A 56,813-nucleotide genomic window follows, 5' to 3' on the forward strand; every position below is an offset into this window, starting at 1 on the left:
CCCCATGACCCCGACCCAGCGCTTCATCCAGGCACGCGACTTCCTGCTGCAGCACCGCCTCGACTACGACACCGCCTACGCAGGCTACCAGCCGCCCCAGCTGGATGCCTTCAACTGGGCGCTCGACTACTTCGACCAGATGGCAAAGGACAACCACGCGCCGGCGCTGTGGGTGGTCGAAGAGGACGGTTCGGAGCAGAAGATCTCGTTCGCCGACATGGCTTCGCGTTCCTGCCAGGTGGCCGAATACCTGCGCCTGTGCGGGGTCAACCGCGGCGACCGCGTGCTCCTGATGCTGCCGAACCGGGTCGAGCTGTGGGAAATCATGCTGGCCGGGATCAAGCTCGGCGCCGTGCTGGTGCCGACCACCATGCTGGTCTCCGGCGCCGACCTGCAGGACCGGCTCGAGCGCGGCCGCGTGAAGCACGTGATCGCGCAGGCTTCCGAGGCGGCCAAGTTCGAGGGCATGGCAGGCAGCTTCACCCGGATCGCCGTGGGCGGCAAGCCGGACGGTTGGCGCGATTATGCGGCTAGCCACGACGTGCTGTCGGTGTTCACGCCGGAAGGCGAGACCCGCGCCACTGACCCGCTGCTCCTCTACTTCACCTCCGGCACCACGGCCAAGCCCAAGCTGGTGCTGCACAGCCACCAGAGCTATCCCGTCGGCCACCTGTCGACCATGTACTGGATCGGCCTGCAGCCGGGCGACGTCCACTGGAACATCTCTTCGCCGGGCTGGGCCAAGCATGCCTGGAGCTGCTTCTTCGCGCCCTGGAATGCGGGCGCCACCATCTTCGTCTATAACTACGAGCGCTTCTCAAGCAAGGCGGCGCTCGATACCATTACCCGCTGCGGCGTGACCTCGCTGTGCGCGCCGCCGACCGTGTGGCGCATGATGATCAAGGAAGACTTGAAGAGCTGGCGTCCGCCGCTGCGCGAACTGGTGGGCGCCGGCGAACCGCTGAACCCCGAAGTGATCGAGCAGGTGGAACGGGCCTGGGGCATCCGCATCCGCGACGGCTTCGGCCAGTCGGAAAGCACCTGCCAGATCGGGAATTCGCCCGGCCAGCCGATCAAGCCAGGTTCGATGGGCCGGCCGCTGCCCGGCTACCGGGTGGCGCTGCTGGACATCGACGACCAGCCTGCAAGCGAGGGCGAGATCGCGCTGTCCCTCAGTCCGGCCCCGCTGGGACTGATGATGTGCTATGAAGGCGACGAGGAAAAGACGGCAAGCGTCATGCGCGCCGGCCACTACCACACGGGCGACACCGCCACCGTCGACGAAGACGGCTACTACTTCTACGTCGGCCGCAATGACGACGTGTTCAAGTCCTCCGACTACCGCATCAGCCCCTTCGAGCTCGAAAGCGTGCTGATCGAGCACGCGGACGTGCTGGAAGCGGCGATCGTGCCCAGTCCCGATCCGCTGCGGCTGTCGGTGCCCAAGGCCTTCATCACGCTGCGCCAGGGCGTCCTGCCTTCGCGCGAGGTGGCGGCCTCGCTGTTCGCCTTTGCGCGCGAGCGCCTGGCGCCCTACAAGCGCATCCGCCGCATCGAGTTCCGCGAACTGCCCAAGACCATCTCGGGCAAGATCCGGCGCGTCGAGCTGCGCAAGGAAGAAGCGGGGCGCACGGATCAGGCCGGCGAGGGCCTTGAATACCGCGAGGAAGACTTCGCGGGCTAGGCCCGGGTTGACGAAAAAAACAGGTGGGCTATACTGGCCATGACTCCACCTCATGACTACACCAGGCATGCGCTGCATTTCTCCCTTCGGTACCGGCATTTCCTCGAGCGTGCGCGCAGCGCGCGCCGGGGCCGATGCCGCCGCCGCGCGCTGCCCCCATGTTCCACTCTCGCTCGGGCTGAGCGTCTTCCACGCTCGTCTCGCGCAACGTTCGACGCGCGATCTCGCCTGCCTTCACTAGGCTCGGCGAGAACCATCCGGTTCTCCCGAGCCCCATCCACAAGCATTGCTTGACGTGCCGCGGCAACCTCCGCGGCCCATGATCCATTCTTGTTGACCAGCCTGGCGTCGGGCTGGGAAAGGCATGCCATGTGCACTACCACCACAATCAGCCAGCATGACCTGGCTGTCCTGACACGCCTCCTGCAGGCTAGTACGACAGCCGCATCCCGGCCGCCAGGGCGCCAACAATGAACGGCGCCTGGCCACCTGAAGAAGCAAAGGAGAAAGCATGAAACGCAATCGAATCGAGTTGATGGAAACCGACGCCGCCCTGCAGGTGCGGCGGCGCATGGCGGCGCGCGGAAAGCGCCGCCTCGTGAAGCGCATCCTGGAACGCAATGCGCAGTGGCGGCGCGTGGTCGCCGGGGCCATGGCAGCCGGGACGGCGGCGCTGCTGGCCAGCCTGGCAGTACTGGGCGAGGCCGCGGCCATGATGGCGTAGAACGGGGAGGGACGATGCGTGTTCGAGAACTGCAATCCGATGCCGCGCCCGCGCGCGGCCGCGGCTGACATCCTGGCCCTCGGCTGGCGCGCGCACCGCTGCTGGCCGGCCTGGCGGAACATGCGGCGGGCGCTGGCCGCCCTGCGCGAGGGAGGCCGCGCGGTGCTGCTGGTACGCGCCGCGGCGGCGCGCCCCTATGGGAACGCGCTGTTCCCGACCGACCTCTCGCCTGCCTCGCTGGAGAGCCTGCGGTGCGCGCTGGCCACGCTGCCGCGCATGCGCTTCACCCTGCTGCATGTGTGCCGCATCGCCGGGGAAGGGCACATGCGCGCGGCCGATGTGGGCGACGCCGCGCTCGACGAGTGCCGCCGTCGGGTCGCGCGCAGGGCGCGTGCGGCCGGCCAGCGCTTCGTGGCGCAGGCCCCGTCTTGCGACGCCCGGCTGGTGCTGCGGGTAGCGCGCCAGCCCTGGGCCGTAACGGTCGCCGCGCATGCCGCTGCGGCGGCTCCGGATGTACTGGTACTCGCCGGCGTAGGCGGCGGATTGCTGGAAGACTGGCGACGCCGCGCGGACCTGTGCACGCTGCTGCGCCGGACCACGTGCGACCTGTTGCTGCTGCCGCGTGCGCATGCGGCCTGATGTTGCGCGCCATCCTTGCACGCGGTGCTAAGTGTGCGGCATCGTGGAGGCGATTGGTATCATAATGGCAATCGCTTCCACAACCTGCCCACGATCCCACCGCGATGACCACGACCGCCGCCAAGTCCAGCCCTGCCTACGAAGTCAGGAAGTCCCCCGTCCACGGCAACGGCGTCTTCGCGCTCAAGCCCATCGGCGCCGGCGAACGCATCATCGAATACCGGGGCGAGCGCATCACCTGGGAGGAGGCGACCGAGCGCGCGGCCAGGGCGGGCGGCCCGATCAACCACACCTTCTACTTCACGCTGGCCGACGGCCGCGTGATCGACGGCGGCAGCCGCGGCAACGCGGCGCGCTGGATCAACCATGCCTGCAGTCCCAACTGCGAAGCCTTCGAAGAGGACGGGCGCGTCTACATCCACGCGATGCGCGACATCGAAGCGGGCGAAGAGCTGAACTACAACTACGCGCTGATCTACGACGAGCGCCATACGCCGGCCCTGAAAAAACTGTTCGCCTGCCGCTGCGGCACGCCGGGCTGCACCGGCACCATGCTGGCCCCGAAAAAGCGCGTCAAGAACCGCGCGCCGAAAAGTGCCGCCACCGCCTGAAGGAGCCAGATGAAACCCGTCGTCCGCAGCCTGCTCGAAACCGACCTGTACAAGTTCACCATGTGGCAGGCGCTGCTGCACAGCCATCCCGACGCGGTCGGCGAGTACGAATTCCTGTGCCGGAACCAGCCGGCCTATCCGTTGGCCGAACTGAAGGAGGAAGTCGAGCGCGAGCTCGACCACCTGTGCTCGCTGATGTTCCAGGACCACGAAGTGGCCTACCTGCGCAGCCTGCGCTTCATCAGGAGTGATTTTGCCGACCTGCTGACCCTGTTCCGCTTCCAGCGCAAGTTCATCAAGGTGGAAACCGATGGCCCGCACCTGCGCATCAAGGCCACCGGTCCGCTGGTGCATGTGATGGGCTTCGAGATCTTTGTACTCTACATCGTCAACGAACTGTACTTCCGCCGCTTCGACCAGGACGCGGCGCTGGCGGAAGCACGGGTGCGCCTGCGCCAGAAGATCGAGGAATTACGCGCTTTCGAGCAGGAGCCGGCGCGCGCCACGCCCTTCGAATTCTTCGACTTCGGGGTGCGCCGGCGCTTCTCGGGCGAATGGCACGACGAAGTGGTGGCCACCCTGGCGCGCGAGCTGCCCCAGTTCTTCAAGGGCACCTCGAACGTCTACCTGGCGCACAGGTACAACCTGGTGCCGATCGGGACCATGGCCCACGAATACCTGCAGGCCTACCAGGCCTTCGGGGTGCGCCTGCGCGACTTCCAGAAGGCGGCGCTGGAAGACTGGGTGCAGGAATACCGGGGTGACCTGGGCACGGCGCTCACCGACGTGGTCGGCATGGATGCTTTCCTGCGTGACTTCGACCTGTATTTCGCCAAGCTGTTCGACGGGCTGCGCCACGATTCGGGCGACCCGGTGGAGTGGGGCGAGAAGGCGCTGGCGCACTACGCGCGCCTGCGCATCGACGCGCGCACCAAGCGCATGGTGTTCTCGGACGCGCTCACGGTGCCCAAGGCGCTCTCGCTGTACCGCCACTTCGCCGACCGCACCATGCTCGGCTTCGGCATCGGCACCAAGCTCACCAACGACACGCCCCACCAGGCCCTGAACATCGTCATGAAGCTCACCCACTGTAACGGCCAGCCGGTGGCCAAGCTGTCGGACACGCCGGGCAAGTCGATGTGCACCGACGAGACCTTCCTGGCCTACCTGCGCCAGGTGTTCGAGCACCCGGGCGAGGGCTGATCCCCGCCCGTCCTCGCATTGGGCCGTTCAGGCCAGCGCCAGGCGGCGTGGCGTGCGGCCGGCCGGCTCTTCCAGCTGGAAGGTATTGACCACCGCCGCCAGTTCCGCGGCCTGGGTCTGCAGCGACTGGGCCGCGGCGGCGGCTTCCTCCACCAGGGCGGCATTCTGGATCGTCATTTCGTCGAGGCGGACGATGGCTTCGTCGACGCGCTCGATGTCGGCGCGCTGGGTGCCGGTCGCGCTGCTGATTCTCCCCATGATGTCGGTGACGCGGTGCACGCCCTCGACCACCTGGCGGATGGTGTCGCCGGCCTGGCCGACCAGGGTGGCGCCGAGGCCGACCTTTTCCACCGAGTCCTCGATCAGGGCCTTGATCTCCTTCGCCGCCGCGGCCGAGCGGTGCGCCAGGTTGCGCACTTCGCTCGCCACCACCGCGAAACCGCGCCCCTGCTCACCGGCGCGCGCCGCTTCCACTGCCGCGTTCAGCGCCAGGATATTGGTCTGGAAGGCGATGCCGTCGATGACCGCGATGATGTCGACGATCTTCTTGGACGACGCATCGATCAGCTGCATCGTGGTGACGACTTCGTCCACCGCGGCGCCGCCCTTGACCGAGATGCTCGAGGCATTGCCGGCCAGGGCGCTCGCCTGGGCCGCATAGTCGGCGTTCTGGCGCACCGATTCGATCAGCTGCTTCATCGAACTGGCCACCTGGGCCAGTGCGGCAGCCTGGGTCTCGGTGCGGCTTGACAGGTCGAGGTTGCCCGACGCGATCTCGGACGAGGCCGAGGCGATCGCATCGGTCCCGCCGCGCACCTTGCTGACAATGGCGCTCAGGCCGTCGCGCATGGCGCTCATGGCAAACAGCAGGCTGGCCGGACGGGCGCGGGCGGTATCCACCCGATGCTGCAGTTCACCCTCGGCAATCGCGCGCGCCACGCTGGTGGCGTAGGCCGGCTCGCCGCCGAGCTGGGACACCAGGCTGCGCACCAGCACCAGCGCCACCACGACACACAGCACCACCGCCAGCACGCTCAGGCCCGTGATCCAGTAGCGCGCGCTGGATGCCTCGCTCGCCGACGTGGCCATGGCATCCGAAGTATGGACCTGCAACTCCTTGAGCAGCACCTCGATGTCGGCCACGATCTGGCGTCGCAGCGGAGTGCATTCGTTCACCAGGAAGGTTCCGAAGCCTTCCATGTCGCCGCTACTGCGGTAGGCGCGGGGACGCTCCAGTTCGCGCGCCATCGCCCCCATCCCGTCGCGGACCTTCTTGTACTGGGGATTGTCGGCGAGGACGGGGTCGAGGCGGGCGAGGGCGGCCAGGTACTGGGCCTTCTGGCTGTCGACCAGGTCGAGCTCGCGCCGCGCCGCGGCCTCGTCCTTGAAGATATAGGCGTTGCGCGCCGCGATGCCGGTCTGGGCCAGCGCTTCGCGCGCCGCGTACAGGGGTTCGAGTTCGGCTTCGCGTACCGTGTCGGCCGTACGCAGGGCTTGTTCGATGTTGTTGATGCGGGAAACCGAGAACACCGCCAGGATGAGTGTGACCGCCAAGATCAGGGCAAAGGCCGCGACCATTTTTGTGGCGATGCCCATCTGCTTGAAGAAGTTCATATTATTTCTTTTCATTGTAAGAACTACGGTTGACGAACTGAAGACTTGGTAAGCCTGAGCTACCGTCTGTCGATTTTATTTTGTTTAATCAACATTCTTATGAGCAAGTTCATATCGTGCGCGTCTTTGTCCCGCACTTGACCAGCTAATTGAATTTGTTCAAATCGATTAATTGAACTTGTTCAATTTCTTATTATCAATATTATTTGACGGATTTGTGTATATCAGAAGCCAAGATTTGACACAAGGCCCGAGGATGAGAAATTTCGGCAAATCGGCTATACTCTCGGAATCTATAGGACCGCTAATGCAGAGCAAGTTCACCGAAGAGGATCCGATCCTCACCACCAGTGCCGCGGCAAGAATGCTGGGTGTCGCGACTAGTACTGTTCAGCTGTGGATGGAAAGCGGCGCCATCCCCTCGTGGAAAACTCCGGGTGGCCACCGTCGCACCCGGCAAAGCACCATCCAGGCCATGCTGGACCGTGCGGGCCCCTTGTCGGGCGCGCTGTCCGGCGAGACCCTGGTGCAGGCGCCGACCGATCCCGAATTCCTGCTGGAAGGCGGCGAGACCTATCCGACCCACCCGGACGAGGCCCGCCGCCTGGCCGTGCTCGCTGCATCGGGCCTGGTCGACAGTCCACAGGAAGAACGCTTCAACCGCATCGTGCGCCTGGCGGCGACCGTCACCGGTTCGCCGATCGCGCTGGTCTCGCTCCTGACCGCACGCCGCCAGTGGTTCAAGGCGCGTGTCGGACTGGGACCGCAGGAAACCCCGCGCGAGTGGGCCTTCTGTTCGCACGCGATCCTGCAGGACGCGCCCTTCATGGTCGAAGACGCGGCTACCGACGAACGCTTCCGCGAAAACCCATTGGTGCTGGCCGAGCCGCACATCCGCTTCTATGCGGGCGTGCCGCTGCGCGACCGCTCCGGTATGCCGATGGGCACGCTCTGCGTGATCGACCGCGAACCGCGCCGCCTGCGCACGGCCGAGCTGCAGGCGCTGTGCGACCTCGCCGATATCGCCTCGTCCGAGTTCCAGGCCAAGACGGCCTAAGCTCACGCAACAATCCGCGACAAAGTTCCCGGCCGCTTCCGGTATGCTGGACAGTATTGTCCATTCACTACCGGGAGCTTCCATGCGATTTGCCGCCGCCATCCTGCTGTCCACCGCCGTGCTGGTCCACCCTGCCCGCGCGCAGGACACTGCCGCCGCCACGCAGGCGGCTACCAAGGTCGCGGAGACCTGGCTGACGCTGGCCGACACCGGCAATTACGCGGAGAGCTGGAAGCAGGGCGCGGCCCTGTTCCGCAGCGCCGTGACGCAGGAGCGCTGGGCCGAAGCCTTGCGGGCGGCGCGCGGCCCGCTCGGCGCCGTCAAGTCGCGCACGCTGGCGCGCACGCAGTACACGCGCACGCTGCCCAATGCTCCCGAAGGCGAGTATGTGGTGATCCAGTACCAGACCGAATTCGCCGGCCGTTCCGCCACCGAGACCGTGGTCCCGATGCGCGAGGCCGACGGCAGCTGGCGCGTATCCGGCTACGTCGTCCAGTAAGCCTCAGAAGCTCCCGCCGGCCAGCTTCCACAGCTGGGTTGGCAAGGCTGGGGGCGCATCCGGCTTGAAGAAGGCCGAATCCTGGATGTGCGAGGTGGTGACGTAGACCGTGCCGTCCGGACCCTGGGTAAAGGTGTCGGGCCAGCGCAGGCGCTCGTCCTGCACCAGCACTTCCGGCTGTCCGGACGGGCCGGCGTCGAGGTCGCGCACTTTGACCGCATTGTCCTCGACTGCGCTGAGCAGCATTTGATTGGTGCCGCGCGGGATCAGGAGGCCGTCCGAGACGCCGTTCCTGCCGAATTCCCCGACCTGGCCGCCGACGTCTTCCCCTTGCATGCCCTTGCCGGTCAGGACTGCGGTCTCGATCCGGTACAGGGTGTCGCCCTTGATCGCCTGCCAGTACAGCCAGCGCCCGTCGTCGGACAGCGCGATGCCGTCGGCCGAGAACTCGACGCCGCGTCCGTCCGGGCGGCGCAGCTCCTTGCCGTCGGCCTTGACGTTCAGGCCCTTCTTCATCTGGGTCGACGGATGGCCGTCGAGCAGGCGCACGGTCTTGCCGGCCGCCAGGTCGACCACCAGGATGGCGCCGACCACGCCCGAATCGGTGATGAAGGCGTACTTGCCATCGTTCGAGAAGCGCACGTCGTTCAGGTAGGAGCCCTGCGGCGCGGCTTCTTCGTCGAAGGCGATGCTGCGCACCACCTTATTGACGGCCAGGTCGATCTGCACCAGCTTGGCGCCGCCGGACACCAGGTGGGCCTGGGCCGGCGCCGCCGGGTCCAGCACCCACAGGGAGCCGCGGTCGTCGGCCACGATGCTTTGCACGCAGACCCAGTGCTCGCCCGGCTCCAGTTCATCCTTGCGCGCGTTGCGCCAGGCGTTCCAGGTGGCGTCGGGGTAGGGGCGCAGGCTGCCATCCTTGCCCAGTTCGGCCACCGATACCGCCGTGTCCTCGGTCCAGCGCGGGAAGTTGACGAAGATGCGATTGTCTTCCGAGACCGAGACGCCGGTCACCTGGTGCTCGAAAGCGGCGACCTGCTCGATGCTCCACTGCGTTGCCTGTTCCTTGCTCATGCGGCTCCTCTCATTGTCTGGTTGGCGGCCTGGCGGCGCGGGGCGCGCGCGGCCTTTTTCGTGACTTTGGCGGACTTCGCGGCGGGCGCGCGCTTGCGCTCTTCTTCGCGCTGGCGTTCCGCCTCTTGTTCGTGGCGCAGGCGCTGCTGCAGCATGGCCAGCACCGCGGCTTCTTCCGGCTGCAGCGCATGCAGGTCTTCCGTCAGCTCCTGCTCGGTGCGCTCGCGCAGGGTTTCCAGCACGGCGCCGTCCAGGTAGGCGTCGAGCACCACCGGGTGCACGTAGCACTTGCGGCAGACCGTGGGGGTGTTGCCGAGCTTTTCGGCGACCGATTCGATCGCGCGCACGATGTTCTTCTTGGCCTGGGCTTCGGAATCGAACTTCTCGAATTCCTGCAGGGCCAGCGCTGCCAGCACCGTGCCCGACCAGGTGCGGAAATCCTTGGCCGTGTAGTCTTCGCCCGTGATCGAGCGCAGGTAGTCGTTGACGTCGCTCGAGTCGATGCTGTGGGTCTGGCCTTCTTCGTCGATGTACTGGAACAGTTCCTGGCCGGGCAGCTCGCGCGAGCGGCGAATGATGCGCGCCACGCGGCGGTCGTGCACCTGCACCTTGTGATAGACCCCGCTCTTGCCGCGGAAGCGGAACTCGACGTCGCTGCCGTCCACCTTGACGTGGCGGTTGCGCAGGGTGGTCAGGCCGAAGGACTTGTTGGTGCGCGCATACTCTTCATTGCCGACCCGCATCATGGTCGCTTCCAGCAAGTAGACGATCGTGGCCAGCATTTTTTCGCGCGGCATGCCGGGCAGGGACAGGGCGCGGTCGACTTCCTTGCGGATGAGCGGCAGGGCCTGGCCGAAATTGAGCATGCGCTCGTACTTCACCTCGTCGCGCACGGCGCGCCACTTCGGGTGGTAACGATACTGCTTGCGGCCGCGCGCATCGCGCCCGGTGGCCTGCAGGTGGCCGTTGGCCTGGGGGCAGATCCAGACATCCGTCCAGGCCGGCGGAATCACCAGCGACTTGATGCGCCCCAGGGTGGCGTCGTCGGTGACCGGATCGCCGCCCGCGTCGAGGTAGCGGAAACCCTCGCCCTGCTTAGTTTCCAATTTCTCGCGCCGGATGCCGGGGCGGTCGTCGTGGACGTAGCGCAGCCCGGCCGCCTTGGCGGCGGCTGGCGGGTCGCTGAGCGGGTTGTCGGCGCTGGCCTGGTCTTCGCTATGCATATCGGTCCCCTGAATTCTCTTCGCCCGATCCTACGCCGAACCGCACACAGGCGCCGTTCGGGACTTAACCCAAGTAGGCCTAATGGGCGTCGGCCGAACGGTAGCGCGCCTCGACCAGGTCGATCTCCTGCACCAGCCGGCGCGCCGTCTCGTCGGACAGCTGGCCATGGCGCGCCATCTGCTGCAGCACCTTGCGCTCGGCCGCCAGCGCCGCCAGCCGGTAGTGGCGTTCCGCTTCCTCGGCTGCCCGCACCCGCGCCGGATGGGTGCCGTCGCCCCCACCGCCCAGGCGGTGCTGGTACAGCCCGCGCACCTGTTCGGCGGCGCTGGCGTGGATGTCGGCGTCCTTTTCGTCGTAGGGGTCGGGGTGGCCGGCGGTGTCGATGGCGCCGAGCGCCGCCAGCGCGGCCGCCTGGCGCGCCCGCTCTTCCTCGATCTCGGCGGCGGTCTCCGGCGGCAGCTCGAGCCCGCGCAGCACGCCGGGGAGGCCGATGCTGGCCACCACCAGCGACACGACGATCACGGCGCTGGCCAGGAATACGGCCAGGTCGCGCCCGGGGAAGGGCGCGCCGCCCGGCAGCGCCAGCGGCAGGGTCAGGATGCCGGCCAGGGTGATGGCGCCGCGCACCCCGGCCAGCGAGGTGGCGAAGATCAGGCGCTTCCTCGGCATGATGCCTTCGCGGCCGGCGCGGCGCGCGGCCATGCGCGACAGTTGCAGCGAGATCCAGACCCAGCTGAGTCGCAACAGGATCAGCCCGAGGCTGATCGCCAGCGCATTGCCGGCCAGCCACCAGATATCGCGCGGCACCGGCAGGTCGGGGCCCTGCAGGGCGGCGCGCACGATGTCCGGCAGCTGCTCGCCCAGCAGCACGAACATCACGCCGTTGAGCGCGAACTGCACCGTGTCCCACACCACGTTGCGGCGCACCCGCGTAGTGGCCAGCGCGCGCCCGCCCAGTTCGACGTAGCTCATGGTGATGCCGGCGGCGACCGCGGCCAGGATGCCCGAAGCTTCCAGCCGCTCGGCCGCCATGTAGGCGCCGAAGGGCAGCAGCAGGTTGAGCAGGATCGAGGCGCCCGGTTCCTCGCCGAAGCGCTTGGCCAGCAGGCGCTGGATGCTGGCCATGCCCACCGTGAGCAGGACCCCGGTCGCGATGCCCGCCAGCGCCACCCACAGGAAGGTCAGGGCGGCGCTGCCCAGCGAGAAGGAGCCGGTCAGGGCGGCCGCCACCGCGAAGCGGAAGCACACCAGGCCGCTGGCGTCGTTGAGCAGGGATTCGCCTTCCAGGATGTGCATCAGGCGAGGCGGGATCGGCACGCGCGCCGCGATCGAGCCCACCGCCACCGGGTCGGTCGGGGCCAGGATCGCCGCCAGCGCAAACGAGACCGCCAGTGGCAGTTCGGGAATCAGCCAGTGGATCAAAAAGCCCGCGCCCACCACCGTGAACAGCACCAGGCCGAGCGCCAGTTCCAGGATCACGCCCTTGTCGCGGAACAGCCCGACCTTGGGGATGCGCCAGCCGTCCAGGAACAGCAAGGGCGGCAGGAACAGGATGAAGAAGGTATGCGGCTCCAGCCGTACCGGATGCCAGCCGAGGCTGGCGATGGCCACGCCGAGCCCGATCTGCACCAGGGGCAAGGGCAGGGCAACCGGCAGCACCCGCACCACGTAGCCGCTGGCCACCACCGCCAGCAGCATTGCCAGTACCACCGCGACTTCACCCATGCGTGCTCCCCGGTTTTGGAAAGCCCGATGATATGCCAGGCGCTGGCGCGGCGGCGTCGGCTAGCGCGCTGCGCCGGCGCCCGCTTCGGCCAGCAGCTCGCTCAGCTGCACCGTATTGACGGGCTTGACCATGTAGTGATCGAAGCCGGCTTCGCGCGCGGCGTCGCGGTCTTGCTGGCGGCCGTAGCCGGTGGCGGCGATCAGGGTCGCGTCGCGCGTCTGCGGCAGCTGGCGCAGGCGGCGTGCCAGCTCGGTGCCGTCGAGGTCCGGCAGGCCGATGTCGAGCAGGCAGACCTGGGGCGCGAATACCTTGGCCATCTCGATCGCGTCGAGCGCGTTGTAGGCGATCTCCACCCGATGCCCGCCCGCCGCCAGGAACAGGTTGAGGGTATGGGCCGCGTCCAGGTTGTCGTCCACCACCAGCACCCGCAGCGGCGCCTGGGCTTGGGCAGCGTGGCGCACCGCCTCGGCCACCGGCGACTCGGCTTCGTGCTCGAAGCGCGGCAGGCGCACGCTGAAGCTGCTGCCCTTGCCCAGGCCAGGGCTGGCGGCGCTGACGCTGCCGCCGTGCAGTTCGACCAGGCTGCGCACCAGCGCCAGCCCCAGGCCCAGGCCGCCCTGGGAACGGTCGGGCGTGCGCTCGGCCTGGGTGAACAGGTCGAACACGCGGCCGACCAGGGCGGGCTCCATGCCGATGCCGTCGTCCGCTACTTCGAGCGTCCAGCCCGCGCCATCGGCGTCCTCCAGCAGGCGCAGCGTGATGTGGCCGCCCTCGGGGGTGTACTTGGTGGCGTTGCCCAGCAGGTTGGCCACCACCTGCACCAGGCGCTTGTGGTCGCCCTTGACCCGGGCCGGGGCGGGCGGCAGGTCGAGCACCACCTTGTGGCGGCGGGCGTTGAAGAGGGGGCGGACCTGCTCGGCCGCGTCGTCGACCACCTTGCGCAGGTCCAGCACCCCGGTCGAGAGCGAGACCAGGCCGCGCGTGACGCGCGAGACGTCGAGCAGGTCGTCGACCAGGCTGGTCATGTGCTCGACCTGGCGCGCGATGATGGCGCAGGTCTGGGTGATCTGGGCATTGTCCGAGTGGAGCAGCTTGAGCAGGTGCGCGCCGGTACTGATCGGCGCCAGCGGGTTGCGCAGCTCGTGCGCCAGCATCGCCAGGAACTCGTCCTTGCGCTGGTCGGCCGCGCGCAGCTCGCGCTCGGCCTGGCTGCGCGCCGCTTCCTTGGCCTGCAGCGTGGCCGCCATCTCGTCCAGGGCCGCGGCCAGGCGTCCGATTTCCTCGTTGCCGTAGCTGATGCCGGAGCGGGCCTGCAGCTCGCCGGCGGCGATGCGGCGCGCCGTCTCCATCAGCTTGCGCACCCGCTGCACGATCAGGATGTCGCCCGCCAGCCAGGCCGCCAGCAGGGCCAGCAGGGTGGTCAGGCCCAGCCCCAGCAGCGACATCAACTGGGCGTCGCGCGCCGCCGCGGTGATGGTCTCGACCGGCACCCCGATGGTCACCGTGTATTCCGACAGCGAGGGGCCGCCCACGCGGGCGAAGGCGTGCAGGCGCTCGACCCCGTCCTCGCCGCGCAGCACCAGCGGGTGCTGCGCCGGATGGCGCATGGCGGCCAGCAGGTCGGGCGCGATCTTCTTGCCGAACCAGCGCTCCGGGTCGGGCCGGCGCGAGATGAGCAGGCCGCCCGAGTCGGCCGTCTCGAGGATGGAACCGGGCGGCAGGTTGATGTCGTTCACAAAAGTGTCGAGCCCGGCCAGGTCCATGGCCGAGAACACCACCGCCACCACGCGGCCGGCGCGGTCGGTCACAGGGTAGGTGAGGTTGATCGTGTGCCGGCGGATCACGCGTCCGAACACGTAGTCGCCGGCGATGAAGCGGCGCTCGGCGATGGCGCGCCGGAAGTGGCGGCGGTCGCCCAGGTTCACCGGGTGCAGCATCGGCACCGCGCTGCAGGTGACTTCGCCGTCGAGGCGGATCAGGCCGAAGTTGACATAGCCCTCGTTGCGGTCGAGGACGTCGGCCAGCAGCGCATTGCAGCGCGCGGCCGGGCCCATCAGGTCGGGGACGCTGACCAGGTCGACCAGGATCTGGCGCGCGCGCTCGAGCGACTGCGCTTCGTTGGCGGCGGCCAGGCCGGTGAGGCGCTGCAGGTTTTCCTCGGACGCGCGGATGGCCGCTTCGCGCTCGCGGATGCCGCCCAATACCGTCATGATGGCGATCGGCGTGATCGCCAGCGCAACCAGCAGCATCAGGCGGCTGCGCAGGCTGTTCAGTCCCAGGCGCTGCAATAGTGGATTCTTCAACATCTCGGTGAACTCGGCGTTGGCGTGCACCGATATGGTGCAACGTTTCCGTATTGTACTAAATGGAGAGGCGGCATTGCTCGAACATGGTTTAGGCGGGGGATTGGTTGACACTTAAAGTATCTGTCCATGTAAGATGTCGGCAACACAGAATGGGAGCCTGAATGAAGATCGTGTGCGTGGGCGGCGGCCCGGCAGGCCTGTATTTCGGGCTCTTGACGAAGCTGCGCCATCCGGACTACGCCGTCACCGTGGTCGAGCGCAACCGGGCCAGCGACACCTTCGGCTGGGGCGTGGTGTTTTCCGACCAGACCCTCGGCAACCTGGCTGCGGCGGACGAAGCGAGCGCGCGCGCCATCCTGCAGTCCTTCAATCATTGGGACGATATCGATGTCCACTTCAAGGGACGCACGATCACCTCCAGCGGCCACGGTTTCTGCGGCATCGGCCGCAAGCGCCTGCTGAACATCCTGCAGGAACGCGGCGCGCTACTCGGCGTGGAGCACGTGTTCGAGCACGAGGTGCGCGACGACGCCGAGCTGGCGCGCGCATTCGGCGCCGACCTGGTGGTGGCCTGCGACGGCGTCAACAGCGCGGTGCGCCACCGGTATGCCGACGTGTTCCAGCCTGAAGTCGAGCGCCGCCACTGTCGCTTCGTGTGGCTCGGCACGCGCAAGAAATTCGACGCTTTCACCTTTGCCTTCGAAGAGACCGAGCACGGCTGGTTCCAGGCCCACGCCTACCAGTATGACGGCGATACTTCGACATTTATCGTAGAGACGCCCGAGGACACATGGCAGGCCGCCGGCCTGGAAGCCATGAGCCAGGAACAGGCGCTGGCCTTCTGCGAGCGCCTGTTCGCACCCTACCTCGACGGCCAGCCGCTGATGGCGAATGCCGCCCACCTGCGTGGTTCAGCCATGTGGATCCGCTTTCCCCGCATCGCCTGCCGCCAGTGGATCCACTGGAACGACATCGATGGACGCCGGGTGCCGGTGGTGCTGATGGGCGACGCCGCCCACACTGCCCACTTCTCGATCGGCTCGGGCACCAAGCTGGCGCTGGAAGATGCGATCGAGCTGGCGCGCTGTCTCGAGGATCCCTCCGTCAGCATGGAGGAGGCGCTCGGCAAGTATGAGGAAGCGCGGAGGGTCGAAGTGCTCAAGCTGCAAAGCGCGGCGCGCAATTCGATGGAGTGGTTCGAGAACGTCAGGCGCTACACGGCGATGGAGGCCGAGCAGTTCGCCTATTCGCTGCTGACGCGCAGCCAGCGCCTGTCGCACGAGAACCTGCGCCTGCGCGATCCGGAGTATGTGGCCGGCTTCGAGCGCTGGTTCGCCGAGCGGGCCGCGCAGCAGGCGGGCGTGCCGGCACCTGCTAGTCCCACGCCGCCGATGTTCACCCCTTACAAGGTGCGCAGCGTACTGCTGAAGAACCGCGTGATCGTCTCGCCCATGGCCCAGTATTCGGCAGTCGACGGCACGGTCGGCGACTTCCACCTGACCCACCTGGGCGCCCGCGCGCTCGGCGGCGCCGCGCTGGTGATGGCGGAGATGACCTGCGTGTCCGCAGACGCCCGCATCACGCCCGGCTGCCCGGGCCTGTACACGGCGAAACACACGGCGGCCTGGCGCCGCATCAATGACTTCGTGCACGCGAACTCGGATGCGAAGATCGGCGTGCAGCTCGGCCACGCCGGCGCCAAGGGCTCGACCCGGCCGATGTGGGACGGCATCGACCAGCCGCTCGACGAGGGCAACTGGCCGCTGGTGTCCGCGTCCGAACAGCAGTACCTGCAAGGCGTGTCGCAGCTGGCGCGCGCGGCGAGCCCGGACGACCTGGAGCGCATCAAGGCGGACTTCGTGCGTGCCACCGAAGCCGCCGCGCAGGCCGGCTTCGACTGGCTGGAACTGCACTGCGCCCACGGCTACCTGCTGTCGAGCTTCATCTCACCGCTCACCAACCGCAGGCAAGACGCCTACGGCGGCAGCCTGGAAAACCGCTGCCGCTATCCGCTCGAGGTGTTCGCGGCGATCCGCGCCGTGTGGCCCTCGGCGCTGCCGATCAGCGTGCGCCTGTCGGCCCATGACTGGGTCGAGGGCGGCATCACGCCCGACGATGCGGTCGCCATCGCGCGCCTGTTCAAGGAAGCGGGCGCGGACATGATCGACTGTTCCTCGGGCCAGGTCAGCAAGGAAGAAAAGCCGGTCTTCGGCCGCATGTTCCAGACCCCGTTCGCCGACCGCATCCGCAACGAAGCGGGCATCCCGACCATCGCGGTCGGCTCGATCTATGAGGCTGACCACGTCAACGGCATCGTCTCGGCCGGCCGCGCCGACCTGTGCGCTGTCGCCAGGCCGCACCTGGCCAACCCGGCCTGGACCTTGATGGAAGCGGCGCGCATCGGCTACACGGGTGCAAGCTGGCCGCGCCAGTACCGCGCCGGCAAGCTGCAGCTCGAGCGCAATCTCGAACGCGAACGCCAGATGCAGGCGGCCGGCAGCGGCCTCACGCCGCAGCAGATCGCGGCGCGCCTGCTTGAAGGCTGAACCTACCAGACAGGAGTCAACCCATGCATTACCTCCCGGGCGAAGCGCACCGGCTGCCGGACAGCCGCGCCAGCCTTGCCGCCTACCAGGCCACCCACTTCCAGTACGCGGTCCAGGACCGGGTCGCGACGATTACGCTCAACCGGCCGGAGCGCAAGAACCCGCTCACCTTCGAATCCTATGCCGAGCTGCGCGACCTGTTTCGCGCGCTGGCGTATGCCGACGACGTCAAGGCGGTCGTCGTCACCGGGGCGGGCGACAACTTCTGCTCGGGCGGTGACGTGCACGAGATCATTGGGCCGCTCACCAAACTCGACATGCCGGGCCTGCTGGCCTTTACCCGCATGACGGGGGACCTGGTCAAGGCCATGCGCGCCTGTCCGCAGCCGATCGTCGCCGCCGTGGATGGCGTGTGTGCGGGCGCCGGCGCGATCCTGGCGCTGGCGTCGGACATCCGTTACGGCACCGCGCGCAGCAAGACGGCGTTTCTGTTCACGCGCGTCGGCCTGGCCGGCTGCGACATGGGCGCCTGCGCGCTGCTACCGCGCGTGATCGGCCAGGGCAGGGCGGCAGAACTCCTCTATACGGGCCGCGCCATGAAGGGCGAAGAAGCCGAGCGCTGGGGCTTCTTCAACCGGCTGTGCGAGCCAAGTGCGGTACTGGCCGAAGCCCAGGCCTTTGCCGCCACGCTGGCAGGCGGTCCGACCTTCGCCCATGGCATGACCAAGAAGATGCTGCAGCAGGAATGGAACATGGGCGTGGACGAAGCCATCGAGGCGGAAGCCCAGGCCCAGGCGATCTGCATGGCCACCAACGACTTCCACCGGGCCTACCACGCCTTCGTGGCCAAGGACACGCCACGCTTCGAGGGAGACTGACAATGGCCGACCGCGATTACCTCGACTGGCCCTTCCTGGAGCCGCGCCACCGGGCACTGGCGCTGGAACTGGACGCCTGGGCGGCGGACCATCTGAACCCGGCACACGGCAAGGACGTGGACGCCGCCTGCCGCGCCCTGGTGAAAGAACTGGGCGGCGGCGGCTGGCTGCGCCACGCGGTTGGCGGCGCTGGCCGGGCGATCGACACACGGGCCATCTGCCTGATCCGCGAAACCTTGGCGCGCCACGCCGGCCTGGCGGATTTCGCTTTTGCGATGCAGGGCCTGGGCAGCGGCGCCATTTCGCTGTTCGGTTCCCCGGCGCAGCAGGAAGCCTGGCTCCCGCGCGTAGCTAGCGGTGACGCCATTGCAGCCTTTGCGCTGTCCGAGCCCCAGGCCGGTTCCGACGTCGCCGCGATGCAGTGCGCCGCCCGGCGCGAGGGCGACGAGTATGTGCTGGACGGTGAAAAGACCTGGATCTCGAACGGCGGCATCGCCGATTTCTATGTCGTCTTCGCGCGCACCGGCGACGGCGGTGGCGAGGGAGGACGCGGTTCGAAGGGTATCTCCGCCTTCATCGTCGAAGCCGGCACGCCCGGTTTCGAGATCGCCGAACGCATCGACGTAATCGCGCCGCATCCGCTGGCGCGCCTGCGATTCTCAAACTGTCGGGTGCCGGCATCGAAGCGCATCGGCGAAGAGGGGCAGGGCTTCAAGGTGGCGATGGCCACGCTCGATGTGTTTCGCACTTCGGTGGCGGCCGCCAGCCTGGGCTTCGCCCGCCGCGCGCTTGACGAAGCCTTGGGGCGCGCGCGTGAACGCGCGATGTTCGGCAAGATCCTGGCCGACTTCCAGCTGACCCAGGCGAAGCTGGCCCAGATGGCCACCGGCATCGACGCCGCGGCCCTGCTGACTTACCGCGCGGCCTGGATGCGCGATCAAGGGAAAAAGGTGACGAAGGAAGCCGCGATGGCCAAGCTGACCGCAACCGAGACTGCCCAGCAGGTCATCGACGCGGCGGTCCAGCTGTTCGGCGGCCAGGGCGTGGTCAGCGGCGAGACCGTCGAGACCCTGTACCGCGAAATCCGCGCGCTGCGCATCTATGAAGGCGCGAGCGAGGTGCAGCTTCTCATCATCGCGCGCGAACTGCTTGCCTCGGGAGGGCACTGATGGACATCCTGCAACCGCCGGGTTGGGTGCGCCCGAAGGGCTATTCGAACGGCGTCGCCGCGCGCGGCCGCCAGGTGTATGTGAGCGGCATGATCGGCTGGGATGCGGAAGGGCGCTTCCACACCGACGACTTCGTCGGCCAGTGCCGCCAGGCGCTGGAAAACGCGCTGGCCGTGCTGCGCGAAGCCGGAGCGGGGCCGGAGCACATCGTACGCATGACCTGGTATGTGCTCGACCGCGGTGAATACCTTGAGGCCGGCGCCGAACTGGGCGCCGCTTACAGGGACGTCATCGGACGTCATTACCCGGCCATGAGCGCGGTGCAGGTGGCGGCGCTGATGGAAGACCGGGCACGGGTCGAGATCGAAGTAACGGCAGTCATTCCGGACTGATCGAGCCAATCTGTGTGAAACGACTTCTGCTTACCGTGCTGCTCGCCATGAGCAGCGCAGCGCAGGTATTCGCGACAGAATCGGACGCGAACTCTTCGTTCAAAAGCGCTGCGGCTTCAGAACTTGCACGCATCTGGAATGAGGGCGACACCGATCTTTATCTGCCGCTGCACACGCACCACCTGCGGCGGGCTTACAGCCCACAATTGCTGGCGTCCTTCAATGAGGCCACCTTCGGCCTGGGCTATGGCCGTAGCTTCAAGGATGCACAAGGCGGGTGGCACGGACTCTATGCGATGGCCTTCAGGGATTCGTATTCCAAAGTCGAGCCAGTTGTAGGCTATGGCCGGCTTTATTCGCTTGCCCGCGTGGGAGAAGCATCATTCAGTGTTGGCTATACTGCATTCATCACGGCCCGCCACGATGTGGGACGCTACGTACCTATTCCCGGAGCGCTTCCATTGATGTCCGTTGAAGTCGGCCGCTTATCGCTAATGACAACGTTCGCGCCCGGTAGGCGCAATACAGGAAACCTCTTCTTCATTTTTGGGAAGGTCACGTTCCCCAAGTGATCATTCTCTCGGCAATTCCCTATGATCGTCAGCTGGGTCCCGGGAGCACGCTTTTTCGTTGTAGCAATTGGGGAATTGCAATACCATCCAGAACGTTACGGCGCGCCGCGCCGACCTTCGATCGATTGTAAGGACCCACGCATGAAGATGTCTCCCTTGCCCCTCCTGCTGGCCGCGTGTTTTGCGTCCACCGCGTTGACCCCGGCCCACGCCGCTGTGAAGCCCGCAGCTGCCGCCCCGAAGGCGCAGCTGAAAGTGGACTACCAGAAGTTCACGCTGCCCAACGGCCTGGAGGTGATCTTTCACATCGACCGTTCCGATCCGGTAGTGGCCGTGAACCTGACCGCGCACGTCGGTTCGGCCCGCGAAAAGGCCGGCCGCACCGGCTTTGCCCACCTGTTCGAACACCTGCTGTTCCTGGAATCGGAAAACCTGGGCAAGGGCGGCCTCGACAAGATGACGGCGCGCATCGGCGGCTCGGGCGCGAACGGCTCGACCTCGACGGACCGCACCAACTACCTGCAGACCGTCCCGAAGGATGCGCTGGAAAAGATGATCTGGGCTGAAGCGGACAAGCTTGGCTGGTTCATCAATACCGTGACCGACCCGGTACTGGCCAAGGAAAAGCAGGTCGTCAAGAACGAGAAGCGCCAGGGCGTCGACAACGCACCTTACGGCCACACCCGCTACGTCATCAACAAGGCGCTGTACCCGAACGACCATCCCTACAACTGGCAGGTGATCGGCTCGCTGGACGACCTGCAGAACGCGACCCTGGACGACGTCAAGGAATTCTTCCGCCTGTGGTACGTGCCGAACAACGTGACCCTGGTGCTGGCGGGCGACTTCGATCCGGTGCAGGCGCGCAAGTGGGTCGAGAAGTATTTTTCGGAGATCAAGCGCGGCGAGCCGGTCAAGGCCATCGCCAAACGTCCGGGCGTGGTGAAGCAGACCGTCAAGCTGGCGCATGAAGACAACTTCGCCAAGCTGCCCGAGCTGACCATGGCCTGGCCGACCGTCGAGGACCTGCATCCGGATTCGTATGCGCTCGAAGTGCTGGCCGAATACCTGTCCCAGACCAAGCGCGCACCCTTCTACAAGGTGCTGGTGGAAGACAGCAAGGTGGCGCCGAACGTCCAGATCTATAACCAGAGCGCCGAGATCGCCGGCCAGTTCATGCTGCGCGTGCGCGCCTTCGAGAACAAACCTCTAGATGAAGTCGCGGGCGAAGTCGACAAGGCGTTCGCGAAATTCGAGAAGGAAGGTATCTCGGAGCGCGACCTGAACCGCATCAAGGCGGGCCTGGAGACGCGCTTCTACAACTCGCTGTCGAGCGTGCTGGGCAAGTCGGCGTTGCTGGCCGAATACAACTACCTGAACGGCAACCCGGGCACTATCTCGGACAGCATCAAGAAAACCCTGGCGGTCACGCCGGCCGACGTGCGCCGCGTGTACGACACCTATATCAAGGGCAAGCCGTATGTCGCGACCAGCTTCGTCCCGAAGGGCAAGCTGGCCCTGGCCCTGAGCGGTTCAAGCAAGGCCGACGTGGTCGAAGAGAAGGTGGTGCAGGGCGCCGAAGCGGCGGTTGATCCGACCGTGAATGCCCAATACGCGAAGACGCCGTCCAGGTTTGACCGCAGCAAGGAACCGCCCTACGGTCCGACCCCGGCCGTGAAGGTGCCGCAGGTGTGGGACACCACGCTGGCCAATGGCATGCGCGTGCTCGGCATCGAGAACAAGGAAGTGCCGCTGGTCCAGTTCGACATCGCGATCGATGGCGGCCTGCTGCTCGACAAGGCCGACAAGGTGGGCGTGGCCAACCTGCTGGCGCGCATGATGACGCAGGGAACCGCGACCAGGACCCCGCAGGAACTGGAAGAAGCGATCCAGCAGCTGGGCGCTTCGATCAATGTGTCGGCACGGAGCGAAGACATCCGCATCAGCGTGAACACGCTGGCGCGCAATTTCCAGGCGACCGTCGACCTGGTCGAGGAAATGCTGCTGCAGCCGCGCTGGGACGAGAAGGAGTTCGCCCTCATCAAGCAAAGCGTACTGAGCCAGATCCGCCAGCAGGACGCGGAACCGAATGCCATCGCCAGCCGCCATTTCGCCAAACTGGTCTACGGCAAGGACGACCCGCGTTCGCGCAACATCCTCGGCACCGCCGACAGCGTCAATGCGATCAGCATGGACGACCTGAAGGCCTATTACGCGGCCAATGTGTCGCCTTCGGTCGCGCGCATGCACGTGGTCGGCGCCCTGCCGAAGGCGGGCGTGTCCGCGTCGCTGGCCGGCCTGGGCCGCTCCTGGCGGGCCAAGCCGGTCGCGCTGCCGGCTGCAACGAGCACGGCAGGCGCGCCGGTCCCGGCGAAAGTCTATTTCGTCGACGTGCCGGACGCGAAGCAGTCGGTGCTGCAGGTCGGCTACCGCGCGCTGGCCGTGACCGATGCGGATTACTACCCGGCTACCGTCACCAACTACATCCTGGGCGGCGGCGGCTTCGCCTCGCGCCTGACCCAGCAGCTGCGCGAGGGCAAGGGCTACACCTACGGCATCAACTCGAGCTTCGGCGGCAGCAAGAGCGCGGGACCCTTCGTGATCGCCAGCGGCGTACGCAGCAACGTCACCCTGGAATCGACCCAGCTGGTCAAGCAGATCCTGCAGGACTACCCGAAGACCTATTCGGAAGCCGACCTGGAGACCACCAAGAACTTCCTGATCAAGAGTAATGCCCGTGCGTTCGAAACCGCTGGCGCCAAGCTGGCCATGCTCGACAACATCAGCAAGTACGGCTGGCGCGCCGACTATATCAAGGAGCGCGAGCGCATCGTGCAGGGCATGACGCTGCCGCAGGTCCAGGCCCTGTCGACCAAGTACCTCGACCCGTCGAAGATGGTGTGGCTGGTGGTGGGCGACGCCAAGACCCAACTGCCGCGCATGAAGGAGCTGGGCTTCGACGAGCCGGTGCTGATCGAGAAATAGGGAGTAGGGGGATGGCCGAACATCGCATTACCGACCTCGCGGCGCTGGAGGCGCTGTTCGGCCCCGTCGCGCCGCCGTCGATCGCCAAGGAAACCGACCGCCTGCATCCGGTCTATGCGCGCTGGATCGAACAGTCGCGCTTCGCGCTGCTGGCGACCAGCGGCGCGGGTGGGCTGGACGTGTCGCCGCGCGGCGACGCCGGACCGCTGGTGCGCATCCTGGATGCGCACACCCTGCTGCTGCCCGAGCGGCGCGGCAACAACCGCATCGACAGCCTGCGCAACTTGATCGCCGACCCGCGCGTCGGCCTGCTCTTCATGATTCCGGGCGTGGGCGAGACCCTGCGGGTGCGTGGCCATGCCGACATCAGCGTCGAGCCAAGCTTGCTGGCTTCGTTCGCCGTGGACGGCAAGCAGCCACTGTGCGTGCTGCGCATCGCGGTCGAGAAGGTGTTCTTCCAGTGCGCCCGTTCCATCCTGCGCTCACGCCTGTGGCATCCGGAGGAGCATGAGCGCTCAGGTGTGCCGACGCCGGGAACGATGCTGGCCGCGCTCACGCAGGACGGCTTCGACGGCGAGGCCTACGATAGGGCCTTGCCGCAGCGCCAGCGCGACACCTTGTACTAGCCCAGGTCGAGGCATGTCGTGCTGGAGCTGATGATCGATGTCGCCGGATGGATCTGCCGGGTCCTGGTGGTTGAATTGCTGGCCAGGGCGATCGAAAAGCTGTTTTATTGGCCAGGCTGGGCCTTGCTTCGCGTCCTGTCCTTCGGCTACTACCCACCGGCACAAAGCACCAGACACAATCGCTTTGCAGTGGCCTTGTTCGCCGCGATCAGTGTCATGTCCGTGATACTGATCCCGTTCAACTAGCGCGGCGAACGAGCCATTTGCGTACTGCTAGGGCTGCCGCACCACCCGCCACACGGTATTCGCCAGGTCGTCCGCGACGATGAGCGCCCCGCGCGGATCGACCGTCACGCCCACCGGCCGCCCGCGGGTTTTTCCTTCGCCATCGCGGAAGCCCGTTACGAAGTCGATCGGCTGTCCGGCCGGGCGTCCATTTTTGAATGGCACGAAGATCACTTTGTAGCCCACCGGGTTCTGGCGGTTCCAGCTGCCGTGTTCGCCCACGAACACCCCGTCGGCATATGCGTCGCCCATGGCCGGGATCGAGAAACTCAGGCCCAGCGCGGCGACGTGCGAGCCCAGGCTGTAATCCGGCTTGACGGCGGACGCGACTTTCTTCGGATCCGGCGGCTGCACCCGCGTATCGACGTTCTGTCCCCAGTAGCTGTAGGGCCAGCCGTAGAAGGCGCCTTCGCGCACCGAGGTCAGGTAGTCCGGCACCAGGTCCGGTCCGATCTCGTCGCGTTCATTGACCACGGCCCACAACTGGCCGCTGCCGGGCTGGATCGCCAGCGCCGTCGGGTTGCGCAGGCCGGTCGCGTAGGGCTTGTGGGCGCCTGTCTGCGCGTCGATCTGCCACACCATGGCGCGGTCGACTTCGGCCTCCATGCCGCGCTCGGTGATGTTGCTGTTCGAGCCGATACCGACGTACAGGAAGCGGCCATCCGGACTGACGGTCAGCGCCTTGGTCCAGTGGTGGTTGATTTCGGAGGGCAGCTTGGCGACCGAGGTGGGCGCGCCGCTGGCCTTGGTCTGGCCTTCCTGGTAGTCGAAACTGACCAGCTCGCCCTGATTGGCGACGTAAAGCTTGTTGTTGGCGAAGGCCAGGCCGTAAGGCGCATCCAGGTTCTCCGCGAAGACGGTCTTCAGCTCGTACTTGCCGTCGCCGTCCGCGTCACGCAGCAGGGTGAGGCGGTTGCCGCCCTTGACCTTGGTGTTGCCCTTTGCCTTGATGTAGCCGGCGATGACATCCTTGGGCTTCAGCTTGGCCGCCTTGCCGCCACGACCCTCTGCGACCAGGATGTCGCCATTCGGCAGAACCAGCGTCTGGCGCGGGATGGCCAGGCCGGTGGCGATCGCGGTGACCGTGAAACCCTTGGGCACGGTCGGCGCCGCATTGCCCCATGGCGTGGGTTCGGCAATCTTCATGCTGGGCAGCATGCCGCGCTCCGGGGCCGGCAGCTTCGGATCGGCCCCGAACGCCTGGCCGCTGTTTTCTTCGTTGGAGCATGCGGATACCAGCAGCGCCGTGCTCAACAGTGTCAATATGCCGAGTCGCTTCATTGCGGGCCTCCCGAACGCTGTTTCAGACCGATCCAGGCCGTGATGATGATGAGCACGGTGACGATGATGGACATGACCAGACCGGCCGGCATGACCGCCCAGGCATCCTTCGCATGTTGGAAGGAATTGATCAGGCCAAGCACCCAGGTCACCAGGAGCAGCAGGAAGTAGGTCAGGGGCGGTCCCGACTTGTGGCGGGCGCGCAGCAAATTAATCAGCGCAAACAGCAAGGCCAGTCCGCTAAAGAGTTCGGCGCCGGCGAGCAACCATGAGGCGAAGTTGCTCCACTGAATCTGGTGGCTCTGGTAATAGGCGTAATCGCTGAGCAGTGCGCCCAGGAACAGGGGCACTGATCCGCCAAGGAGGATTGCGTGAAATGGGCCTGGCCGGATTCCATGGACCGGGCCAGCGCTGGCTGGAGCATGCATAGGGTTGTCCGTCGTCGTGGTGATGTTGACCAAATCATATCGACGAACGAAATGGACCGGCGCATTGTTGACCTGGAGCGCCTCCACGAACGACTCAGTGCTCCCTGAAAGCCTTTCCTGACGCGGTTGCATGGGAAGCGTCCTCCTCCGGCGCCAGGAAGCGGGTCGAGTACCCGCCATCGGCGTTATGCTGCACGATGCGCAGCGGCCGCCCCTGTGCGTCGAGCCACACCTGGCCGATGCCGGCGCCGTTCCAGACGCGCTCGCCATGCTTGCGCCGGTCGGGCAGGTAGGGCGTGAGGGCGAGATCGCGGCGCTGGGTGAACCAGTTCAGCGGCGAGCGCGGCGAATACAGCCAGCGGTTGAGGCGATCGAGCCATTCGAGCAGGCGGGGCGGGAACTCGTTCTTGATGCCGCTGCTGGTGATCTGCCAGACATGGGGCGATCGATCCGTGTCGGGTGCTTCGCGCAGCTCACGCAGTTGTATGTCGTAGGCGAACGAGTAGTGCACGTCGCCCGACAGGACCACGTAATTGCCCGGCGTGCGCGAGTGACGGAAGATATTGAGCATGCTGCCGGCCGCGCCGCGATGCGCCATCCAGTTCTCGGCGTCGACGGTCAGGGCCAGGCCGGCGAAGGTGGCGACCCGCTGCACCACCTCGATCAGCTTGACCCCGAACATGGGTGTCGGCGAGACGATGACGGCCGCCGTTTCGTCCAGCAGTTCGTGCTGCAGCTCGGTCAGCGATTCCCAGTCCATCAGGCCCGATGGATGGCCGGGCCGGCGCCGGTTGCGCCAGCGCCGGGTGCGCGTGTCGAGCACGATCACCGTGGGCTTCGTCCGCAGCACGACATCCCATTGGCGGAACGACAGCAGGCGCGTGATCAAGGCGTCCTGCACGGGCGCGTCCAGCCGGTCATCCAGATCGGCCGTGGCAGTCATCGCCGCCAACTCGTCCAGCGCGGCTGCGAACACCTCGGGGCGGTTGCCCCATCCCTGGCACAGCATGTAGGCGACCAGCGCATTGCCGACGATGCGGCGCGAAAAGGGGTGCTGGTAGGCGGTGGTTTCCCACTTGGCCGACAGGTTCCAGTCGTCGGTGATGTCGTGGTCGTCGAAGATCATCAGGGTCTGCACGTGCGCCAGCAGCCGCGCGCAGCCGGGCAGGTCGCGGCGAAAGCCGGCCAGGGCCTCCGACTCGCGGCGCCAGCGTTCGGCAAACCTGGGCTCGAGTAGAGGCGCCGGCGCGTCCGCCACCAGCTGCCATGGCACGGGCGACCAGGCCAGCAGGTACATGGCCAGCACCTCGGCCAGGGTCACCAGGTGGTTGTGCGCATTCGCCGTGGTGAAGATCGGCTTTTCGCTGCCTCCGAAGAAACGGTCGCGCAGCGCGTCGTTGGACCTGATCGCAGGCAGCAGCTCTTCGCGCCGGTAATAGCTTGCCCGATGGCGGTACAGGGCGTCGCTGTCGGTCACCACTGCGCCGTCGAGGCATTCGCCATACAGGCCGAGGCGCCGGATCAGCGCGTGCACCGCCGCGAGCATCGGGCCGGCCACATCGTCGGCATACACCTGGTCGCCGCACAGCATGAGCATGGCGGGCCGTTCGTCGGCCCGTTCGAGGTGCTCGGCCAGCAAGGCGTCGGCGCGCGCCAGGCCGTCGGGCGCGGGATGATGCGGCTTGCGGCAGGAACCGAACAGGATATTGTCGCTGCGGCTGCGCAGCACCAGGTTCGGCCGCGACTCGCCCCGGTGGAGCAGGTGCGGCGCCCAGTGGGCGATGCCGGCCTCGCTGCCATCGGGGAGCTCGACCAGCAGGTCGTACTCGATGAGCGTGTCCTGCGGCAGCGGCTCAGGCAGTGCGACGTCGATCAGGTGCACGCAGGCGTGGCGACCGACCCGCAGCACACGGCAGGAGCGCGCATCCAGCACCAGGCGCCGGGGCGGGCCGGATGCCGGCGCCAGCACCAGGCTCAGCTGGAGTGGCGCACTGCCGACCAGCCATAGCACCAGTCGGCCCGGCTCGAGACGGCGCAGGACAGGGCCAGCCAGCACGGGAGGCAAAGCAGCGGGAGCGGGAATCTGGGTCAATCGGGCACGATGCGGATTTGATGAACAAACCAGTGTAGCAGACAGGGGCAAGCGGCCCGAGCACGCGCATGGCGCCTGCGCCGGTCACGGCGCATTTCTGGTACGGTGGCTCCAACAGGAATCGAAGGAGGCAGCATGAACAAGCAGATCGTACGCGTGATCGACAATGTCCAGGACGCCGAACGGGCACGCCAGGCGCTGCTGGACGCGGGCTTCGAGCGGGACGGCATCGAGATCAGCCATACCGGCGACGAAGCCGGTCCTTCCGAGGCCAATTTCACGGTCGGCGATTCGCCCGGAGTAAAAGGCGGCACCGACTACAAGGATGTGTACACGCCGGGGCTGGAAATCGGCAAGTGCGTGGTCACCGTGACCGCCGACGAGTCGCGGCTGGACAAGGCGGCGTCGATTCTCGACTACCACGGCGCCAAGGACAACGATCCCGCGCACCGCCATTGAAGCTGGGCGGGCGAGAGACCCCGCCCGCCTCGGTCCTCAGCTCCAGCTGAGATCGGTCTTGCTGAGCGGCAGCTGGCGCACGCGCTTGCCCGTGGCGGCAAAGATCGCATTGCACACGGCCGGCGCCAGCGGCGGCAGGGCAGGTTCGCCCAGGCCCGTCACCGGGTTGTCGGTCTTGATGAAGTGCGTTTCGATCCTGGTTGGGGTGTCCGGCATGCGCAGCAGCTGGTAATCGTGGAAGTTGCTCTGCACGATGCGGCCCTTCTCGATGTTCAGTTCCGGGAACATCATGGTCGACAGGCCGTCGATGACCGAACCTTCCACCTGGTTCTCGGCGCCCGACAGGTTGACGATCTGCGCGCCGACGTCGGCCGCCACCACCACCCGGTCCACCTTCAGCTTGCCGTCGCGCGACACAGTGACCTCGGCCACCTGCGCCACATAGCCGCGATGGCTGAAGTGGAAGGCGATGCCCTGGCCCTGGCCGCGCGGGAACTGCTTCTTGCCCCAGCCGGCGCGCTGGGCCACTTCGACCAGCACATTGCGCATGCGCTTGACGTCGTAGGGCAGGCCGCGCTCGCTGCTGGCCGGCATGAAGTCCTTGTTGCCCAGCAGTTCGAGGCGGAATTCCAGCGGATCGCGTCCGCCCGCATGCGCCAGCTCGTCGATGAAGCTGTGCAGCACCCAGGAAAACACGCAGCTGCCCGGTGCGCGCCACGGCCCCATTGGGATGCGGCATTCCAGCACGGTCTGCTCGAACAGGCAGTTCTCTAACCAGCGTCCCGGGAACTCGTCGGCAAACAGGTTGCCGCCGCTGCCCGGCTGCAGTACGCTTTTTCCCTCGCGCTCGACGCGGTTGGCGAAGGTCACGAAGTGGTTGTGCCAGGCGACCGGCTTGCCAGATGCGTCGACGCCGCCGCGCAGGAAGTGGAAGCCACCCGGGCGGAAATGGTCGTGCTGCAGGTCGTCTTCGCGGGTCCAGGTCAGTTTGACCGGCGCTGCCACTTTCTTCGCAATGGCCGTCGCTTCGACGATGAAGTCCGAGCTGAGGCGCCGGCCGAAGCCGCCGCCGCTGCGGATGATGTGCAACGTAATCTTTTCCTTCGGGATGCCGAAGGTGGTCGTTACCAGCGCCTGGCCGGAACCCGGGTTCTGGGTCGGCGCCCACAGCTCCAGGCTGCCATCTTCCTTGGCCCAGGCGGTGCAGTTCTGCGGCTCCATGCTGGCATGCGAGATGAAGGGGTAGCTGTAGGCGCCTTCGACCACCTTGCTGGCCTTGGCCAGGGCTGCCGGTACGTCGCCGTCCTTGCGGACCGTCGCCGCGCCTGCTTTTTTGGAGGCGGCCTGGGCCTGGGCCGTGAAGTCGGCCCAGCTGTGATTCGCGCCTTCGCCTTCGTCCCACACCACCTGTAGTTCGCGGCGCGCGCGCATCGCCGCCCAGGTCGAGGTGGCGACGATGGCCACGCCCGGACGCAGGCCGTTCAGGTTAGCGGTGCCTTCGACGATGAAGGCATCCTTCACGCCCGGCATCGCCTTGATCGCCTCCAGGTTGGCGCTCACCGGCTTGCCGCCGAACACCGGACACTTGGCGTACACGGCGTACAGCATGCCCGGCAGGCGCACGTCGATGCCGAACAGCGGCTTGCCACTGACGATGGCGGCGTTGTCGACGCCGCCGATGCGGGTGCCCAGCAGCTTGTAGGTGGATGGGTCCTTCAGCATGATCTGGCCAGCTTCCGGCACCGGCAGTTTCGCAGCGGCGTCCACCAGCGCGCCGTAGCCAAGACGGCGCTTGCTCGGACCGTGCACCACCGCGCCGTTGCGGGCGGCGCATTCGGAGACCGGGACGCGCCAGGTGTTGGCCGCAGCCTGCACCAGCATCATGCGCGCGGCGGCGCCGAGGCGGTGGAAGTTCTCGTAGTTGGTCGGGGTCGAGGTCGAGCCGCCGGCGCCCTGTGGGCCGTACTGGGCGGTATCGAGGTCGCCCTGGACAATGCGCACGTCCTTCCAATCGACCTCGAGCTGCTCGGCGATGACCATCGGCAGCGAGGTCTTGATGCCCTGGCCGATTTCGGGCTGCTTGGAAATCAGGGTGACGCGGCCGTCGCGGCCGATGCGAATAAAGGCGTTCGGCGTGAAGTCCGGGCCGGATGCGGCGCGCGCGGTCGCCGCCAGGGCGCCTTCGGCCGACATGCCGAGCATGAAGGCGCCGCCGACGGCGCTGGTGCGCAGGAAGCTGCGGCGGGAAGCGGAGAGCGGGGCCGTCATTTCTTTCCCTTTCCATTGGCGGCGGACTGTGCAGCGATATCGGCCGCGCGGTGGATGCCGGCGCGGATCCGGGTATAGGTGGCGCAGCGGCACAGGTTGCCCGCCATCGCTTCGTCGATCTGGGCGTCGGTCGGCTTCGGGTGCTGCTTGAGGAGGTGGCAGGCGCTCATGATCTGGCCAGCCTGGCAATAGCCGCACTGGGGCACGTCCAGCTCCTGCCAGGCCTGCTGCAGCGGATGCTGGGCTTTTGCGTCGAGGCCCTCGATGGTCGTGATCTTCTGCTGGCCCAGGCTCGAGACCGGGGTCAGGCAGGCGCGCGCCGGCACGCCGTCGATGTGCACGGTACAGGCGCCGCACTGACCGAGGCCGCAGCCATATTTGGTGCCGACGAGGCCCAGAGTGTCGCGCAGAGCCCACAGCAAGGGCGTGTCGGGTTCGACGTCGACGGCCTGCGCCTTGCCGTTGATGTGCAGCGTATATTTACTCATGGGGCCTCGTCATGACGGAGAAGGGAATGCGACATGCTAATCGAATCAACCGCTCTCAACAATATTGACGTTTCTTTGAAGTATGAGACAGGGTGGCAAGCAGAAATATGTAATACTTTGTAATTCTGCTGATCAGTTTCATCATATTTCATGAGCAATCGAGCTGTGCGCCTGGCGTCGGCGAATCTCAAGCTCCGGCTGGCCTCCGTGGCAGCCGTGCTGGTGTTCGCCGCTACGCTGCTGGTCACGCTGTCGACCCTGTCGGTGTCGGAGCGCGGCATGAAGTCCGTGATCGGCGACCAGCAATACACCCTGTTGTCGGGCGCCGCTTCGTTCATGGACGATCGGCTGGCGGCGCGCCTGGGCCAGGTCGAGGCGCTCGCCGCCGGCATCCCGCCGCGCCTGCGTACCGACTGGGCCGCGCTCAAGCCCTTCCTGGCCGACCAGGTGCGCTTGTGGGGCGCCGACGAGTACCTCAACCTGGTCGTGTTCGACGCTACCGGCGAGATGCAGCTGTCGCTGCGCGAGCTGCCTGGGCCGACGGTCCTGAACGCGCGTGGCTCCGACTACTTCGAGCGTGCGCTCGACAAGCGCAAGGGCACGATCTCGCGGCCGATCCGCAGCCGCCTGACCGGCAACCATATCGTGGTGTTCAGCGCGCCCGTGCTGGATGCGGCAGGCAAGGTGGCCGCGGTGCTGACCGGCAGCGTGGACCTGCGCCGCTCCGGCTTCCTGCGCCAGATCAGCACCCTCAAGCCGGGCAAGACCGGCTACCTGTTCCTGATGACGGCGGACGGCGTGATCATCGATCACCCGGACGAATCGCGCCTGTTCCAGCATGTCGGCAGCACCCCGGGCGTGAATCAGGGCACCGACCGCGCCCTGGCCGGATTCGAAGGCTGGCTGGAGACGCGCAGCAAGGACGGCAGCGACTCCATCTACGCCTACAAGCGCCTGCGCACGACTGGCTGGATCCTGGCGGCGCGCTACCCGAGCGCGGAAGCCTTTGCGCCGATGGATGCGATGCGCCGCAACGCCTTCTTCAGCGCCGGCGGACTGGCGCTGGCGGCCGGCCTGCTGGCCTGGGTGCTGGTGTTCCGCCTGCTGGCGCCACTGCAGGACCTGAGCGACAGCGTCGCCGCGATCCGCCACGACGGCGCCGGGATCGAGGTGCTGCGCGACGGACGGCACGACGAGATCGGCGAGCTGGGACGCGCCTTTCACGCCCTGATGGCCGAGCGCGAGCAGGCAGACCGCGACCGCGCCGCCAGCGAGAAGCGCCTGCGCATGATCACCGATAACCTGCCGGTCCTGATCTCGTACATCGACCGCGAGCACTGCTACCGCTTCGGCAACGCCACCTATGAAAAATGGTTCGGTGTCGACCCAAAGAAGCTGATCGGCATGCCGCTGGCCCGGCTGGTGGGGCCTGACGCGGCGGCCGACATCTCGCCGCACCTGGAGCAGGCCTTTGGCGGCCAGTCGGTCACGCACGAGCTGCGGATTCCCGTACGCGGCGAACCGCGCATCCTGCAGGCGACCTACATCCCCGACCACCAGCCGGACGGCAGCGTGGCGGGCGTGTACTCGCTGGTGCACGACATGACCCATGTGAAGGAAGTCGAGGAACAGCTCTTGCAGCTGGCCCGCGTCGACACCCTGACCGGGATCGCCAACCGGCGCATGTTCGGCGAGACCCTGCAGCACGCGCTCGACCGCGCGCGCCGGAGCCACAAGCCGCTGGCCCTGGCCTACCTCGACATCGACCACTTCAAGCGCATCAACGATACCCACGGCCACGGCGTGGGCGACGAAGTGCTGAAGGAATTCGCGCGCCGCCTGACGGTGGGCGTGCGCGCCACCGACACCCCGGCGCGCCTGTCGGGCGACGAGTTCGTGGTCATCCTCGAGGAGATCGGCACGCGTGCCGAAGCGGAGCGCATCGCAGCCAAGATCGTCGAGGCGATGCGCGTGCCCTTCCGTACCAGTACGGGGCTGGTGCAGTCCTCGACCAGCATCGGCCTGGCGTTGTCGCAGCCGCGGCAAACGCAGGAGCAGTTGCTGGCGGCGGCCGACAGCGCGCTGTATGCCGCCAAGGGGAAGGGGAGGAACGGGTATGCGGTCTTCGAGGTCTGATCTGGTCCGGTGGACCAGCTCACAATCTCCTGGCCTCGTCACAAACCGTTCCTCCAAACTTACGCAAAGTTATGCAGAGCAGGCTTTGCTGTTGGATTCCTGCTTCACCGGGGCCGGTTTCGCCTTGTGCTCACGCCCAAGGCCAGCGCCTTCCCCTTCACAGGCAGCGACGGTGGAACTCACCGCCATGTTCTTCAGGTTGATGGCCGCATTGATGTCGCGGTCGTGTTGCGTCTTGCAACCCGGGCAGGTCCATTGCCTTATTCCCAAACCGAGCGCTTCGTGCTTGTAGCCGCAGCAAGAGCACAAGCGACTGCTCGCGAACCATCGGTCGGCGACGACCACCTGCCCGCCCCGCCATGCCGACTTGTACTCGAGTTGGCGACGCAGTTCGTAAAAACCCATGTCGGCAATGGCGCGCGCCAGGCGGGAATTGGCCATCATCCCTTTCACGTTAAGATCTTCGATGCCGATCGTGTGAAAGCGCCGCGCGATGCTGGTGCTGAGTTGATGCAGGCTGTCACGGCGGATGTTGGCGATCCGCTCATGCAGTCTGGCCAGCTTCAGCCTGGCCCTGGCCTGATTACGCGAGCCCTTGACCTTGCGCGACAGCGCCCGAGACAGGCGGCGCACGTGCCCCAGCAGGAAGCGCAGCGCCTTCGGCCCCGCCCGCTTCTCCCCGGTCGACAGGGTGGCCAGCGCCGCGATGCCCAAGTCCACCCCCACCGCGCCTTGGTTCTCGGCAGGCGGCAAGGATGGGTGCTCTGTATCGACGGTGATGCTGGCGTACCAGTGGCCGGCGGTGCGGGAGATGGTGGCCGCGATGATCCGGCCCGCGAAACGCAGGGCTTCGCGCATGCGCACCCACCCCAGCCGGGGAATCCGGAGCTTCTTGCCCTCGAGGCGGAACTGGTCGTTGGTCAAGCTGAAACGGTCGTGCTGGCCCTTCTTTCGGAAGGCCGGGTAGCGCGCCCGCCGTTCGAAGAAATTCTTGAAAGCCTCACCCTGCTGCATGATCGCCATCTGCGGCGCGTTCTTGGTCACCTCGAGCATCCAGGGGAATTGTTCACGCTTGATGGCATTGAGCTGGCGGCGCAGGGCCGCTTCGCTCGGCTTCGGCAACGCCTGGTCGAGCTTGCCAGCTTCGTACTGCCGCTTCCACTCGGCCAGCGCCCAGTTGTAGGCAAACCGGGCCACACCAGCGGCGCGCGCCAGGTAGGCCGCCTGCACGTTGCTCGGGGCAAGCCGAATGCGGTGCGCTACGAGCATGGGTTCCTAGTGGTAGCCGCGGTCGTCATACTAAATGAGACCGTGTAGAGTTAAACAAGTTCTGGGCGAACTGCTAAAACCCCTGCGGATAGGTCTCCGGCGGTTCGTCCGAATGCCAGCCGCTGGTGGCGTCGAGCGGCGTCACCGCGCTGCTGCGGTCGATGTGGATCACGGCGTCGAACTGGCGCGGCAGCTGGGCCATGAAGTAGTGGCTGTGGCGCTCGGTGCGCGGCAGGTAGAGCACCCCGATGGCGCGCTCGAGCCGTTCTTCCATCAGGATGTCGCGCGTCGGGCCCGGGTCGCGCAGCGGCAGGAAGAAGCGATCCAGGCCGACGCTGTGCAGCAGATGCTCGTAGCTGCCGGGCATGCCGGGGCGCACGTGCTTGTGCTCGGCGGGCCCATCCCATTCGGACGCGGCCGTCACCCGGCCGTCGTAGGTGGTAAAGCCGATCAGGCAGGCGTCCTCGCCATAAGCCTTGCGCGCCAGTTCGCCCACGTTCCATTCGCCCTGGCGCCCGATCTCGGTGGCGCGTGCATCGCCGATGTGCGAGTTGTGCTCCCACACCACGATCTTGGCCGGCTTGCCCTCGCGTGAAAGGTGACGCGCGAGCGCGTCGAGGGTTTCGGCCATATGGCTGTCGCGCAGGTTCCAGGACGAAATGCGGCCGCGGAACATGGTGCGGTAGTACTCTTCCGCGTTCTTCACCAGGCGCGCGTTCTGCTGTGCGTAGAAGAAGGCGTCTTCGGGGTTGGCGCCATCGGCCTGCATGTAGTCGAAGGCCCGCTGCTGCAGTTCCTGCAGCGCCGCATGGACGCCTTTCTGGCATGAGGCGGACAGGCCGACGCTGGCGGCATAGCCGTAGTGCTGGCTGTCCTGGTCGTAGTGGTCGAAGCAGGCGTAGCGGCGCCGGGTTTCTTCGGCGGCCACCGGGTCGACTTCTTCCAGGTAGCGCAGGACTTCCTGGATCGAGGTAAACAGGCTGTACAGGTCGAGTCCGTAGAAGCCGGCCTTGTTATCTACGGCCGCATCGTTGCGCTTGCGCAGCCATTCCACAAAACTCAGCACCGAGGTGTTACGCCACATCCAGGCAGGAAAGCGCTCGAAGCCGGACAGGGCGGCGCGCCCGTCCGCGTCCTGCCCTTCGCCGCGCACGTAGCGGTTGACGCGCCAGGCGTCCGGCCAGTCGGCTTCGACGGCGACGGCCGTGAAACCCTTTTCCTCGATCAGGCGCTGCGTGATGCGTGCGCGTTCGTCGTAGAACTCGGCGGTGCCATGGGTAGCTTCGCCAAGCAGCACGAAGCGCGCATCGCCGACGAGCTCGAGCAGCGGGTCGTAATCGGCCGCGCTGCCGGTCAGCGGCCGCGCCGCTGCACGCAGCGCGCCGGTCTCATAGTCGGTGATGGTGGCCATGGCTCGGTTCCCAGATTCAATGCAGGTAGCGGCTGCCGGCCTGCTCGCCCTGGGGAATCATCGGTGCCTGGCCATGCTCGTCCGGGTGCGCCCGCATCGGCGCCATGTTGTCGCTGACACGATAGGTCTTCGGCCGGCTGTTCTGCCAGAGCAGGGCGAGGCCGGCCAGGCCGACCAGCAGGCCGCCGGGCGAGCGCCGCATCAGGCTCAGCAGCCCAAGCATGCCGCCGCCGACCAGGGCCGGATGCGGGCCGTCGGCGCGCTCCTGGTAGCCCGTGTGGACCTCGCTCTTGCGGCCACTCAGGCTGCGCAGCCATTGTCCCAGGGCGCCGCGCGGGTTGCCGTCGTCGCGGTCCGAGGCGTAGCTGTCGTAGCGTTCGTAGCTGTTGCGCTCCTGGGCGCGATCCTTGAGGCGTTCGGCGCTGTTCTCGAAGCGCCTGGCCGCGTCCTGGGCGCCGTGGCGGGCGCGTTCAATCACCGGCGCGGCCTGCGCCTGCAGGCGGCCGGCGCCGCGCGCCAATGCGCCGGCGGCGCTGTCCTTCAGGTCGGCCAGGCGGTCGCCGGCGCTGTGCAGGGCGTGGTCGACCGATGCCCCGGTCCGGCTACCTGCGGTGCGCAGCGCGGAATAGGCCCGCGAACGACGCGCGGAGCCGCGTTCGGGGTCAAGCAAGTACATCAGCAGCGCGCCGGCCGCCGCCGCCCCCAGCCATTTGCCCACGTTGCCCATATCGGTACCCGTCTCGGTTGGTATCGGTTTCATGTCCGCTCCTTTCTGTTGTCCTGGTTGCCTTGCCGGGCGGCGGGGCCTGCCCACGCCTGCGCCAGCAAATCCTGTACTTCTTCGTCGTCCGTCTGCTCGAAGGCGCGGTAGTACTGGCCGACCGCATGAAAGCGCGGCGGTGCGAGCGGGCAGACGACTTCGTCGGCTTCCCGTTCGAGGCGCGCGAGGGTAGCGGGCGCACCCACCGGCGCCGCCACCACCAGCCGCGCCACCTGCTGACCGCGCACGACCCGGACCGCGGCCAGCATGCTGGCGCCGGTCGCGATGCCGTCGTCGACCAGGATCACGCAGCGCCCCTGCAGCCGCGGCGGCTGCCGCCCGCCCCGGTAGAGGCGATTGCGCCGATCGAGTTCGGCCAGTTCGCGCGCCGTTACCTGTTCCACCTGTTCCTGCGTCACCCCCATCAGCCCGGGCACGCCCGGCTGCAGCACGCGTACGCCGCCACTGCCGATCGCACCCATGGCGTATTCCTCGTTGTGGGGCATGCCCAGCTTGCGCACCAACAGCACATCGAGCTCCGCACCGAGGGCCCTGGCCACTTCGAACGCGACCGGCACGCCACCACGCGGCAGGCACAGCACGAGGAGCTCGGGCTGGCCGGTGAGATGACGCAAGCAGCGCGCCAGCTGGCGGCCGGCGTGGGTGCGGTCCTTGTAGCCATCGGTATCCGGCATGGTGCAGCAAGCGAAGGACGTGATCATCGAATGCAATACGGCCGCGCCGCGCCGCGGCAGGGCGCCGCAACGCGGTCAGCGGACCAGGGACAGCGCCGCAACCGGCGCTTGGCGCGGGCGACGCTACTGGATGGTCAGGCGGCGTGCTTCAGTACCCTGCTTTTTGGGCAGGCTCAACTGCAGGACGCCGTTCTCGAGCCGTGCCTGAGCCGTACCGTCGTCGACTTCGGTGGGCAGGGCAAAGCTGCGCATGAACCTGCGTGCGGTGCGTTCAGCATACACCACGGTTTCACCCTCACGGCGTTCGTTTGCCGAGCGGCATTCCGCCTCGATCGTGACGCGCTGTCCGTCCACCGAAACCCTGACGTCCTCCTTGTTCACGCCGGGAAGTTCGGCCTGGATTTCGTAGGTTTTCTCGGTTTCGCTGACGTCCAGGCGCGGCGTCGCGGCGGCGTCGCCTGCCCATTGCCCGCCCTGGGCGAGCGGGGCGAAGAAGTCCTGGAACATGCTCTCGACCATGCGTCCGAACTGGTCCTCGACGGCACCAGGGCGGTAGGCCGGGAGCGCGGCATTGCCTCTCCTGATGAGATTCATGATGGCCTCCATGGATGAACATTGACGTGGCCGGCGGGGGCCGGCAGTTCATTTATAGGACGAAGGTGGCCAGTTTTCAAGCGGGCCGGACGGGCTCACACAGCGGAAGGCAAACAGCCGGGGTCAGGTCTGACATGTGGACACGAGCTCTGCCTGGACGCAGTTGTTATTGTTGAGCTCGTGTCTGATTGTCAGACCTGACCCAGGCTTGTTCAGGATTGCTTGGTACTGTAGACAGCATTGGTGCAGCACCGAACCGATCGACTTCCTTTCCCCGACGTATGGTGAAAACTGACCAGAACCAAGCGAGCTTGATCGCTACTCCATTACTGAACCATATTGATCGGAAGCCTCATGCAAAAGTACAAAGCAGCCATGTTGGGAGGAGTCGTTGCCGGCGTCGTGACGACCGCGTTCATGTTTGCAGGCCGCAAGAGCGGACTGCTGACCAAGACCCTGGACCGCGACGCGGTCGACTGGATTGATCGCACGACCGGATCGCGCGAGGTGATTGGAGACGCTGGCACGAGCGTCGTCGAATTCGCCAACCACCTCGGCGCATCCGCGGCGTTCGGCGCAGCCTTGCCAAAACTGCGGGAATGGGCTCCCGGCCTGTCGCCGACAGCGTTAGGCGTGCTGTACGGCTCCGCGCTCTACGCAGTGAACATCGGCGGCATTGCACCAGTGCTCGGCATTACGGAAGGCGAGGTGAAGGCCGGTCCACGCAAGGCCGGCGAACGTTGGGCCGTCCATGTGCTGCAGGCCGTGGTGACTGCGCTGGTGGCTGAACGGCTGGAGCGGCAGCGCCGGTAGTGAATCAGCTGCCCGCCCGGCCAGGGACGGGCAGTATAGGCGCCACTGCGATGCGCCGATGTGCCTGCATCAGCGCCTTTGCGGACCATGGAGTCCGGTAGTCGCGTCGCGCCCTCAGCCCAGCAGGCGCCGGTGGAAACGCAGGTGATCCTCGACGAAGCTCGAGATGAAGTAGTAGCCGTGGTCGTAGCCCTCGTGGCGGCGCAGCGTGAGCGGCTGGCCGGCGCGGGCGCAGGCTTCCTCGAAGGCTTCCGGATACAGCTGCTCGGCGAGGAATTTGTCGGCCAGGCCCTGGTCGATCAGGATCCCGCCGGGGAAAGGCGCTTCCGTCATCGCGCTCATCAGTTCGGTCGCATCGTACGCGCGCCAGGCTGCCTCATCGGCGCCCAGGTAGCCGCCGAAGGCCTTCTTGCCCCAGGGGCTGCGCACGGGCGCGGCGATCGGCGCAAATGCCGATACCGAGCGGAACAGCCCGGGATTGCGCAGCGCCATCATCAAGGCGCCATGGCCGCCCATCGAGTGGCCGAAGATGCCTACCCGCGCCGGGTCGGCCGGCAAGCTCGCCAGCACCAGTTCGCGCAGCTCCAGGATGTGGCTGTACATGCGGTAGTGCCGCGACCATGGTTCTTGCGTCGCGTCGACGTAGAAGCCGGCGCCCGCGCCGAAGTCCCAGTTATCGGTCTCGCCCGGCACGCCGGCGCCGCGCGGGCTGGTGTCGGGGGTGACCAGGATCAGCCCTTGCTCGGCCGCGATGCGCTGGGCGCCGGCCTTGATCATGAAAGTCTCTTCGGTGCAGGTCAGGCCGGCGAGATAGAACACTACCGGCAGGCGCTTGCCTTCGGCGCCGGGCGGCAGGTAGACGGAAAAGCGCATTGGCAGGCCGATCGCCTTCGAGTCGACACGGTAGAAACGCTGGAGGCCGCCGAAGCAGGCATGTTCGCTGAGCAGTTCAGGCATGGTTGTGCTGGATGAGTGGTCAATCCCGCAAGTATGCCCTGCGCGGTGCATGCTTGCCAGTCAGACGAATCCGAGCGCGCCGACCAGGGCCCCGGCGCCGAGCATCCACAGCAGGTGCAGGCGGGTGCGCCAGATGACCAGGCAGCTCAGTAGCGCCAGCAGCCAGGTGGGCCAGCCGGCGAGGTGCGCACCGGCGCCGGCAAGCAGCCAGCTGGTCGCCAGCAGCATGCCGATCACGACCGGCGCCATGCCCAGGCGGAAGGCGCGCACCGCGCGCCGCTCGCGATTGCGGTGGCCCCACTGGGCAACCTGGTAGTTGAGGATGGAGGAGGGCAGCAGGATGGCAGCCATGGTCATGGCCACGCCGGCAAAGGCGGCGGCCAGGCTGCCGGTGTTCATGCCCAGGTGCCAGCCCATCAGCGCCACGAACAGCACGTTCGGACCGGGCGCGGCCTGGGCCAGCGCAATCGCGTCGCTGAACTGCGACTGGCTCAGCCAGCCTTCCTCCTGCACCAGGAAGCGCTGCATGTCGGCGGTGACGGAGATCGCGCCGCCGAACTGCAGCAGCGACAGCATCAGGAAGTGGACGAGCAGGCTCAGCCAGTCGTGCCAGCCGAGCGCCAGCGGGGCCGTCATGCGCGCAAGCGGCGCCAGGCCAGCAGGCAGCCGAACCCGCCCACGGTCGGCAGCACCCACACCAGCGGCACACGCAGCCAGGCCAGCAGCACGAAGCTGGCGCCGACCAGGGCAAGCGACCAGGGCAGGGGAATCGGGTTGCGGGCGAGCGCCGTGGCCAGGCGCAGGCCGGCCGCCGCGATCAGCCCGGCCGACACCGCCGCCATGCCGCGCAGGGCGCCGGCGACCATGGGATGTGCGGCGTAACGCGCGTGCAGGGCTGCCAGCAGCAGCACCAGCGCCAGCGGCACCACCAGCAAACCGGCCACTGCGACCAGCGCCCCGGCCGGGCCGAACCAGCGCGCGCCGATCATGATCGACAGGTTGACCACGTTCGGCCCCGGCATGATCTGCGCAACGGCCCAGTCTTCGATGAACTCGTCCTGCGTCAGCCAGCGCTTGCGCTCGACGAGCTCGCGCTGCACGACCGCCAGCACGCCGCCGAAGCCCTGCAGGGCCAGGACGGTGAAGGAAACAAACAGGTCGGCAAGCGAGCTGGGGCGGGAGCGCTCGGACGGCGCGGTGGAAGGCGAAGCAGTCATCGGAAAATTATCACCGCCCCTGGCGCGCCCTGTCCATTGGCCTTGGGCTCAGCCTCCGCCAATGCCGCGCATGACCTTGCCGCTGCCGCCGCAGTTGGGGCAGGTCTTGCCGTCGACCTTGCCGCTGCCGGCGCAGTCTTCGCACACGTCTTCGCCGGCGCCGGGCGTGCCGGGTTCCGCTTCATCGCCGGGATTCAGGTCGGGATCGGGATGCATGCTCATGGAGTCCTCGCAGTGGTTGTTGGCGCGGCCATTGTAGGCGCGGCCCGGCAGAGGCGGCGCAGCGCAGGCACGCGTGCGGTGCCGAGCACGAAGCGGGAACGCACGGATTGATTCGCATCAGATATTGACATTGTTCGCGCTTCCCCCATACTTTCGTGCAGCCGCACCCCCTCCGTCCAGAAAGGTCAGGCGCACGATGAATTCCCTTTGCAGCTCCCCGAGCAATCCAGACGGCGCCAGTAGCGCCGATAGCCGGCGCGACCTGCGCCAGCGCGACATCGTGGACGACGCCATCGCCCTGATGCGCGTTGCCGGCACCCTGTCCGCACTCGAATACCTCAAGTCGCGTGCCGTCGATGGACGCATCATCGCCCGCGTGCTGCTCGACCCTGCGCGACGCCGGCTCAGCCCGGGCCAGGCGCTCGCCTGACTCGTAGCGTCCCGCGGTGCGGGTCATCCGTGGTTCAGGGAACCGGGCTTATGCACAAAAAATTCCTGATATTAATTTTGTATTTTTATGCGGCGTGCATGCGACAGGCCCACGTAAGCCCTTGATTTGTGGGGCTATCGGGGCTGCCTTCCCAATAGGCAAATTGTTGAAAGCCGCACGGATGGCCGCGTTTGGCATGTCAAGCCCCCGCTTTTCCACATAGTTATTCACAGACTTTGTGGATATCCGGAAAACTTTTTAAGTATTAACTACTTAGCACGACTTCTGCATGTAATCCATGACCTGATCAAAGGAAAATCCGTCTTTCAATCGTGCGCGTACTTGCAATGCGCCGAATTTCGACTTGCACAAGAGAACTGGATAAATGTACAGTATGGCATTTCCACGTTCTGCCTGCCATGTCTGCCGTCCTCGACCAGCCCGCCACCGACGATCCCTTCGCCGGCCTGAATGCCGAACAGCGCGCCGCGGTCGAACACGACGTCGGCGCCGACAATGTGCGCCCCCTGCTGGTGGTGGCCGGCGCTGGTTCGGGCAAGACCAATACCTTGGCACATCGCGTTGCGCGCCTGATCGGGGCGGGCGCCGATCCGCAGCGCATCCTGTTGCTGACCTTTTCGCGCCGCGCCGCCGGCGAGATGGGCCAGCGTGCCAGCGGCGTGCTGCAGCGGCTGCTCGGCAAGGGCGGGACGCAGACCCAGGTCACGCTGCCCTGGGCCGGTACCTTCCACGCGATCGGCGCGCGCCTGCTGCGCCAGTATGCGAGACGCATTGGCCTGGACGAATCCTTCACCATCCACGACCGCGGCGACTCGGAAGACCTGATGGGACTGGTGCGCCACGAGATCGGCCTGTCGAACACGGAGAAGCGATTCCCCCTGAAGGGCACCTGCCTGTCGATCTACTCGCGCGTGGTCAACAGCCGCGAGCCTTTGGCGTCGGTGCTGCAGTCCACCTTCCCCTGGTGCAGCGAATGGGAAGAGCAGCTCAAGCGCCTGTTCGGCGCCTATGTCGACGCCAAGCAGGAGCAGAACGTGCTCGACTACGACGACCTGCTGCTGTTCTGGGCCGAGATGGCGGCCGACCCGGAACTGGGGCTGGAGATCGGCGCGCTGTTCGACCACGTGCTGGTCGACGAATACCAGGACACCAACCGCCTGCAGGCCTCCATCATTACCGGGATGAAGCCGGACGGGAAGGGCGTGATGGTGGTCGGCGACGATGCCCAGTCGATCTACGCCTTCCGCGGTGCGACGGTGCGCAACATCCTCGACTTTCCGAAGCAGTTCACCCAGCCCGCAGCGCTCATCACGCTCGAGCGCAACTACCGCTCGACCCAGACGATCCTGGACGCCTCCAACGCCGTCATCGCAGCCAGCAGGGAGCGCCATGCCAAGACGCTGTGGACCGACAAGGCGTCCAGCCTGAAGCCGCAGCTGGTGCTGATCCCGGACGAAGCGCAGCAGGCGCGCTGGGTCTGCAATCGCATCTTCGAACATCGCGAGGCGGGCATCGCCCTGAAGTCGCAGGCGGTGCTGTTCCGCGCCGCCAGCCACAGCGCGGCGCTGGAGCTCGAACTGATGCGTCGGAACATCCCCTTCGTGAAATTCGGCGGCCTGAAATTCCTGGAAGCCGCCCACATCAAGGACGTGCTGGCGGTGCTGCGCTTCGCCCAGAATCCGAATGGGCGCATGGCGGGCTTCCGCGTGGCCCAGCTGATCCCGGGGATTGGCCCGGCTACCGCCACCCGCCTGCTCGACGCGGTGGGCGAAGCCACCGATCCGGCGGCGGCGGTGGAGGCCTTCGGCGCGCCCGGCAAGAGTCAGGACGACTGGGCCGCCTTCAGCGCGCTGTACCGGCGCCTGCGCACGCCGGGCCTGCGCTGGCCGGCGGACATCGAGCTGGTCAAGGCGTGGTACTTGCCGCACCTGGAGCGCATGTACGACGACGCCCAGGTGCGCGCCGCCGACGTCGAGCAGCTGACCCAGCTTGCCGGCGGCCACGCGACGCGCGAGAGCTTCCTGGCCGAGATCACGCTCGACCCGCCCGAGGCCACCAGCGACCGTGCGGGTCCTCCGCTGCTCGACGACGACTACCTGATCCTGTCGACCATCCACTCCAGCAAGGGACAGGAGTGGAAGTCGGTGCACGTGCTGAACGTGGTGGACGGCTGCATCCCTTCGGACATGAGTACCGGGAACCAGGACGACATCGAGGAAGAACGGCGCCTGCTGTACGTGGCGATGACGCGCGCCCGCGAGCACCTGCAGCTGGTGCTGCCGCACCGCTTCTTCATCAAGCAGCAGGCCTCGATGGGCGACCGTCACGTGTATGCGGCGCGCACCCGCTTCATCACGCCGGCCATGCTCAAGCATTTCGAGGAAACGACCTGGCTCGATGCGGATTCCCAGCAGCTGCGCAAGCCGGTACCGGAGAGCGTGCGCATGCTGGTCAGGGAGCGCGCCAGGAACGCGTGGAAATGAGCGCAGATCGACCCATTTTAGGGACTTATCCCCCGTGAGGCGCTTTTGTAGGAATTTGCTGTAGGAGTGCACACTGCACGAAAGTAGTGCTATACCAAGTCATTGATTTTTATAGGTTTTCATTTTGCCTGCGGAACGGGCAATTTGTTGAAACCCGCATCGTTACTGGAGTTTCGGCTTGTCAAGTAGTGCTTTTCCACATCTTTATCCACAGTTCTTGTGGATATTGAAGAATGTTCAATAGGATCAAGCACTTAGCTTGTAGATTGACTTGGATCAATGTTTAGCGCCTCTGCCAGCAGACGCAGCGCGGCAAGCGCGCCCAACTCGAGTGCAATACCGTTCCGTACCGCCGCTGCCCGTGGATTGATCCGGATGACGGGCATGCCCTGGGCTTCGGCCATGCGCCGCACCGAGGGGATGTCGACGCCGGCGCCCAGCTCGATCACAGCCGGCCGCTTGAGGTCCGCGCGCCAGCGCGCGAAGCGCTCCATCTGCGCTTCGCTCCTGTCAGGCAGCCAGGCCCCATCATTGAACATCAGGATGTTCGGCCGCGCCATCGCGCCACAGCGCGGGCAGCGCGGCAACGCCGAGACCAGCCGGCACTGCGCCATGTCGACGCTGGGCGCGACGCTGTCGGCAGGCCAGATGGCATCAACGCAGGGGCGCGTGCACTGCAGGTGGTGGATCGAGCCGTGGTATTCGACGATCGCATCGGGGGCGAAGCCGGCGCGCTGGAACTGGCCGTCGACGTTGCTGGTGAAGACGAAGCTGCCGTGCGCCATGCGTGTGCCGATCGCGCGCAGGATACCGAAGCCGGCGTGCGGCCTTGTTGCGCGGTACAGGGCCAGGCGGTGGCCATAGAAGCCCCAAGCCAGGCGCGCGTCGGTTTCGAAGCCGTCGGGGCAGGCGATCTCGTGGAAGGCCAGGCCCAGGCGCCCGAGCGGCGGATAGGCGCGCCAGAAGCCCTCGGTGCCGCGGAAGTCAGGCAGGCCCGAATCCACGCCCATGCCGGCGCCAGCCGCGATTAGCAAGCCGTCGGCAGCGGCCACGAGCGCGGCCGCCTGTCGGATCGCGTCCTCATGCGCCATGGCCGGCCTCGCGCTTGAGGCGTTCGAGTTCGGCCAGGAAGCGCTCCGCCGCGACGCCGGGCGGCCATGGCTCCCACGGGGTGCAGCCGTAATGCGCGGCCAAGGGGTCCTGGTCCAGCACGTCGGCGCGGATCTTGAGGGTGCGCCGCACTTCGTCGCGGGTCCAGCCGGTCACGTGCACCGCTTCGCTCGCCGCGGCGAGGCGGTCGGCCTGCTTGTGCAGCCGGTGTTCCTTGTCGGTCCAGGCCGGCAGCCCATAGCGCAGGAAGACCATGTGCTCGAGCCGCTGCGTCAGGGCGCGGAAGCCTTCGCCCAGGAAGGGCTTGATCACCGAGATCGCGTCGAAGCCGAGCAGGCCTTCTTCGGCGTCGTGCAGCAGTTCGCGCAATTCCTGCACCGGCGTGCTCGCCGGGGCCATGGCGCGGCGCAGCAGCATGACGGCGATCGAGTGCTGGGCCACCGAGAGCGGGAGGGGCCAGGCCGAATGCCCGCCCCAGCGATAGGTGCGCGCCAGGCCCAGGGCCAGGTCGGCGTCGTCCCAGTCGAAGGGAGTGGGGTTCAGCAGGTCCAGGCGCTTTCCTGAAGGCATGCGGACCCAGGCGCGTGTATTGGCGAGTGCGTCGGCGCTGGCGGTGTTGTGCATGTGCCGATTTTACACACGGGCTGGCGCATTCTCCGCATAATTGATGCAGGCAAATGCGCCGCCGCACCGGGCTCCTACACTGGACCGGCCAGGCGGGTCAGCCCCGCGTAAGGGAGGCGATATGCAGGATGCGGACGGGAAGCGGAACGATCGCCTCGATTGCGACGTGCTGGTGGTCGGCGGCGGCATCAATGGCGCCGGCATCGCGCGCGACCTGGCCGGGCGCGGTCTGAAGGTGATCCTGTGCGACAAGGACGATCTCGGATCGCATACCTCCTCGGCGTCCAGCAAGCTGGTCCACGGCGGCCTGCGCTACCTCGAGCACCGCGAATTCGGCCTGGTGCGCAAGGCGCTGGCCGAGCGCGAAGTGCTGCTGTGCAGCGCGCCGCACATCATGCGACCGCTGCGCTTCGTGATGCCCCACGACAGCGCCCAGCGGCCGGCCTGGCTGATCCGCGCCGGCCTGTTCCTGTACGACCGCCTGGCGCCGCGCGCCTTCCTGCCGCCCTCGCGTGGAGTAGCGCTGGCGGGGCACCCCGCCGGCGGTGCGCTCAAGCCGGTCTTCACGCGCGGTTTCGTGTATTCCGACGGCTGGGTCGACGACGCCCGCCTGGTGCTGCTGAACGCACTCGACGCCCACGAGCGCGGGGCCACCATCCTGACCCACACGCGCTGCACGGCGTTCGAGCGCCATCCCTCACACTGGATGGCGACGCTGGTGGAGGCGGACTGCCGCTGGCGCGTGCGGGCGCGCTGCCTGGTCAATGCCGCCGGGCCGTGGGCGGCCGAGGTGGCGCAGGCTGCCACCGGCGCTGCGCCGCTGCGCCGCCTGCGCCTTGTGAAGGGCAGCCACATCGTGGTGCCGCGCCTGTTCGACCACCAGTACGCCTACATCTTCCAGCACCCGGACGGCCGCATCGTCTTCGCCATGCCCTACGAAGGCGCGTTCACCCTGATTGGCACCACCGACGTCGAATTCGGTGGCGACCCGGACAGAGTCGCGATCGCCGGCAGCGAGACGGATTACCTGTGCGAGCTCGCCAATCGTTATTTCCGCCAGCAGATCACGCCCGCCGACGTGGTCTGGAGCTATTCGGGCGTGCGCCCGCTGCTGGAGGACGAGGCGGCCAGTGCGAGCGCCGCCACGCGCGACTATTCGCTCGGGCACGACCAGTCCGCTGCGCCGCTGCTGTCGGTCTTTGGCGGCAAGATCACCACCTACCGCCGGCTGGCCGAGGAAGCCGGCGACTGGGTCACGGGCGCGCTCGGTCGTGCGCAGCCGGGGTGGACGGGGAAGGCCGTGTTGCCGGGCGGCGACCTGTTCGGCAGCCTGCCCGACAGCCGCGGCGTGCTCGAATTCGACCGCTGGCTGGACGGCTTCGCGCGCCGCCATCCCTGGCTGCCGACGGAGCTGGCCCAGCGCTGGGGGCGCGCCTACGGCACCCGTGTCGAGACCCTGCTGGCAGGGGCGACCGGCATGCTGGACCTGGGCGAGGCGGTGGCGCCCGGCCTCTACGCGGCCGAACTGCGCTACCTGATGCGCCACGAATGGGCTGCCTGCGCCGAGGACGTGCTGTGGCGGCGCTCCAAGCTCGGCCTGCACATGGCCCCTGGCCATGCGCGGACCATCGACGCGTGGATGCGCGCTGCGCGCGCGGAGGCGGGCGCGCCCTTGACCGAATCGGTTTGAGCCGCGCTATCATGGGCGCTTCTGCCCAAGAATAAAACCGTTCATGCGCCTGTACACCAGCCCCCGTGCGCCCAATCCGCGCCGCGTCACCATGTTCATCGCCGCCAAAGGCATCGACGGCATCGAGCTGGTCGACATCGACCTCAATCGCGGCGGCCACCGCACGGCCGAATTCACGGCCCTGAACCCGCTGGCCCGGGTGCCGGTGCTGGTGCTCGACGACGGCCGCGCGCTGAGCGAAACGCGGGCGATCTGCACCTACCTCGAAGGCCTGTATCCGGAGCCGAACCTGATGGGGGTGGATGCGACCGAGCGCGCCTTCATCGAGATGGCGGACCGCCGCATGGAGCTGCACCTGATGCTGGAAACGGCGCTGTGCGTGCGCCACACGCATCCGGGGCTGGCGGTGCTCGAGCAGCCGCAGTTCCCGGACTTCGGCGCGGCGCAGGGGCAAAAGATGCGCGCCACGGCGCGCTGGCTCGATGGCGAGCTGGCCAAACATCCTTATGTGGCGGGAGAGCGCTTCACGATCGCCGATATCACGGCCTTCTGCACGCTGGAGTTCGCGCGGGGCTTGTTGAAGTTCCGGCCGGGGGAGGAGGGGATGCCGCACCTGCAGGCGTGGCGCGACCGGATTGCGGCGGATTACTGACCGCGTGGGCGGGAGACCCGCCCACCCTACGTACGGCCGGGATGATGTAGGGTGGGCAGGTTTCCTGCCCACGCGTTCAACAAGGAGATAGTTACCGCACCCGCTTGTACCACCCGCCGTCGTCGAACAAGGGCACGTAATCCGCCATCCCCGCATCCGCCGGCGCCAGCTCGCGGTCCAGTCCCAGCACCCCGAACAGCGACAGGCTGTCGCGGAACAGGCGCAGCACGCGCTGGCGCAGCACCGGTCCGAAGTCGGGCAGGGCGCGGCGGCAGACGATGCCGTGGAACTCCTGGAACGAGGCGTCCGTCACCAGGCTGTACTGCGCCCAGGTGATGCGCTCGCGCAGGCGCGGCAACAGGCGCGCTTCGCCGTTCGAGACCTCGAAGTAGTCGGCCAGGCGGCCGTTGCCGCCGCTGGCCTCGTACTGCGGCTGCGACTGCGTCAGCTGCGCCACCGGCAACGTAGCGTTGCGCACCTCGAACAGCAGCTCGTCGCTGGCAACGGTGGCGAACACCTCCGTGCGTCCGTACAGCTTTTCCTCGGCCAGCAGGATTGCCAGCGTCCAGGCCTCGGCCACGCCGGCCGGCTCGGCCAGCCAGACCTTGGGCAGGGCGGTCGGACGCAGGCTGTCGCCAAGGGCGGCGCGCAGGCGGCGCGTGTCCTCGGGCAGGTCGAACAGCGGCGCCTGCGGCACCGCCAATACCCGCAGCACGTCCTGGGCGGCGCCCGCTTCGTGCAGCACCCGCTCCTGCAGGCTGGAGATGGTCGCCAGCCCGCGCGCCTGCAATAGTGCCAGCAGGCGCTCGCGCAGGCGCGGCCGGGCGTAGCCACGGAAATCGAAACCGAAGCGCTGGTACACGGCTTCCAGCAGCAGCTCGATCTCGAGTTCCTCGGTCGCCTGGGCGGCGGCAAACCCGCTCCAGGCGCTCAGCTCGCCCATCAGTGCAACCAGACGCGCATCATCGACAGCAGCTGGGCCACATCGACCGGCTTGGTGATGTAGTCCGAGGCGCCAGCGGCGATGCACTTGTCGCGGTCACCCTTCATCGCTTTCGCGGTCAGGGTGATGATCGGCAGCGAACGGAACTTCGGAATGCGGCGGATCGCCCGCATCGTGTCGTAGCCGTCCATCTCCGGCATCATGATGTCCATCAGGACGATCTCGATGGTCGGATCCTTCTCCAGCACTTCGATGCCGTCACGGCCGTTCTCGGCGAACAGCACCTGCATCTGCTGGCGCTCCAGCAGCGTGGACAGCGCGAAGATGTTGCGCAGGTCGTCGTCGACGATCAGGACCTTGCGGCCGGCCAGGCCGCCGTCGGCCGCGTGGATCTCTTCCAGCATGCGGCGCTGGTTCTCCGGCAGGCTGGCCTGCGAACGGTGCAGGAACAGCGCGGTCTCGTCCAGCAGGCGCTCCGGCGAGCGGGCGTCCTTCATGACGATGGTTTTCGCATAGCGCTTGAGCTTGGTGACTTCCTTGCGCGAGAGTTCCTTGGCGGTGTAGATCACCACCGGCAGGTCGCGCAGGCGCTCGTTGCCGCCGATGCGGTCCAGCAGGTCGAAGCCCGAGATGTCAGGCAGGGTCAGGTCCAGCACCATGCAGTCGAAGTGCGAGCTTTCCAGCGCTTCCATCGCGGCGGCGCCGGTATCGACGGTCACCATGTGGATGTCGGCGTTGCCGATCAGGTTCACGATCGACTCGCGCTGGGCCATGTCGTCTTCCACCACCAGCAGCGAGCGCTTGCCGCCCATCAGGAACTTCTGGATGCGCTTGAACTCTTCCTGCAGGGCTTCGCGGCCCACCGGCTTGTTGATGTACGAGATCGCACCCTGGCGCAGCGCGCGCTCGCGCTCGCGCAGCGAGGACATCACGTGCACCGGGATGTGGCGGGTGTTCGGGTCGCGCTTGAGGCGGTCGAGCACCGTGAAGCCATCGATGTCCGGCAGGTCGATGTCGAGCAGGATCGCGGACGGCAGGTAGTCGCGCGCCAGCGACAGGGCCGAATCGCCGCGCTGGGTGACGATGGCCTTGAAGTTCTTCTCGCGGGCGAAGTCGAGCAGGACCTTGGCGAAGCGCTCGTCGTCTTCCACGATCAGCACCGACGGATCGCCCGGGGTTACCAGGCCGCGGTCGTCCAGCACCGACGAGTATTCGACCACCGAGCTGGTGTCGCCCAGTTCGACCGTCGCCACGTCGACGCTTGCCTGCACCACCGGCTGGTAGGACACGGTGGTGGCAGTGCTTGCCGGCGGCGGGGCCAGGCGTGCCGGCTGCGGCTGGCGGGTCTGCTCGTAGTTGACGAAACCGGCGCGGTTGTACGGCAGGTAAAGCGTGAAGGTCGAGCCGACGTTGACCGTGGACTCGACGCGGATCTCGCCGCCTAGCAGGCGCGCCAGTTCGCGCGAGATCGACAGGCCCAGGCCGGTACCGCCGTATTTACGAGCGGTGGAGCCGTCGGCCTGCTGGAATGCCTCGAAGATCAGCTGCAGCTTGTCGGCCGGGATGCCGACACCGGTGTCGCGCACCGAGAAGGCCAGCACGGCGTCGGCGTGCACCAGGTTCGGGTGGTCGTGGGTCCAGCCGCTGTTCACGAGGCTGATGCTCATCGAGACGGTGCCGTGGCTGGTGAACTTGAACGCGTTCGACAGCAGGTTCTTCAAGACCTGCTGCAGGCGCGTGGTATCGGTCATCACCGCGGTCGGCAGGTTGTCCGCCAGGTCGACCTCGAAGCCGAGGTGCTTGGCTTCGGCCATGTGGCGGAAGGTGCGGTCCACGTAGTTGCGCAGGTTCGAGAAGCGGTATTCCGACACGTCCAGCGTGACGGTACCGGACTCGATCTTCGACAGGTCCAGAATGTCGTTAATCAGGGTCAGCAGGTCGGAACCGGAGCCGTGGATGGTCTTTGCGAATTCCACCTGGCGGGAAGACAGGTTGCCCTCCGGGTTATCCGACAGCTGCTGCGCCAGGATCAGGAGCGAGTTCAATGGCGTACGCAGTTCGTGCGACATATTCGCCAGGAACTCGGACTTGTACTTGGAGGACAGGGCCAGCTGGGTCGCCTTTTCTTCCAGCGCCAGCTTGGCCTGTTCCACCTCGCGGTTCTTGCGTTCCACCTCGATGTTCTGCTCGGACAGCAGGCGCGCTTTCTCCGCCAGCTCCTGGTTGGTCTGCTGCAGTTCCTGCGCCAGCGACTGCGACTGGGTCAGCAGCGATTCGGTACGGCTGTTCGCTTCGATCGTGTTCAACACCACACCGATCGATTCCATCAGCTGGTCGAGGAAGGACAGGTGGGTTTCGGTGAAGCGGTCGAGCGAGGCGATCTCGATGACCGCCTTGACCTGCTGTTCGAACAGGATCGGCAGCACCACGATGTTGTTCGGCGGCGCCGAACCCAGGCCGGACGAGACCACGATGTAGTCGCGCGGCACGTCGGTCAGCCAGATCCGGGTCTTCTCGAGCGCGCACTGGCCTACCAGGCCTTCGCCCGGCAGGAAGGAGGTCGGCAGCTTGCGGCTGGAACGGTAGCCGTAGGAGGCGATCATGCGCAGGCGTGCATCGGTCTCCTGCGAGTCCATCATGTAGAACACGCCGTGGTGGGCCGAGACCAGCGGCGCCAGTTCCGACAGAATCAGCTTGGTCACGGCCTGGAGGTCGCGCTGGCCCTGCAGCAGTCGGGTGAAGCGCGCCAGGTTGGTCTTCAGCCAGTCCTGCTGCGCGTTCTTCTGCGTGGTCTCCTTCAGGTTACGGATCATCTCGTTGATGTTGTCCTTCAGGTAGGACACCTCGCCGCGCGCTTCCACCTGGATGCTACGCGAGAGGTCACCACGGGTCACCGCGGTCGCCACCTCACCGATCGCGCGCATCTGGTTGGTCAGGTTTGCCGCCAGCTGGTTGACGTTTTCCGTCAAGTCTTTCCAGGTACCCGCCACACCGGACACGTTTGCCTGGCCGCCCAGCTTACCTTCGGTACCCACCTCACGCGCCACACGGGTCACCTCGGATGCGAACGAGGACAACTGGTCCACCATGACGTTGATGGTGTCTTTCAGTTCGAGAATCTCGCCCTTCACGTCCACGGTAATCTTCTTGGACAAGTCACCGCGCGCCACCGCGGTCGTCACCGCCGCGATGTTACGCACCTGGCCCGTCAGGTTCGACGCCATGAAGTTCACGTTGTCGGTAAGGTCTTTCCAGGTACCGCCGACGCCCGGCACGTAGGCCTGGCCGCCCAGCTTACCTTCGGTACCCACCTCACGCGCCACGCGGGTCACCTCGGATGCGAACGAGGACAACTGGTCCACCATGACGTTAATGGTGTTCTTCAGTTCGAGAATCTCGCCCTTCACGTCCACGGTAATCTTCTTGGACAGGTCGCCGTTCGCCACCGCGGTGGTCACCTCCGCGATGTTACGCACCTGGCCGGTCAGGTTACCCGCCATGAAGTTCACGTTGTCGGTCAAGTCCTTCCAGGTACCCGCGACGCCAGGCACGTTCGCCTGGCCGCCCAGGCGGCCCTCGGTACCCACTTCACGCGCCACGCGGGTCACCTCGGATGCGAAGGAGTTCAGCTGGTCGACCATCACGTTGATGGTGTTCTTCAGTTCGAGAATCTCGCCCTTCACGTCCACCGTAATCTTCTTGGACAAGTCGCCGTTCGCCACGGCGGTGGTCACGTCCGCGATGTTACGCACCTGGCCGGTCAGGTTACCCGCCATCGAGTTCACCGAGTCGGTCAAGTCCTTCCAGGTACCGCCGACGCCCTTCACCTGCGCCTGGCCGCCCAGCTTGCCCTCGGTACCCACCTCACGCGCCACGCGGGTCACCTCGGATGCGAACGAGGACAACTGGTCCACCATGACGTTAATGGTGTTCTTCAGTTCGAGAATCTCGCCCTTCACGTCCACCGTAATCTTCTTGGACAAGTCGCCGTTCGCCACCGCGGTCGTCACCGCCGCGATGTTACGCACCTGGCCCGTCAGGTTCGACGCCATGAAGTTCACGTTGTCGGTCAAGTCCTTCCAGGTACCGCCGACGCCCGGCACGTAGGCCTGGCCGCCCAGCTTGCCTTCGGTACCCACCTCGCGCGCCACACGGGTCACCTCGGATGCGAAGGAGCGCAGCTGGTCCACCATGACGTTGATGGTGTCCTTCAGCTGCAGGATCTCGCCGCGCACGTCCACGGTAATCTTCTTCGACAAGTCGCCGTTCGCCACCGCGGTAGTCACCTCCGCGATGTTACGCACCTGCGAGGTCAGGTTACCCGCCATCGAGTTCACCGAGTCGGTCAAGTCCTTCCAGGTACCCGCCACGCCCTTCACCTGCGCCTGGCCGCCCAGCTTGCCTTCGGTACCCACCTCGCGCGCCACGCGCGTCACTTCGGAGGAGAAGGAGGACAGCTGTTCCACCATGGTGTTCGCGGTCATCGCCGCGCGCAGGTACTGGCCCTTCAGCGGGTGGCCGTCGACTTCCAGCGCCATGGTCTGGGACAGGTCGCCCTTCGCCACCGCGCCGATGACGCGCGCCATCTCGGTGGTCGGGCGCACCAGGTCGTCGATCAGGGTGTTGACCGAGCTGATGATGGTGGCCCAGCCGCCGACCACGCCGGGCAGGTCGGCGCGCTGCGTCAGGTGGCCTTCGCGGCCCACCACGCGCGACACGTCGGTGACCGTTTCGACCATCTTCTGCTTGGTTTCGATGATGTCATTGAGGGTGTCGGCGATCTTGCCGGATACCCCAGTCCAGTCCGAGGGCAGCCGCGCCGAGAAGTCGCCTTTTTTCAGCGCCATCAGGGTCGTCAGCAAGAGTTTGACGTCCAACTGTTCGCCCATGTCGGTCATGTTGTTCATCGACTAAATCCTTGTTTCGCGTGTGGGTAAAGAAAGTGAGTGCCGCAGGCGCCGGACGGCGACTGTGAACTGTGAAATGCAGAGAAGATACTCTTGTATAGATTCAAGTCAAGCATCGCGGTTGGCGAATGTTGTGCTGAGCTTAAGAAATCTTGCAGTTTAGAAAACTTTGGGTCGGTAACTGGCGGAGGGTAACGTAAATTCGTTGAACGCCGCGCACGATTGCGCAGTATTGTTGTATTGTCACTACAGCGTCTCCATCTTATGTGTGGCAGATGAGCTCGTCTGCAACATTCTTGAGTATTTACAACGCGAAGTCATTTAGCATAAGGGAGTACGGTCAACCGACTCTGTCCCATGATTGACACTGCATTATTGCTCGAACTGTTGGAAGCCGGAGACGAACGCGCGTGGACAGAGCGCTTGTTCAAGCTGGCGCACGCGCTGGGCTTCGATCAGGTGATGTTCAGCGTCATCGCTTCGCGCCATGTGCGTTTCGAAAACGCTTTTACACGCAGCAATTATTCGGCGGAGTGGCGCAATCATTACGATGCCAACGGCTTCGCTTACGTCGATCCGACGATCATGCACTGCATGTCGCATACCTTGCCTCTGGTCTGGGCGCCATCGGCCTTCGGCAGCGACGGCGCCGGGGCCCTGTATGAAGAGGCCAGCGCCCACGGCCTGCGCAGCGGCGTGACGCTGCCGATCCACGGCCCACAGGGCGAACTGGGGATGGTGAGTTTCGCGTCGGACTTGCGGCCTGACGCGTCTTTCGAGCGCCAGCTGCTCGAGACCCTGCCGTCACTGTCCCTGATCCGGGACTATGCTTTTGCTTCGTCCGAACGCTTCCGCGACGCCAGGGTCGAGCCCGAGCTGCCGCGCCTGACCAGGCGCGAGCTCGAGGTCCTGCAGTGGGTCATGCTCGGGAAGTCCTCATGGGAGGTCGCCCGGATCACCAACTGCTCCGAGGCGACCGTCAACTTTCACCTTGCCAACGTGCGCCAGAAATTCGGCGTGAACACGCGCCAGCAGGCAGTCGTCAAGGCGATCGCCCTCGGCCTGCTCACACCTGAAGATCACCATCGCTGACCCTGCCGTTGACGTATAGACGCAACAGGATCGCGACCGGGGGCGGCAGTTCCAGTCCCGTCTCGAACCGGCTGCCGCTCGACTGGGTCACCCCGAAGCGGCTCCAGAACTTCTCCTGACTTTCCCGCTTGGCGATACGCAGGCGCCGCAACTCGTGCGGCTTGTTACGCCTGCCGCCGTCCACCTGCGCCGCCTGCTGCGCTTCCAGTTCCGCGGCCAGTGCTTCGCACATCAATTCGTTTGCCATGTCTGCTCCCTTTCATCGGTGGTTATGCAGTCTGCAAGTATTCCACCGGTGGCGCGCATGGAAACCTAGCAGAGCTGCTAGTTCCCGGCTTGCCCATATTGCATGAACCTTATATGCCAGCAGCATAGCTTTGAACCACCACACACAAGGGGCCGAAAATGAACATGCAGATCAAGATCGCAGCACGTCGTGAATTCAAATCCAAAGACCTGTGGGAAATGCATACCCTGCGCGCCAAGGTGTTCAGCGGGCGCCTGGGCTGGGAAGTGCCCGTCTTGTCGGGCATGGAGATCGACGGCTACGATGCCCTCGATCCGGCGTATATGGTGATGCGGGCACCTGGCGGTCCGCTGCTCGGTTGCTGGCGCCTGCTGCCGACCGAAGGTCCGTACATGCTCAAGGATTCCTTCCCGCAGCTGCTGGAAGGCCGGGAGGCGCCGAGTGACCCGCATATCTGGGAGCTGTCGCGCTTTGCCCTCGAGACCGGCAAGGAAAGCCACTACGGTTTCTCGGAAATGACCATGCAGTGTTTCGAGGCCGCGGTCCGTTTCGGCATGGAGAACGGCCTGACCCACTTCGTGACCGTGACCACCACCGCGCTGGAACGCCTGACCCGGCGCGCCGGCGTGGTCAGCACCCGCCTGGGCGAGCCGCAGAAGATTGGCATCGAGACCGCGGTGGCCATCTACATCGACGTGCGGGCCACTTATGAAGCGCTGTTCGCCCAGCGCATGGCTTCTTGAGCCTGATCGCGCAACTGGCGTTGAAGGAATGTCCAGGTCAGCGCCCACATGCGCGCTGTCTGGGCATTGTCGGCGGCGCCGGCGTGGCCGCCGTCAAGGTTCTCCCAGTACAGCACGGGATGGCCCTGGTCCAGCATGCGCGCCGCCATCTTGCGCGCATGGCCCGGATGGACCCGGTCGTCGCGGGTCGACGTGGTGAACAGCACGCGCGGGTAGCGCTGGCCGGCGCGGACCTGGTGGTAGGGCGAGTAGCGGCCGATCCACGCCCATTCGGCGGGATCGTCCGGGTCGCCGTATTCGCCCATCCAGGAAGCGCCCGCCAGCAGCTGGTGGTAGCGGCGCATGTCCAGCAGCGGCACCTGGCACACCACCGCGTTGAACAGCTCGGGGCGCTGGGTGAGCACGGCGCCGACCAGCAGGCCGCCATTGCTGCCGCCCATGATGCCGAGCCGGCGCGGGCTGCTGATGCCGCGCTCGATGAGATCTTCGGCCACCGCGATGAAGTCGTCGAAGGCGCGCTGGCGATGTTCCTTGAGCGCGGCCTGGTGCCAGCCCGGGCCGAACTCGCCGCCGCCGCGGATGTTGGCCACCACGTAGACGCCGCCGCCCTCGAGCCAGGCGGCGCCGCTGAGGGCGCCGTAGGAGGGCTTGAGCGACACCTCGAAGCCCCCGTAGCCGTACAGCACCGTCGGGTTGTCGCCATCGAGCCGGGTGTCGCGGCGCATCACGGCGAAATAGGGCACGCGGGTGCCGTCCTTCGATGTCGCCTCGAACTGGTGGACCTGCAGCCCTTCCGCGTCGAAGAAGGCGGGCATGGCCTTGAGCGGCTCGCGCATATCTTTTCCTGCTTCGATCAGGTACAGGGTGGATGGCTCCGTGAAACCGGTGGTGGTCAGGAAATAGCGGTTCGAGTCGACCCGGTCGAAGGCCCAGGATTCGAGGGAGCCGATGGCGGGCAGGTCGACGT

General features: G+C 66.5%; 49 protein-coding genes (1 of these 49 only partly in view). 24 read left to right on the forward strand and 25 right to left on the reverse strand.

Annotated elements, in window-relative coordinates:
* Positions 1–4 precede the first annotated feature (4 nt).
* The 5 genes from LK539_RS17435 to pncB all read left to right on the forward strand — a co-directional run bounded on the left by LK539_RS17435 (position 5) and on the right by pncB (position 4,861).
* Positions 5–1,684 carry an AMP-binding protein gene (locus LK539_RS17435; RefSeq protein WP_227802321.1) on the forward strand — a complete coding sequence of 560 codons (1,680 nt, stop codon included), beginning with the start codon at positions 5–7 and terminating at the stop codon, positions 1,682–1,684.
* 511 nt (positions 1,685–2,195) lie between these two features.
* Positions 2,196–2,408 carry a hypothetical protein gene (locus LK539_RS17440; RefSeq protein ID WP_227802322.1) on the forward strand — a complete coding sequence of 71 codons (213 nt, stop codon included), beginning with the start codon at positions 2,196–2,198 and terminating at the stop codon, positions 2,406–2,408.
* 18 nt (positions 2,409–2,426) lie between these two features.
* Positions 2,427–3,047, forward strand: a complete 621-nt coding sequence (locus LK539_RS17445) for a hypothetical protein (protein WP_227802323.1) — start codon at positions 2,427–2,429, stop codon at positions 3,045–3,047.
* 104 nt (positions 3,048–3,151) lie between these two features.
* Positions 3,152–3,658: an SET domain-containing protein gene (locus LK539_RS17450; protein ID WP_227802324.1), complete on the forward strand. Its 507-nt coding sequence runs from the start codon at positions 3,152–3,154 to the stop codon at positions 3,656–3,658.
* A gap of 9 nt (positions 3,659–3,667) precedes the next feature.
* Complete coding sequence (gene pncB / locus LK539_RS17455) at positions 3,668–4,861, forward strand: nicotinate phosphoribosyltransferase (RefSeq protein ID WP_227802325.1); 1,194 nt, start codon at positions 3,668–3,670, stop codon at positions 4,859–4,861.
* A 27-nt stretch (positions 4,862–4,888) separates the two neighbouring features.
* On the opposite strand, the gene LK539_RS24490 is transcribed toward pncB, so the two are convergent.
* The gene (locus LK539_RS24490) at positions 4,889–6,475 is read right to left on the reverse strand and encodes a methyl-accepting chemotaxis protein (RefSeq protein WP_307729114.1); all 1,587 of its coding nucleotides are present in this window, start codon (positions 6,473–6,475) and stop codon (positions 4,889–4,891) included.
* A gap of 307 nt (positions 6,476–6,782) precedes the next feature.
* Between LK539_RS24490 and LK539_RS17465 the strand changes: the two genes are divergently transcribed.
* Complete coding sequence (locus tag LK539_RS17465; protein WP_227802326.1) at positions 6,783–7,532, forward strand: GAF domain-containing protein; 750 nt, start codon at positions 6,783–6,785, stop codon at positions 7,530–7,532.
* An 82-nt stretch (positions 7,533–7,614) separates the two neighbouring features.
* Positions 7,615–8,031 (forward strand): DUF4019 domain-containing protein, encoded by a 417-nt coding sequence (locus LK539_RS17470; RefSeq protein ID WP_227802327.1) that lies wholly within the window; start codon positions 7,615–7,617, stop codon positions 8,029–8,031.
* A 3-nt stretch (positions 8,032–8,034) separates the two neighbouring features.
* Here the strand turns inward: LK539_RS17470 and LK539_RS17475 are convergent, their stop codons facing one another.
* The 4 genes from LK539_RS17475 to LK539_RS17490 all read right to left on the reverse strand — a co-directional run bounded on the left by LK539_RS17475 (position 8,035) and on the right by LK539_RS17490 (position 14,361).
* Positions 8,035–9,105, reverse strand: coding sequence for a major royal jelly family protein (locus LK539_RS17475; RefSeq protein ID WP_227802328.1), 1,071 nt, complete (start codon positions 9,103–9,105; stop codon positions 8,035–8,037).
* On the reverse strand, positions 9,102–10,328 hold the full coding sequence (locus LK539_RS17480; RefSeq protein ID WP_227802329.1) for a DNA topoisomerase IB: 1,227 nt from the start codon (positions 10,326–10,328) through the stop codon (positions 9,102–9,104). The genes LK539_RS17475 and LK539_RS17480 overlap by 4 nt, the downstream gene beginning before the upstream one ends.
* Positions 10,329–10,407: 79 nt before the next feature.
* The gene (locus tag LK539_RS17485) at positions 10,408–12,054 is read right to left on the reverse strand and encodes a Na+/H+ antiporter (RefSeq protein WP_227802330.1); all 1,647 of its coding nucleotides are present in this window, start codon (positions 12,052–12,054) and stop codon (positions 10,408–10,410) included.
* Between the two features lie 60 nt (positions 12,055–12,114).
* Positions 12,115–14,361, reverse strand: coding sequence for an ATP-binding protein (locus LK539_RS17490; RefSeq protein ID WP_227802411.1), 2,247 nt, complete (start codon positions 14,359–14,361; stop codon positions 12,115–12,117).
* 161 nt (positions 14,362–14,522) lie between these two features.
* Between LK539_RS17490 and LK539_RS17495 the strand changes: the two genes are divergently transcribed.
* The 8 genes from LK539_RS17495 (at position 14,523) to LK539_RS17530 (ending at position 23,775) form a co-directional block, all read left to right on the forward strand.
* On the forward strand, positions 14,523–16,907 hold the full coding sequence (locus LK539_RS17495; protein WP_227802331.1) for a bifunctional salicylyl-CoA 5-hydroxylase/oxidoreductase: 2,385 nt from the start codon (positions 14,523–14,525) through the stop codon (positions 16,905–16,907).
* A gap of 23 nt (positions 16,908–16,930) precedes the next feature.
* Positions 16,931–17,785, forward strand: a complete 855-nt coding sequence (locus tag LK539_RS17500) for an enoyl-CoA hydratase family protein (RefSeq protein ID WP_227802332.1) — start codon at positions 16,931–16,933, stop codon at positions 17,783–17,785.
* Between the two features lie 2 nt (positions 17,786–17,787).
* Entirely contained in the window at positions 17,788–18,954 is a 1,167-nt protein-coding gene (locus LK539_RS17505; protein WP_227802333.1) for an acyl-CoA dehydrogenase family protein, read from the forward strand.
* The gene (locus LK539_RS17510; RefSeq protein WP_227802334.1) at positions 18,954–19,346 is read left to right on the forward strand and encodes a RidA family protein; all 393 of its coding nucleotides are present in this window, start codon (positions 18,954–18,956) and stop codon (positions 19,344–19,346) included. Before LK539_RS17505 ends, LK539_RS17510 begins: the two co-directional genes overlap by 1 nt.
* A gap of 14 nt (positions 19,347–19,360) precedes the next feature.
* Positions 19,361–19,918: a lipid IV(A) palmitoyltransferase PagP gene (gene pagP, locus LK539_RS17515; protein ID WP_227802335.1), complete on the forward strand. Its 558-nt coding sequence runs from the start codon at positions 19,361–19,363 to the stop codon at positions 19,916–19,918.
* Positions 19,919–20,059: 141 nt separating this feature from the next.
* A complete protein-coding gene (locus tag LK539_RS17520; protein ID WP_227802336.1) occupies positions 20,060–22,903 on the forward strand; it encodes a pitrilysin family protein in 2,844 nt (947 codons plus the stop codon).
* Positions 22,904–22,914: 11 nt separating this feature from the next.
* Positions 22,915–23,529, forward strand: coding sequence for a pyridoxamine 5'-phosphate oxidase family protein (locus tag LK539_RS17525; protein ID WP_227802337.1), 615 nt, complete (start codon positions 22,915–22,917; stop codon positions 23,527–23,529).
* An 18-nt stretch (positions 23,530–23,547) separates the two neighbouring features.
* A complete protein-coding gene (locus LK539_RS17530; protein WP_227802338.1) occupies positions 23,548–23,775 on the forward strand; it encodes a hypothetical protein in 228 nt (75 codons plus the stop codon).
* A 27-nt stretch (positions 23,776–23,802) separates the two neighbouring features.
* Here LK539_RS17530 and LK539_RS17535 read toward each other — a convergent pair whose 3' ends face one another.
* From LK539_RS17535 to LK539_RS17545, 3 genes are read right to left on the reverse strand one after another with little or no spacing between them, the layout of a single operon-like run.
* On the reverse strand, positions 23,803–25,095 hold the full coding sequence (locus LK539_RS17535) for a sorbosone dehydrogenase family protein (RefSeq protein WP_227802339.1): 1,293 nt from the start codon (positions 25,093–25,095) through the stop codon (positions 23,803–23,805).
* On the reverse strand, positions 25,092–25,655 hold the full coding sequence (locus tag LK539_RS17540) for a DUF2231 domain-containing protein (RefSeq protein WP_227802340.1): 564 nt from the start codon (positions 25,653–25,655) through the stop codon (positions 25,092–25,094). Before LK539_RS17540 ends, LK539_RS17535 begins: the two co-directional genes overlap by 4 nt.
* Positions 25,618–27,579, reverse strand: coding sequence for an alkaline phosphatase family protein (locus LK539_RS17545; RefSeq protein ID WP_227802412.1), 1,962 nt, complete (start codon positions 27,577–27,579; stop codon positions 25,618–25,620). The genes LK539_RS17540 and LK539_RS17545 overlap by 38 nt, the downstream gene beginning before the upstream one ends.
* Before the next feature lie 171 nt (positions 27,580–27,750).
* Here LK539_RS17545 and LK539_RS17550 point away from each other — a divergent pair, with 171 nt between their 5' ends.
* Positions 27,751–28,074, forward strand: a complete 324-nt coding sequence (locus LK539_RS17550; RefSeq protein WP_227802341.1) for a hypothetical protein — start codon at positions 27,751–27,753, stop codon at positions 28,072–28,074.
* Between the two features lie 36 nt (positions 28,075–28,110).
* Here LK539_RS17550 and LK539_RS17555 read toward each other — a convergent pair whose 3' ends face one another.
* Positions 28,111–30,342: a xanthine dehydrogenase family protein molybdopterin-binding subunit gene (locus LK539_RS17555; RefSeq protein WP_227802342.1), complete on the reverse strand. Its 2,232-nt coding sequence runs from the start codon at positions 30,340–30,342 to the stop codon at positions 28,111–28,113.
* A complete protein-coding gene (locus LK539_RS17560) occupies positions 30,339–30,830 on the reverse strand; it encodes a (2Fe-2S)-binding protein (protein ID WP_227802343.1) in 492 nt (163 codons plus the stop codon). Before LK539_RS17560 ends, LK539_RS17555 begins: the two co-directional genes overlap by 4 nt.
* Before the next feature lie 150 nt (positions 30,831–30,980).
* Between LK539_RS17560 and LK539_RS17565 the strand changes: the two genes are divergently transcribed.
* Positions 30,981–32,966, forward strand: a complete 1,986-nt coding sequence (locus LK539_RS17565; RefSeq protein WP_227802344.1) for a diguanylate cyclase domain-containing protein — start codon at positions 30,981–30,983, stop codon at positions 32,964–32,966.
* A gap of 69 nt (positions 32,967–33,035) precedes the next feature.
* Here the strand turns inward: LK539_RS17565 and LK539_RS17570 are convergent, their stop codons facing one another.
* The 5 genes from LK539_RS17570 to LK539_RS17590 all read right to left on the reverse strand — a co-directional run bounded on the left by LK539_RS17570 (position 33,036) and on the right by LK539_RS17590 (position 37,695).
* Entirely contained in the window at positions 33,036–34,235 is a 1,200-nt protein-coding gene (locus LK539_RS17570; protein ID WP_227802345.1) for a transposase, read from the reverse strand.
* Between the two features lie 73 nt (positions 34,236–34,308).
* Complete coding sequence (locus LK539_RS17575) at positions 34,309–35,646, reverse strand: erythromycin esterase family protein (RefSeq protein ID WP_227802346.1); 1,338 nt, start codon at positions 35,644–35,646, stop codon at positions 34,309–34,311.
* Positions 35,647–35,662: 16 nt separating this feature from the next.
* On the reverse strand, positions 35,663–36,406 hold the full coding sequence (locus LK539_RS17580; RefSeq protein WP_227802347.1) for a hypothetical protein: 744 nt from the start codon (positions 36,404–36,406) through the stop codon (positions 35,663–35,665).
* The gene (locus LK539_RS17585) at positions 36,403–37,128 is read right to left on the reverse strand and encodes a phosphoribosyltransferase (RefSeq protein ID WP_227802413.1); all 726 of its coding nucleotides are present in this window, start codon (positions 37,126–37,128) and stop codon (positions 36,403–36,405) included. The genes LK539_RS17580 and LK539_RS17585 overlap by 4 nt, the downstream gene beginning before the upstream one ends.
* Positions 37,129–37,224: 96 nt before the next feature.
* Positions 37,225–37,695: an Hsp20/alpha crystallin family protein gene (locus LK539_RS17590; RefSeq protein WP_227802348.1), complete on the reverse strand. Its 471-nt coding sequence runs from the start codon at positions 37,693–37,695 to the stop codon at positions 37,225–37,227.
* 354 nt (positions 37,696–38,049) lie between these two features.
* On the opposite strand from LK539_RS17590, the gene LK539_RS17595 reads away from it, so the two are divergent.
* Positions 38,050–38,508 (forward strand): hypothetical protein, encoded by a 459-nt coding sequence (locus tag LK539_RS17595; protein WP_227802349.1) that lies wholly within the window; start codon positions 38,050–38,052, stop codon positions 38,506–38,508.
* A 114-nt stretch (positions 38,509–38,622) separates the two neighbouring features.
* Here the strand turns inward: LK539_RS17595 and fghA are convergent, their stop codons facing one another.
* The 4 genes from fghA to LK539_RS17615 are packed head-to-tail and all read right to left on the reverse strand — an operon-like array spanning position 38,623 to position 40,904.
* Complete coding sequence (fghA, locus tag LK539_RS17600) at positions 38,623–39,465, reverse strand: S-formylglutathione hydrolase (RefSeq protein ID WP_227802350.1); 843 nt, start codon at positions 39,463–39,465, stop codon at positions 38,623–38,625.
* Positions 39,466–39,525: 60 nt separating this feature from the next.
* Positions 39,526–40,101: a chromate transporter gene (locus LK539_RS17605; RefSeq protein ID WP_227802351.1), complete on the reverse strand. Its 576-nt coding sequence runs from the start codon at positions 40,099–40,101 to the stop codon at positions 39,526–39,528.
* The gene (locus tag LK539_RS17610; RefSeq protein ID WP_227802352.1) at positions 40,098–40,682 is read right to left on the reverse strand and encodes a chromate transporter; all 585 of its coding nucleotides are present in this window, start codon (positions 40,680–40,682) and stop codon (positions 40,098–40,100) included. The genes LK539_RS17605 and LK539_RS17610 overlap by 4 nt, the downstream gene beginning before the upstream one ends.
* A gap of 48 nt (positions 40,683–40,730) precedes the next feature.
* Positions 40,731–40,904: a hypothetical protein gene (locus tag LK539_RS17615; protein ID WP_227802353.1), complete on the reverse strand. Its 174-nt coding sequence runs from the start codon at positions 40,902–40,904 to the stop codon at positions 40,731–40,733.
* Positions 40,905–41,100: 196 nt separating this feature from the next.
* Here LK539_RS17615 and LK539_RS17620 point away from each other — a divergent pair, with 196 nt between their 5' ends.
* Together LK539_RS17620 and LK539_RS17625 are read left to right on the forward strand one after the other, a co-directional pair.
* The gene (locus LK539_RS17620) at positions 41,101–41,334 is read left to right on the forward strand and encodes a hypothetical protein (protein ID WP_227802354.1); all 234 of its coding nucleotides are present in this window, start codon (positions 41,101–41,103) and stop codon (positions 41,332–41,334) included.
* A 419-nt stretch (positions 41,335–41,753) separates the two neighbouring features.
* Positions 41,754–43,838 (forward strand): ATP-dependent helicase, encoded by a 2,085-nt coding sequence (locus LK539_RS17625; RefSeq protein WP_227802355.1) that lies wholly within the window; start codon positions 41,754–41,756, stop codon positions 43,836–43,838.
* A 254-nt stretch (positions 43,839–44,092) separates the two neighbouring features.
* On the opposite strand, the gene LK539_RS17630 is transcribed toward LK539_RS17625, so the two are convergent.
* Together LK539_RS17630 and LK539_RS17635 are read right to left on the reverse strand one after the other, a co-directional pair.
* Entirely contained in the window at positions 44,093–44,929 is an 837-nt protein-coding gene (locus LK539_RS17630) for a Sir2 family NAD-dependent protein deacetylase (protein WP_227802356.1), read from the reverse strand.
* Positions 44,919–45,572 (reverse strand): phosphohydrolase, encoded by a 654-nt coding sequence (locus LK539_RS17635; protein WP_227802357.1) that lies wholly within the window; start codon positions 45,570–45,572, stop codon positions 44,919–44,921. The genes LK539_RS17630 and LK539_RS17635 overlap by 11 nt, the downstream gene beginning before the upstream one ends.
* Positions 45,573–45,693: 121 nt before the next feature.
* On the opposite strand from LK539_RS17635, the gene glpD reads away from it, so the two are divergent.
* The gene (gene glpD, locus LK539_RS17640; protein ID WP_227802358.1) at positions 45,694–47,262 is read left to right on the forward strand and encodes a glycerol-3-phosphate dehydrogenase; all 1,569 of its coding nucleotides are present in this window, start codon (positions 45,694–45,696) and stop codon (positions 47,260–47,262) included.
* A gap of 43 nt (positions 47,263–47,305) precedes the next feature.
* Positions 47,306–47,914, forward strand: a complete 609-nt coding sequence (locus tag LK539_RS17645) for a glutathione S-transferase family protein (RefSeq protein WP_227802359.1) — start codon at positions 47,306–47,308, stop codon at positions 47,912–47,914.
* 91 nt (positions 47,915–48,005) lie between these two features.
* On the opposite strand, the gene LK539_RS17650 is transcribed toward LK539_RS17645, so the two are convergent.
* Together LK539_RS17650 and LK539_RS17655 are read right to left on the reverse strand one after the other, a co-directional pair.
* Positions 48,006–48,857 (reverse strand): CheR family methyltransferase, encoded by an 852-nt coding sequence (locus LK539_RS17650; protein ID WP_227802360.1) that lies wholly within the window; start codon positions 48,855–48,857, stop codon positions 48,006–48,008.
* On the reverse strand, positions 48,857–53,764 hold the full coding sequence (locus LK539_RS17655) for a response regulator (RefSeq protein ID WP_227802361.1): 4,908 nt from the start codon (positions 53,762–53,764) through the stop codon (positions 48,857–48,859). The genes LK539_RS17650 and LK539_RS17655 overlap by 1 nt, the downstream gene beginning before the upstream one ends.
* Positions 53,765–54,121: 357 nt before the next feature.
* Between LK539_RS17655 and LK539_RS17660 the strand changes: the two genes are divergently transcribed.
* Positions 54,122–54,856 carry a LuxR family transcriptional regulator gene (locus tag LK539_RS17660; protein WP_227802362.1) on the forward strand — a complete coding sequence of 245 codons (735 nt, stop codon included), beginning with the start codon at positions 54,122–54,124 and terminating at the stop codon, positions 54,854–54,856.
* Here LK539_RS17660 and LK539_RS17665 read toward each other — a convergent pair.
* The gene (locus LK539_RS17665; RefSeq protein ID WP_227802363.1) at positions 54,831–55,103 is read right to left on the reverse strand and encodes a DNA-binding transcriptional regulator; all 273 of its coding nucleotides are present in this window, start codon (positions 55,101–55,103) and stop codon (positions 54,831–54,833) included. The genes LK539_RS17660 and LK539_RS17665 overlap by 26 nt on opposite strands.
* Before the next feature lie 158 nt (positions 55,104–55,261).
* Here LK539_RS17665 and LK539_RS17670 point away from each other — a divergent pair, with 158 nt between their 5' ends.
* Positions 55,262–55,846, forward strand: a complete 585-nt coding sequence (locus LK539_RS17670) for an acyl-homoserine-lactone synthase (protein WP_307729115.1) — start codon at positions 55,262–55,264, stop codon at positions 55,844–55,846.
* Here the strand turns inward: LK539_RS17670 and LK539_RS17675 are convergent.
* Positions 55,810–56,813 carry the final stretch of a prolyl oligopeptidase family protein gene (locus tag LK539_RS17675; RefSeq protein WP_227802364.1) on the reverse strand. Its footprint extends 1,087 nt past the window's final position, so the window shows 1,004 of its 2,091 coding nt (coding positions 1,088–2,091); its start codon lies beyond the right edge, outside the window; its stop codon occupies positions 55,810–55,812. The genes LK539_RS17670 and LK539_RS17675 overlap by 37 nt on opposite strands.

Source organism: Massilia sp. IC2-476 (assembly GCF_020707295.1).
Taxonomy (GTDB): Bacteria; Pseudomonadota; Gammaproteobacteria; order Burkholderiales; family Burkholderiaceae_D; genus Telluria.

Coding starts and splice junctions, on each gene's coding strand:
- LK539_RS17435 (WP_227802321.1), top strand. CDS start 5: ATGACCCCGACCCAGCGCTTCATCCAGGCACGCGACTTCCTGCTGCAG.
- LK539_RS17440 (WP_227802322.1), top strand. CDS start 2,196: ATGAAACGCAATCGAATCGAGTTGATGGAAACCGACGCCGCCCTGCAG.
- LK539_RS17450 (WP_227802324.1), top strand. CDS start 3,152: ATGACCACGACCGCCGCCAAGTCCAGCCCTGCCTACGAAGTCAGGAAG.
- pncB (WP_227802325.1), top strand. CDS start 3,668: ATGAAACCCGTCGTCCGCAGCCTGCTCGAAACCGACCTGTACAAGTTC.
- LK539_RS24490 (WP_307729114.1), bottom strand. CDS start 6,475: ATGAACTTCTTCAAGCAGATGGGCATCGCCACAAAAATGGTCGCGGCC.
- LK539_RS17465 (WP_227802326.1), top strand. CDS start 6,783: ATGCAGAGCAAGTTCACCGAAGAGGATCCGATCCTCACCACCAGTGCC.
- LK539_RS17470 (WP_227802327.1), top strand. CDS start 7,615: ATGCGATTTGCCGCCGCCATCCTGCTGTCCACCGCCGTGCTGGTCCAC.
- LK539_RS17475 (WP_227802328.1), bottom strand. CDS start 9,105: ATGAGCAAGGAACAGGCAACGCAGTGGAGCATCGAGCAGGTCGCCGCT.
- LK539_RS17480 (WP_227802329.1), bottom strand. CDS start 10,328: ATGCATAGCGAAGACCAGGCCAGCGCCGACAACCCGCTCAGCGACCCG.
- LK539_RS17485 (WP_227802330.1), bottom strand. CDS start 12,054: ATGGGTGAAGTCGCGGTGGTACTGGCAATGCTGCTGGCGGTGGTGGCC.
- LK539_RS17490 (WP_227802411.1), bottom strand. CDS start 14,361: ATGTTGAAGAATCCACTATTGCAGCGCCTGGGACTGAACAGCCTGCGC.
- LK539_RS17495 (WP_227802331.1), top strand. CDS start 14,523: ATGAAGATCGTGTGCGTGGGCGGCGGCCCGGCAGGCCTGTATTTCGGG.
- LK539_RS17500 (WP_227802332.1), top strand. CDS start 16,931: ATGCATTACCTCCCGGGCGAAGCGCACCGGCTGCCGGACAGCCGCGCC.
- LK539_RS17505 (WP_227802333.1), top strand. CDS start 17,788: ATGGCCGACCGCGATTACCTCGACTGGCCCTTCCTGGAGCCGCGCCAC.
- LK539_RS17510 (WP_227802334.1), top strand. CDS start 18,954: ATGGACATCCTGCAACCGCCGGGTTGGGTGCGCCCGAAGGGCTATTCG.
- LK539_RS17520 (WP_227802336.1), top strand. CDS start 20,060: ATGAAGATGTCTCCCTTGCCCCTCCTGCTGGCCGCGTGTTTTGCGTCC.
- LK539_RS17525 (WP_227802337.1), top strand. CDS start 22,915: ATGGCCGAACATCGCATTACCGACCTCGCGGCGCTGGAGGCGCTGTTC.
- LK539_RS17535 (WP_227802339.1), bottom strand. CDS start 25,095: ATGAAGCGACTCGGCATATTGACACTGTTGAGCACGGCGCTGCTGGTA.
- LK539_RS17540 (WP_227802340.1), bottom strand. CDS start 25,655: ATGCAACCGCGTCAGGAAAGGCTTTCAGGGAGCACTGAGTCGTTCGTG.
- LK539_RS17550 (WP_227802341.1), top strand. CDS start 27,751: ATGAACAAGCAGATCGTACGCGTGATCGACAATGTCCAGGACGCCGAA.
- LK539_RS17555 (WP_227802342.1), bottom strand. CDS start 30,342: ATGACGGCCCCGCTCTCCGCTTCCCGCCGCAGCTTCCTGCGCACCAGC.
- LK539_RS17560 (WP_227802343.1), bottom strand. CDS start 30,830: ATGAGTAAATATACGCTGCACATCAACGGCAAGGCGCAGGCCGTCGAC.
- LK539_RS17565 (WP_227802344.1), top strand. CDS start 30,981: ATGAGCAATCGAGCTGTGCGCCTGGCGTCGGCGAATCTCAAGCTCCGG.
- LK539_RS17570 (WP_227802345.1), bottom strand. CDS start 34,235: ATGCTCGTAGCGCACCGCATTCGGCTTGCCCCGAGCAACGTGCAGGCG.
- LK539_RS17575 (WP_227802346.1), bottom strand. CDS start 35,646: ATGGCCACCATCACCGACTATGAGACCGGCGCGCTGCGTGCAGCGGCG.
- LK539_RS17580 (WP_227802347.1), bottom strand. CDS start 36,406: ATGAAACCGATACCAACCGAGACGGGTACCGATATGGGCAACGTGGGC.
- LK539_RS17585 (WP_227802413.1), bottom strand. CDS start 37,128: ATGATCACGTCCTTCGCTTGCTGCACCATGCCGGATACCGATGGCTAC.
- LK539_RS17590 (WP_227802348.1), bottom strand. CDS start 37,695: ATGAATCTCATCAGGAGAGGCAATGCCGCGCTCCCGGCCTACCGCCCT.
- LK539_RS17595 (WP_227802349.1), top strand. CDS start 38,050: ATGCAAAAGTACAAAGCAGCCATGTTGGGAGGAGTCGTTGCCGGCGTC.
- fghA (WP_227802350.1), bottom strand. CDS start 39,465: ATGCCTGAACTGCTCAGCGAACATGCCTGCTTCGGCGGCCTCCAGCGT.
- LK539_RS17605 (WP_227802351.1), bottom strand. CDS start 40,101: ATGACGGCCCCGCTGGCGCTCGGCTGGCACGACTGGCTGAGCCTGCTC.
- LK539_RS17610 (WP_227802352.1), bottom strand. CDS start 40,682: ATGACTGCTTCGCCTTCCACCGCGCCGTCCGAGCGCTCCCGCCCCAGC.
- LK539_RS17615 (WP_227802353.1), bottom strand. CDS start 40,904: ATGAGCATGCATCCCGATCCCGACCTGAATCCCGGCGATGAAGCGGAA.
- LK539_RS17620 (WP_227802354.1), top strand. CDS start 41,101: ATGAATTCCCTTTGCAGCTCCCCGAGCAATCCAGACGGCGCCAGTAGC.
- LK539_RS17625 (WP_227802355.1), top strand. CDS start 41,754: ATGTCTGCCGTCCTCGACCAGCCCGCCACCGACGATCCCTTCGCCGGC.
- LK539_RS17630 (WP_227802356.1), bottom strand. CDS start 44,929: ATGGCGCATGAGGACGCGATCCGACAGGCGGCCGCGCTCGTGGCCGCT.
- LK539_RS17635 (WP_227802357.1), bottom strand. CDS start 45,572: ATGCACAACACCGCCAGCGCCGACGCACTCGCCAATACACGCGCCTGG.
- glpD (WP_227802358.1), top strand. CDS start 45,694: ATGCAGGATGCGGACGGGAAGCGGAACGATCGCCTCGATTGCGACGTG.
- LK539_RS17645 (WP_227802359.1), top strand. CDS start 47,306: ATGCGCCTGTACACCAGCCCCCGTGCGCCCAATCCGCGCCGCGTCACC.
- LK539_RS17650 (WP_227802360.1), bottom strand. CDS start 48,857: ATGGGCGAGCTGAGCGCCTGGAGCGGGTTTGCCGCCGCCCAGGCGACC.
- LK539_RS17655 (WP_227802361.1), bottom strand. CDS start 53,764: ATGAACAACATGACCGACATGGGCGAACAGTTGGACGTCAAACTCTTG.
- LK539_RS17660 (WP_227802362.1), top strand. CDS start 54,122: ATGATTGACACTGCATTATTGCTCGAACTGTTGGAAGCCGGAGACGAA.
- LK539_RS17665 (WP_227802363.1), bottom strand. CDS start 55,103: ATGGCAAACGAATTGATGTGCGAAGCACTGGCCGCGGAACTGGAAGCG.
- LK539_RS17670 (WP_307729115.1), top strand. CDS start 55,262: ATGAACATGCAGATCAAGATCGCAGCACGTCGTGAATTCAAATCCAAA.